The organism is Nonomuraea sp. NPDC049158, assembly GCF_040648335.1.
GTDB lineage: Bacteria > Actinomycetota > Actinomycetes > Streptosporangiales > Streptosporangiaceae > Nonomuraea.
Genome location: NZ_JBEZDM010000059.1, coordinates 1 through 46356, shown reverse-complemented (window position 1 = coordinate 46356; position 46356 = coordinate 1). Strand labels below are relative to the sequence as shown.

Annotated in this window: 45 protein-coding genes, 1 rRNA gene and 1 riboswitch; of the genes, 21 read left to right on the top strand and 25 right to left on the bottom strand. The window is 68.5% G+C overall.

Going from position 1 to position 46356, the window contains the following annotated elements; genetic code table 11:
* Nucleotides 1-86 (top strand): 5S ribosomal RNA (gene rrf / locus AB0B61_RS54545); the annotation flags it as partial.
* 419 nt (nucleotides 87-505) lie between these two features.
* Here the strand turns inward: rrf and AB0B61_RS54540 are convergent.
* Entirely contained in the window at nucleotides 506-1144 is a 639-nt protein-coding gene (locus AB0B61_RS54540) for a response regulator transcription factor (RefSeq protein WP_358449724.1), read from the bottom strand.
* Entirely contained in the window at nucleotides 1141-2268 is a 1128-nt protein-coding gene (locus AB0B61_RS54535; protein WP_358449720.1) for a sensor histidine kinase, read from the bottom strand. Before AB0B61_RS54535 ends, AB0B61_RS54540 begins: the two co-directional genes overlap by 4 nt.
* A gap of 166 nt (nucleotides 2269-2434) precedes the next feature.
* Between AB0B61_RS54535 and AB0B61_RS54530 the strand changes: the two genes are divergently transcribed.
* Genes AB0B61_RS54530 through AB0B61_RS54520 form a run of 3 tightly spaced genes read left to right on the top strand, consistent with a single transcriptional unit; the run spans nucleotide 2435 to nucleotide 5615 of the window.
* Nucleotides 2435-3901, top strand: coding sequence for an alpha/beta fold hydrolase (locus AB0B61_RS54530; protein WP_358449718.1), 1467 nt, complete (start codon nucleotides 2435-2437; stop codon nucleotides 3899-3901).
* On the top strand, nucleotides 3898-4866 hold the full coding sequence (locus tag AB0B61_RS54525) for an ATP-binding cassette domain-containing protein (protein WP_358449716.1): 969 nt from the start codon (nucleotides 3898-3900) through the stop codon (nucleotides 4864-4866). Before AB0B61_RS54530 ends, AB0B61_RS54525 begins: the two co-directional genes overlap by 4 nt.
* A complete protein-coding gene (locus tag AB0B61_RS54520) occupies nucleotides 4863-5615 on the top strand; it encodes an ABC transporter permease (RefSeq protein WP_358449714.1) in 753 nt (250 codons plus the stop codon). Before AB0B61_RS54525 ends, AB0B61_RS54520 begins: the two co-directional genes overlap by 4 nt.
* Here AB0B61_RS54520 and AB0B61_RS54515 read toward each other — a convergent pair.
* From AB0B61_RS54515 to AB0B61_RS54495, 5 genes are all read right to left on the bottom strand, one after another.
* The gene (locus tag AB0B61_RS54515; protein WP_358449712.1) at nucleotides 5596-6072 is read right to left on the bottom strand and encodes a M24 family metallopeptidase; all 477 of its coding nucleotides are present in this window, start codon (nucleotides 6070-6072) and stop codon (nucleotides 5596-5598) included. The genes AB0B61_RS54520 and AB0B61_RS54515 overlap by 20 nt on opposite strands.
* Before the next feature lie 182 nt (nucleotides 6073-6254).
* On the bottom strand, nucleotides 6255-6917 hold the full coding sequence (locus tag AB0B61_RS54510; RefSeq protein WP_358449710.1) for a class I SAM-dependent methyltransferase: 663 nt from the start codon (nucleotides 6915-6917) through the stop codon (nucleotides 6255-6257).
* 123 nt (nucleotides 6918-7040) lie between these two features.
* A complete protein-coding gene (locus AB0B61_RS54505; RefSeq protein ID WP_358449708.1) occupies nucleotides 7041-7274 on the bottom strand; it encodes a hypothetical protein in 234 nt (77 codons plus the stop codon).
* A gap of 262 nt (nucleotides 7275-7536) precedes the next feature.
* Nucleotides 7537-8145: a TetR/AcrR family transcriptional regulator gene (locus AB0B61_RS54500; RefSeq protein ID WP_358449706.1), complete on the bottom strand. Its 609-nt coding sequence runs from the start codon at nucleotides 8143-8145 to the stop codon at nucleotides 7537-7539.
* Between the two features lie 43 nt (nucleotides 8146-8188).
* On the bottom strand, nucleotides 8189-9361 hold the full coding sequence (locus AB0B61_RS54495) for an MFS transporter (RefSeq protein ID WP_358449704.1): 1173 nt from the start codon (nucleotides 9359-9361) through the stop codon (nucleotides 8189-8191).
* A 187-nt stretch (nucleotides 9362-9548) separates the two neighbouring features.
* Between AB0B61_RS54495 and AB0B61_RS54490 the strand changes: the two genes are divergently transcribed.
* On the top strand, nucleotides 9549-11210 hold the full coding sequence (locus tag AB0B61_RS54490) for a DUF5597 domain-containing protein (protein WP_358449702.1): 1662 nt from the start codon (nucleotides 9549-9551) through the stop codon (nucleotides 11208-11210).
* A gap of 70 nt (nucleotides 11211-11280) precedes the next feature.
* Here the strand turns inward: AB0B61_RS54490 and AB0B61_RS54485 are convergent, their stop codons facing one another.
* Together AB0B61_RS54485 and AB0B61_RS54480 are read right to left on the bottom strand one after the other, a co-directional pair.
* Complete coding sequence (locus AB0B61_RS54485; RefSeq protein WP_358449722.1) at nucleotides 11281-11865, bottom strand: ATP-binding protein; 585 nt, start codon at nucleotides 11863-11865, stop codon at nucleotides 11281-11283.
* A complete protein-coding gene (locus AB0B61_RS54480; protein WP_358449700.1) occupies nucleotides 11754-12338 on the bottom strand; it encodes a hypothetical protein in 585 nt (194 codons plus the stop codon). Before AB0B61_RS54480 ends, AB0B61_RS54485 begins: the two co-directional genes overlap by 112 nt.
* Nucleotides 12339-12640: 302 nt before the next feature.
* Between AB0B61_RS54480 and AB0B61_RS54475 the strand changes: the two genes are divergently transcribed.
* Complete coding sequence (locus tag AB0B61_RS54475) at nucleotides 12641-13123, top strand: nucleoside deaminase (RefSeq protein WP_358449698.1); 483 nt, start codon at nucleotides 12641-12643, stop codon at nucleotides 13121-13123.
* Between the two features lie 326 nt (nucleotides 13124-13449).
* Here AB0B61_RS54475 and AB0B61_RS54470 read toward each other — a convergent pair whose 3' ends face one another.
* A complete protein-coding gene (locus tag AB0B61_RS54470; protein ID WP_358449696.1) occupies nucleotides 13450-14214 on the bottom strand; it encodes a PhzF family phenazine biosynthesis protein in 765 nt (254 codons plus the stop codon).
* 164 nt (nucleotides 14215-14378) lie between these two features.
* Here AB0B61_RS54470 and AB0B61_RS54465 point away from each other — a divergent pair, with 164 nt between their 5' ends.
* Entirely contained in the window at nucleotides 14379-14759 is a 381-nt protein-coding gene (locus tag AB0B61_RS54465) for a cell division protein SepF (RefSeq protein WP_225302506.1), read from the top strand.
* Here the strand turns inward: AB0B61_RS54465 and AB0B61_RS54460 are convergent.
* From AB0B61_RS54460 to AB0B61_RS54440, 5 genes are all read right to left on the bottom strand, one after another.
* Nucleotides 14756-16099 carry a hypothetical protein gene (locus AB0B61_RS54460; RefSeq protein WP_358449694.1) on the bottom strand — a complete coding sequence of 448 codons (1344 nt, stop codon included), beginning with the start codon at nucleotides 16097-16099 and terminating at the stop codon, nucleotides 14756-14758. The genes AB0B61_RS54465 and AB0B61_RS54460 overlap by 4 nt on opposite strands.
* A 92-nt stretch (nucleotides 16100-16191) precedes the next feature.
* Nucleotides 16192-17919 (bottom strand): arginine--tRNA ligase, encoded by a 1728-nt coding sequence (gene argS / locus AB0B61_RS54455; protein WP_358449692.1) that lies wholly within the window; start codon nucleotides 17917-17919, stop codon nucleotides 16192-16194.
* Nucleotides 17916-20240, bottom strand: coding sequence for an HAD-IC family P-type ATPase (locus tag AB0B61_RS54450; RefSeq protein ID WP_358449690.1), 2325 nt, complete (start codon nucleotides 20238-20240; stop codon nucleotides 17916-17918). The genes argS and AB0B61_RS54450 overlap by 4 nt, the downstream gene beginning before the upstream one ends.
* Nucleotides 20241-20271: 31 nt before the next feature.
* A complete protein-coding gene (gene plsX / locus AB0B61_RS54445) occupies nucleotides 20272-21297 on the bottom strand; it encodes a phosphate acyltransferase PlsX (protein WP_358449688.1) in 1026 nt (341 codons plus the stop codon).
* 148 nt (nucleotides 21298-21445) lie between these two features.
* Complete coding sequence (locus AB0B61_RS54440) at nucleotides 21446-22015, bottom strand: DUF1707 domain-containing protein (RefSeq protein WP_358449686.1); 570 nt, start codon at nucleotides 22013-22015, stop codon at nucleotides 21446-21448.
* A 175-nt stretch (nucleotides 22016-22190) separates the two neighbouring features.
* Here AB0B61_RS54440 and AB0B61_RS54435 point away from each other — a divergent pair, with 175 nt between their 5' ends.
* Nucleotides 22191-23513: a lysine 2,3-aminomutase gene (locus AB0B61_RS54435; protein WP_358449684.1), complete on the top strand. Its 1323-nt coding sequence runs from the start codon at nucleotides 22191-22193 to the stop codon at nucleotides 23511-23513.
* 391 nt (nucleotides 23514-23904) lie between these two features.
* Nucleotides 23905-25098 (top strand): hypothetical protein, encoded by a 1194-nt coding sequence (locus AB0B61_RS54430; protein WP_358449682.1) that lies wholly within the window; start codon nucleotides 23905-23907, stop codon nucleotides 25096-25098.
* A 442-nt stretch (nucleotides 25099-25540) separates the two neighbouring features.
* Here AB0B61_RS54430 and AB0B61_RS54425 read toward each other — a convergent pair whose 3' ends face one another.
* The 3 genes from AB0B61_RS54425 to AB0B61_RS54415 form a co-directional block, all read right to left on the bottom strand.
* Nucleotides 25541-25696 (bottom strand): hypothetical protein, encoded by a 156-nt coding sequence (locus AB0B61_RS54425; protein ID WP_225302514.1) that lies wholly within the window; start codon nucleotides 25694-25696, stop codon nucleotides 25541-25543.
* A 202-nt stretch (nucleotides 25697-25898) separates the two neighbouring features.
* Nucleotides 25899-26795, bottom strand: a complete 897-nt coding sequence (locus AB0B61_RS54420; RefSeq protein ID WP_358449680.1) for an ABC transporter ATP-binding protein — start codon at nucleotides 26793-26795, stop codon at nucleotides 25899-25901.
* Entirely contained in the window at nucleotides 26788-27720 is a 933-nt protein-coding gene (locus tag AB0B61_RS54415; RefSeq protein ID WP_358449678.1) for an ABC transporter permease, read from the bottom strand. Before AB0B61_RS54415 ends, AB0B61_RS54420 begins: the two co-directional genes overlap by 8 nt.
* Nucleotides 27721-28204: 484 nt before the next feature.
* Between AB0B61_RS54415 and AB0B61_RS54410 the strand changes: the two genes are divergently transcribed.
* From AB0B61_RS54410 to AB0B61_RS54390, 5 genes are all read left to right on the top strand, one after another.
* Nucleotides 28205-29842, top strand: coding sequence for an ABC transporter substrate-binding protein (locus tag AB0B61_RS54410; protein ID WP_358449676.1), 1638 nt, complete (start codon nucleotides 28205-28207; stop codon nucleotides 29840-29842).
* Nucleotides 29843-29967: 125 nt separating this feature from the next.
* On the top strand, nucleotides 29968-30912 hold the full coding sequence (locus AB0B61_RS54405) for an ABC transporter permease (protein ID WP_358449674.1): 945 nt from the start codon (nucleotides 29968-29970) through the stop codon (nucleotides 30910-30912).
* Entirely contained in the window at nucleotides 30905-31843 is a 939-nt protein-coding gene (locus AB0B61_RS54400) for an ABC transporter permease (RefSeq protein ID WP_358449672.1), read from the top strand. Before AB0B61_RS54405 ends, AB0B61_RS54400 begins: the two co-directional genes overlap by 8 nt.
* A gap of 13 nt (nucleotides 31844-31856) precedes the next feature.
* Nucleotides 31857-32894 (top strand): ABC transporter ATP-binding protein, encoded by a 1038-nt coding sequence (locus AB0B61_RS54395; protein ID WP_358449670.1) that lies wholly within the window; start codon nucleotides 31857-31859, stop codon nucleotides 32892-32894.
* Nucleotides 32878-33894 (top strand): dipeptide ABC transporter ATP-binding protein, encoded by a 1017-nt coding sequence (locus tag AB0B61_RS54390; RefSeq protein WP_358449668.1) that lies wholly within the window; start codon nucleotides 32878-32880, stop codon nucleotides 33892-33894. Before AB0B61_RS54395 ends, AB0B61_RS54390 begins: the two co-directional genes overlap by 17 nt.
* Before the next feature lie 114 nt (nucleotides 33895-34008).
* Here the strand turns inward: AB0B61_RS54390 and AB0B61_RS54385 are convergent, their stop codons facing one another.
* The 5 genes from AB0B61_RS54385 to AB0B61_RS54365 form a co-directional block, all read right to left on the bottom strand.
* Nucleotides 34009-35208: a lipid-transfer protein gene (locus AB0B61_RS54385; protein WP_358449666.1), complete on the bottom strand. Its 1200-nt coding sequence runs from the start codon at nucleotides 35206-35208 to the stop codon at nucleotides 34009-34011.
* Entirely contained in the window at nucleotides 35190-35594 is a 405-nt protein-coding gene (locus tag AB0B61_RS54380; protein ID WP_358449664.1) for an OB-fold domain-containing protein, read from the bottom strand. Before AB0B61_RS54380 ends, AB0B61_RS54385 begins: the two co-directional genes overlap by 19 nt.
* Nucleotides 35595-35620: 26 nt before the next feature.
* A complete protein-coding gene (locus AB0B61_RS54375; protein ID WP_358449662.1) occupies nucleotides 35621-36994 on the bottom strand; it encodes a S8 family serine peptidase in 1374 nt (457 codons plus the stop codon).
* Complete coding sequence (locus AB0B61_RS54370; protein ID WP_358449660.1) at nucleotides 36991-37656, bottom strand: hypothetical protein; 666 nt, start codon at nucleotides 37654-37656, stop codon at nucleotides 36991-36993. The genes AB0B61_RS54375 and AB0B61_RS54370 overlap by 4 nt, the downstream gene beginning before the upstream one ends.
* A 170-nt stretch (nucleotides 37657-37826) precedes the next feature.
* Nucleotides 37827-38633, bottom strand: a complete 807-nt coding sequence (locus AB0B61_RS54365; RefSeq protein ID WP_358449658.1) for an SAM-dependent chlorinase/fluorinase — start codon at nucleotides 38631-38633, stop codon at nucleotides 37827-37829.
* Between the two features lie 117 nt (nucleotides 38634-38750).
* Here AB0B61_RS54365 and AB0B61_RS54360 point away from each other — a divergent pair, with 117 nt between their 5' ends.
* From AB0B61_RS54360 to AB0B61_RS54350, 3 genes are all read left to right on the top strand, one after another.
* Nucleotides 38751-39053 (top strand): DUF3263 domain-containing protein, encoded by a 303-nt coding sequence (locus AB0B61_RS54360; protein WP_358449656.1) that lies wholly within the window; start codon nucleotides 38751-38753, stop codon nucleotides 39051-39053.
* 54 nt (nucleotides 39054-39107) lie between these two features.
* Nucleotides 39108-39914: a trehalose-phosphatase gene (otsB, locus tag AB0B61_RS54355; RefSeq protein ID WP_358449654.1), complete on the top strand. Its 807-nt coding sequence runs from the start codon at nucleotides 39108-39110 to the stop codon at nucleotides 39912-39914.
* Between the two features lie 63 nt (nucleotides 39915-39977).
* Nucleotides 39978-40550 (top strand): hypothetical protein, encoded by a 573-nt coding sequence (locus tag AB0B61_RS54350; protein WP_358449652.1) that lies wholly within the window; start codon nucleotides 39978-39980, stop codon nucleotides 40548-40550.
* On the opposite strand, the gene AB0B61_RS54345 is transcribed toward AB0B61_RS54350, so the two are convergent.
* Together AB0B61_RS54345 and AB0B61_RS54340 are read right to left on the bottom strand one after the other, a co-directional pair.
* Nucleotides 40528-41691, bottom strand: coding sequence for an MFS transporter (locus tag AB0B61_RS54345; RefSeq protein WP_358449650.1), 1164 nt, complete (start codon nucleotides 41689-41691; stop codon nucleotides 40528-40530). The genes AB0B61_RS54350 and AB0B61_RS54345 overlap by 23 nt on opposite strands.
* A gap of 1 nt (nucleotide 41692) precedes the next feature.
* Entirely contained in the window at nucleotides 41693-43117 is a 1425-nt protein-coding gene (locus AB0B61_RS54340) for a trehalose-6-phosphate synthase (RefSeq protein WP_358449648.1), read from the bottom strand.
* Between the two features lie 31 nt (nucleotides 43118-43148).
* On the opposite strand from AB0B61_RS54340, the gene AB0B61_RS54335 reads away from it, so the two are divergent.
* From AB0B61_RS54335 to AB0B61_RS54320, 4 genes are all read left to right on the top strand, one after another.
* Nucleotides 43149-43703 (top strand): RNA polymerase sigma factor, encoded by a 555-nt coding sequence (locus tag AB0B61_RS54335; RefSeq protein WP_225302531.1) that lies wholly within the window; start codon nucleotides 43149-43151, stop codon nucleotides 43701-43703.
* Between the two features lie 79 nt (nucleotides 43704-43782).
* Nucleotides 43783-43923, top strand: a riboswitch (SAM riboswitch).
* A 13-nt stretch (nucleotides 43924-43936) separates the two neighbouring features.
* Nucleotides 43937-45169 carry a threonine synthase gene (thrC, locus tag AB0B61_RS54330; RefSeq protein ID WP_358449646.1) on the top strand — a complete coding sequence of 411 codons (1233 nt, stop codon included), beginning with the start codon at nucleotides 43937-43939 and terminating at the stop codon, nucleotides 45167-45169.
* Between the two features lie 23 nt (nucleotides 45170-45192).
* On the top strand, nucleotides 45193-45468 hold the full coding sequence (locus AB0B61_RS54325; RefSeq protein ID WP_358449644.1) for a MoaD/ThiS family protein: 276 nt from the start codon (nucleotides 45193-45195) through the stop codon (nucleotides 45466-45468).
* Between the two features lie 239 nt (nucleotides 45469-45707).
* Nucleotides 45708-45908 (top strand): cold-shock protein, encoded by a 201-nt coding sequence (locus AB0B61_RS54320; protein WP_068927743.1) that lies wholly within the window; start codon nucleotides 45708-45710, stop codon nucleotides 45906-45908.
* The last annotated feature ends 448 nt before the right edge of the window (nucleotides 45909-46356 follow it).

The window sequence follows — 46356 nt, the reverse complement described above, 5'->3', positions numbered from 1 at the left end:
GTTACATTCCGAACCCGGAAGTTAAGCTTCCCAGCGCCGATGGTACTGCACTCGGGAGGGTGTGGGAGAGTAGGTCACCGCCGGACAATCTTTGAATGACGGAGAAGGGGTTCCACGCACACGCGTGGGGCCCCTTTTTCGCGTTATGGGGGTCTCACGCCTTGGCGCGTGCGGCCCTTCCTGCGTTGTATGGGTCTAACGTCTTGCGCGTGGGGCCCTTTTTCTGCCTTATGGGGCCTTGGGCCGTTCCCGGGCTTTTCTGCGTTCCCGCGCCTTGGGCCGTTCCCGGTCCTTTAGCCATTCCTAGCCTTGGAGAGTTCGGTCCGCACTCCGCACGAGGCGGTCTGGAGGCGGTCTGCTGGAGCGACTGCGGGAGGGGACGGCCGACGGTAACGCGGTAACGCATGCGGACTCCACCGCATCCAGCAGCTGGGCTGACGCGGTGTGACGAGGCCAGCTTCGTAGGTGGTGGCGCATCCGGGCCCTACCACGTCCAGCAACTGGGCTAACGCGGCGTGACGAGGCCAGCTTCGTAGGCGGTGATGACGAGTTGGGCGCGGTCTCGGGCCTGCAGCTTGGCCAGCAGGCGACTGATATGCGTCCTCACAGTCCCGGGGCTCACTTGGAGCTGGGCACTCAGCTCGGCATTGGACAGTCCGTGGGCGATGAGGGTGAGCACCTCGCGCTCCCGATCCGTCAACTTGTCGAGCCCGCGGAAGACCGGCTGGGCCGGCCGCCGGACGAACTCCGCGATCAATCGTGTGGTGACGCTCGGTGCCAGCAGTGTCTCGCCCGACGCGACCACCCGGATCGCCTTCAGGAGATCGTCGGGGGGTGCGTCCTTGAGCAGGAATCCGCTGGCGCCCGCCCGCAGCGCCGAATAGACGTACTCATCGAGGTCGAACGTAGTCAAGATGAGCACCCGGGTATCGCCGACGATCTGCTTGGTCGCGGTGATGCCGTCCATCTCCGGCATCCGGACGTCCATGAGCACCACATCGGGAGACTCCGTCCGCACGAGCGACACCGCCTGCAGGCCATCGGCCGCTTCCCCGACCACGGTGAGATCGTCCTCCGAGTCGATCAGCAAACGGAAGCTGCCACGCAACAGCGCCTGATCGTCGGCGACAAGCACTCGAATCAAGAGATCTCCCATGATGCATACACGCCGAACCCGCTCCCCGGCAGAGGTCCGGCCTCGAAGGTGCCGCCGTGCAGTGTGGCCCGTTCACGCATACCCGTGAGACCGTGTCCGCCCGCCTCGCCCGGCAGCCGTCGCCGCCCCGGCCCGTCGTCGACAACGGAGATGCTCAATATCCCATCGACGACCGACACGCTGGCCCGGCAATGGGCGGGAGCGGCGTGTCTGACGACGTTGGTGATCGCCTCCTGCACGATGCGGTAGACGGATAATTCCATGCTTTCGGGAACGGCCCCGCTCACCGAGAGATCGACGCGCACGCCGGCCTCGGCTGCCCGATGTGCCAGCGACGGCAGGTCGGCGAGGCCGGGCAGCGGCGCGTTGTCGGGTGTGCTGCCGGGTGCGCGCAGCGCGCCGAGGAACTGGCGCATCTCCACGAGCGAGTTGCGACCGATCTCCTCGATGGCCCGCAACGCCTCGCGCCCTTCCTCAGGGTGCTTGTCCATGACCTTGGCCGCCACCCCCGCCTTCACAGTGATCATGCTCAGCGAATGGGCGACGACGTCGTGCAGTTCACGTACGATCCGCAGGCGCTCATCGATCACCGCCTTCTCGGCCTGCCTCCCGGCCTCGCGCGCGGCGAACTCACGGCGGGTGCGCGCTGTCGTGCCGAGACTCCAGCTCGCCGCCAGGACGAGCCAGGCCATCCCGACGATGAAGACAGGGTCCGGCCAGCCGTCCGTCCGTGGTGCCGCGCCCATCGCCGAGGCCAGCAGGGCACCTCCTGTGACGAGCAGGCCCGCCACGAGGGCGATCGCCGAACGCCGTATGGGCCGGGTGCACGCCACCAGGTAGACGGTCAAGGCCGTCACGATGACCGGCATCAGCCGGTTCACCTGCAGGGCGAGCACCAGGAGGCCGGCCAGGAGCGCACCGTAGTATGCGGACTCCGGCCAGATCCGCCGCACCGCCGCAGGTATCACGAGTAGCCAGCAGCTCAACGCTGACGCGGTGCTCACTTCCAGGCCGGGTGGATTCATCGTGGACGCCAGCGCGAGCAGCACCGCGACAACGGTGTCGGCCAGAATGAGCAGCCTGTGCGAGGGCCGTCGGGCGAGCAGGTTCACGGCCCGACGTTATCGATGAACGAGCGCGGGCAAATCGGAGCACGGGCCGTCAGACCGCAGTCGTACTCCGCTCTCGCAGTGCTGCATCGTATGACCCTGGTCGGATAGACAAGATCGGATCTGGCTCCGATGTGCGCACCCGCCGCCGTGCAGCATCGTGGCCCGCATGAATCGACGCGGACTCATCGCCCTGTGTCTCGCCGCTTGCCTCGCCGTGTCATTCGGCGGCATCGCGCTGGCCTCGGCGCGGGCGTATCGCCTCGTCTGGAAGGAGTGTGGTGACGGCTTGCGTTGCACCGAGCTGGTCGTTCCCGTGGACTGGGCCGATCCGGGCGGGCCCAAGACCTCGGTGCACGTGGCCAAACTGCCCGCGACGGGCACGAGCATGGGGCCACTGATCGTCAACTTCGGGGGTCCGGGCACCAGCACATCAGTGCTCAGGCGGAAAACCGGCCCCGACGCCCCACCGGAACTACCGGCACTACTCAACGAGCTGCAGCGCCGGTTCGACGTCATCGCCATCGATCCGCGCGGGCTGTCCGAGCCCCAGAGCGGCAAGAGAGGGAGCTGCGCGGAGCCAGATGCCTCCATCTTCGGCCTGATCCTTGCGCGGACGAAGCAGGACTGGGACGCCCACTCCGCCAAGAATGCCGCCCATCAGGCAAGCTGCCGCAAAATGGCCAAGTCGGCGTGGTACGGCATGACGGCATGGAATGTGGCACACGACATCGACGCGCTGCGCGCCGCACTCGGCCAGGACAAACTCATCTACGCGGGCAACTCGTACGGCACCGTCTACGCCCAGGCCTATCTGGAGCTGTTCCCACAGCGGGTCGGTCGGATGTACTTCGACGGAACCGCCGATCACACCCAGCAGGAGCTCGAGCCCTGGTTGCGCAACTATGCACAGACGCAGGAACGACATCTCACCCGCTTCCGCGACTGGTGCGCCCGCCGCACCGACTGCGCCTTGCGCGGCACGGACGCCGACAAGGCGTGGGACGAGCTCGTTGCCAGGGTGCGCCGCGCGCCACTGCCAGCGTCGGCCGGCCGGACGGTGCATGAGGGGCAGCTGTACGCCGGCGCGGTCAAAGGCATGAATCCGGCGTTCTGGCCCCAGCTCGCCACCGCGATCCGTAAGGCCCTCGACGGTGATGCCGGAGACTTCCTGACAAAGCTGGCGCCGGATCAGGGCGGCTCGTCCGTGAGCCAAGACTCCCTGTGCAACGACTTCATGCCGAAGTTGCCGACGTACGAGGAGTTCCAGGGCATCGAGGCCAGACTCCGTGAAATCGCGCCGAGGTTCGGCTGGATCGAGGGACGCTTCGAGCTCGGGCGGTGCTGGGGGCGTAGCGGTGGCGCGTCCTGGGCGCCGCACCCCTTGCGCGTCAAGGACGTCCCACCGATCCTCTTCGCGATCGGGGAGCTCGACAACAACACCAACTATCTCGGGCAGCAGCACGTCGCCGAGCAGATTCCTTCCGCGCAGGTCCTGTGGCACGGCGACGGCCACGCGTCGTGGGCAGCCAACACCTGCCTGCGGCGGCACGTCTTCACCTACCTGACAACGGGCGCGCTGCCCGCTCCGGGCACGCGCTGCCCCGCCGAACGCATCCAACGGGTGGGAAAATGATCGAAGTCGCAGATCTGACGAAGGTGTACGGCTCCACGCGGGCAGTCTCGGGACTGACATTCCACGTCAAGCCCGGACAGGTCACGGGCTTTCTCGGGCATAACGGGGCCGGTAAGTCCACCACCATGCGAATGATCCTCGGCCTTCACGCGCCCACCTCAGGCAAGGCGTTGATCAACGGCGTCCGCAAGAGCGACCTTCAAGACCCCATGCGTGAGGTCGGTGCCATGCTCGACGCCGCCGAGGTGCAGGGCGGGCGCAGCGCGTTCGATCATCTCCAAGCGCTGGCGTATGCCGGCGGGATCGCGCGCGGCAGGGTCGTACAAGTTCTCGAGGAGGTCGGCCTGGCCGGAGCGGCGCGTAAGCGAATCGCTGGGTTCTCCCAGGGGATGCGGCAACGCCTCGGCATCGCGGTGGCCCTGCTCGGCGACCCGGGCGTGCTCATTCTCGACGAGCCGGTCAACGGCCTCGACCCCGACGGCATCCGCTGGCTCAGGACGCTGCTGAGATCGCTGGCGACCGAAGGGCGCACCGTCTTGCTGTCGAGCCATCTAATGACCGAGATGTCCCTCACCGCCGACCGGCTCATCATCATCGGCCACGGTCAGCTGATCGAGGACACCACGACAGCGGAGCTCCTGGCGCGCTTTCAAGGGGGTGTATTGGTCCGATCGCCCCATGCGGACCGCTTGGCCAGGGTGCTCGAAGCCGCCGGGGCAACCGTGCGTCCCGCGCACGAGACAGGCGTGCCCGCCGCGAGCGAAACCGCCGTTTCTTCGGCACTCCCCTCGCAGGCTGGTGCCGTGCCTTCGGTCCTCTCCTCGCAAGCCGGTGAGGAGTTGCTGGTGTCCGGCTTGACCGCGGCCGCCATAGGCGACATCGCCCTGGCGAACAGCTGCGCTGTCCACGAGCTGGCGCCGCGTCAGGCGTCGCTGGAAGAGGCCTTCACGGAGATAACCAAATGATCAACGTCATCGCATCGGAATGGCTCAAGCTGCGCTCGCTCCGATCCACTTACTACGTCTTGGCCGCCACGCTCTCGGCCCTGGCGCTCACCGGCTTCGCCGCCTTCGCCATCTCGCACTACTTCGACACCAACGGTTTCGGCGGGGAGCCCGTCGGCACCGGGCTCAGCTTCAGCGCCGACATCACCCCCATACTCTTCGGCATGCTGGGTGTGCTTGCCATCTCCGGCGAGTACGGGACCGGCATGATCAGGCTGACGCTGACCACGATCCGGCGCCCTTGGATGCTCCTCCTGGCCAAGGCCGCCGTCGTGGCCGCCGTAGCCGCGGTCGCGGGCCAGGTGCTGGCGTTCGCCACATACTTCACCGCACAGGCAGTGGTGGGTGGGCGCCCGATCGGCGCCTCGTTCTCCGAACCGGCCGCCCTGACCGAGGTGCTGGCGACAGGCGTCGGCTCCGCTGTTGCCGCGGTGATGGGGTTAGGCCTGGCCACCATTCTGCGGTCGACACCGGGAGCGCTCATCGGGCTGGTCGCCCTCCTGCTGGCCCCGACCGGGATCGAGCGCTTCGTCCCAGCTCCTTGGAACGACTGGCTGAGCTCCCTGACGGTCCCATCGCTGACGAGGCAACTGGCCGGCGTTCCCGACTCCGGTGGCTTCGGTCCCGCCTCGGCCACCATCATCCTCGTGAGCTACGTCGTGATCTCCCTCCTAGCGGCAACCCTGGCGATCACCCGCCGCGACGCCTGACCGCAGCTGACCGAACGGACCGCCTCGTTCGAGGGGGGTAACGCGACGGACCGCCTCGTTCGAAGGGAGCAATGCGACGGATCGCCTCGTGGAAGGGGGCAACGCGATTGAGACCGCATTGATCAAGGGTGCGGGTCACGTCGGCGGTGTAGAGATGCCTGTTCTCCACGCCCATGTCCATCAGCAGCAGTCCGCCGTGCGCGGTGAGGCCGTCGTTACGCTTCCAGCACAAGATCGTGGCGTGCGGGCCGGCGCCGACGATCGAGCCGTAGCCGACGTCGTTGTCGTCGTGGCGGGCCCGCAGGCCGAAGCCGCCTTCGATGAGGCGCTCGGACACGCCGCGGTCGGCCGGCACCACGCGGGCGACGTCCTCGAAGCCGCGGACGGTGGCGTCGACGGCGTCCTGTAGCTGGGCGATCTCCCACTCGTCTTCGACGAGTTTCAGCTCGGAGATCACCGCTGTGAGCTCACGATCCCGGCTGCCGGTGGTGGGCAGTGCCGCGTCAACCCGGGGGTCCAGGCCACGCAGCACGCGGGTGCGGCCGGTCGCGCAACGGGCCAGAGCGATCTCCCATCTCGCGACGGGCGGTGATGCCGAGGATCCTGCACGTCGAGGTCAGCCGGCGAGCGCGGCGGCGATCAGGCGGCGGCAGGCTTGCGCCAGATGGCGGCGTAGCGGAAAAGCGGAAGCCGACGCCAGCGCATTCCTGGCAGGACCGCAGAAGCGATCTCGTCCACCTGGGCGTAAGTGTGGGGGAAGGTCATTTCCACGGGCGCTGTGTGCTGCCAGTAGCCGCGCGTGCGCGAGAACACCTGGTGCTGGGCGATGCCGACGATGTCCAACAGATAGTCGCGCGGACGCCCGTTCTTCGCGCAACCGATCACGACGAGCGCCCCACCAGGCGCTGTGAGCGAGGCCAACCTTGTCAATGTGGCACTCAAATCCGGCAGATGGTGCACGGTCGCGATGGACGCGACAACGTCGAAATGTCCCTCGGGCAACGGACTGCTCATCACGTCGCCCACGACCCAGTCCACATCCGTCTTCGTGGCGCGAGCCCGGTCGAGGACGGCAGGATCCAGATCGATGGCAGTCACCTGCGGCACCAACTCTCGTAGATCGGCTGCCAGCAGACCATCGCCTGTGCCAACGTCCAGAGCCGTCTTGGCCCCGGGCGAGACCGCCTCCAAGACCACGTGATGGTGGTGCGTGTTGTGATTCCATCGATGGTGTAGATCGGTGGGCATGCCGGAAATAATCGCACGAGCGCCGTACGCGCCGCCGCCCGCGAGCGGGGCCACCAAAGTGGGCGCCCCCGGAGGTTGGACGACATGATCGAACTGTCGTGGGCCGACGAACTAGCGTCGGCGGCGCTCAGTCGAAGAAGTCGCCTGGACGACCGCCCCCTCGACCGATGACCCCGGTCATCGCCTTTGGATCCTCCTGAGCTCCCGGGCGAGGTTGGCGACCAGGTCGTAGAGTTGCTCTTCCCCGTTGCCGGGCGTGACGGCATGTCCTTGAAGCTCGGAGAAGCCGCCCGAACCTGAGCTGAAGATCGCCTTCCAGGAACCACCGCGTACGGCGAAATGACCGTCATTGCGGTGCTGCACCAGAGTCCGTTCGCCGAGCCGGTCAGCAGGAGCGCGGAGGATCGTCATCAGGCCGATCCCGTCCGGCGTGGCCGACGGAGAAAGGAGAGCCACAGCCCGGGGCGGCGCGTCGGCCTCCAGGCCAAGGGCTGACGCGATGACCAGGTCGACGTCCGTTTCGTCACCGAGGCGATCGCCTGGCTGACCGAACAGCGGTAGCCGTCGTTAACGTGGTCTTGCTCGCGCTGGCCGTTGTCATCGCCTGGGCTGCTTCCTTAACGATCAACCGCCTGCCCGCGGCCTCTTTCTACCGGTGTCGTCCCACCGACGTTCACCGGGTCTGCCCCAGTTGAATGCGGAAGGCCTTCCTCAAGGCGGGGACGAGCTCGAAATGCGGATCCAGCAGCCACTGTAGCTGCAGCCCGTCCCAGAGCGCGACGAGCGCGTAGGCCGCCTCGGCGACGTCGGTGTCGGCCGGAAGGCGGCCCTGGTCGATGTCGTACCGGATGCCGTTCTCGAAGAAAGCCCGGACTCGGTCATATCGGTCGACGAACCATGCGTGGGCAGGATGCGAGGTGGACGACGCCTCGGCTGCCAGGACCGCCAGGAGCCGCAGCGACTCCGGTTTGGCGAGGTTGCGTTCGGCCAGTGCGACGGCTGCCTCGATGAGACCGCCGCGCACCAAGTCCTTTTCGAAGGATGCTTGTTCGCGGTTGTCCGCTTCCTCGAGCACCGCGATCAGCAGGGCCTCCTTGCTCGGGAAGTGGTGCCGCAGGCTGGTGAAGCTGAGATCGAGGTCGCGGGCGATCTGCCGCAGTGACCCGCCGTGGTATCCCGTGACCGCGAAGGCCCGTTCGGCGGCCTGAACGATTTCGGCCTTGCGCCGTGCGGTGTTCGAGTAAGGACCGCGCCGCCCGGCCGTCGTTGCAAGGTCAACCATGATTCGAGTATAGGCACCGGGCCACGACGGCCGGTGGCGCGTTTCACCGGACGCGTCGCAGGGGCAGGAGTACCAGGGCTGACACCACTGCCAGCGCTATCGCGATGACGAAGACACCGCGGTAGCCGATGGCGGTCACGACGAGACCCGAGATGATCGGCGCGAGGATTTGCGGCCCGGTGTTGGCGATGTTGAGGATTCCCATGTCCTTCGCACGGTCGTCGTTGCTGGGCAGGACCTCCGTCAAGAGGGCCTGGTCGACGGCGATGTAGATCCCGTAGGCGAAACCGCCGACCCCCAGGAAGGTGTAGAACGCCCCCACCGAATCGGAGAGAACCAGCGGCACCTCGGCTGCGGCGAAGATGAGCGAGGCGGCGATCACGATGGGCTTGCGTCTGCCCAAGCGGTCGGAGAGGGGACCGGAGAGTACGGTCGCCGCACCCGCGCTGATCGCCATGATGACGCCGCCGGTGGCGATGACGCCACCCGCTACCTTCACGTCGAGCCCGATGTAGTCGGTGAGCACGAAGAGCTGGTAGAGCAGCACGCTCATGAAGGACATCAGCAGCAGGAAACGGCCAACGAGCGCCAGGAGGAAGTCGCGGTCACTAGGAGGAACGAAGCTGCGCAGCAGCGCCCGTGCGGCCCGCGGCTCCCGTGGTTCGTCCCGGTTGTCCGGCTCTGGGGCCAGGAGGACGAAGAGCGCCGCACTGGCGGCGATCAGCCAAGGCAGCCAGCGCAGGCCCTCCCGGGGGACCGTGATGAGAGCGCCTGCCACAACGCCGCCCAGGCTCTGAGCGACCAGCTGGCCGAATCCGACCAGAGCGGAGGCCTTCCCCAGGTTGCCGGGTGTCACCCGGTCCGGCAGTACGGCGAACAGCGGGGCGAGGACCAGCGCCAAGCCGACCTGGAAGATGATCCAGAGCGCGACGAGCAGGGCGAAGTTGCTGGTGAACGACATGGCGGTGGCGGCGATGGCGAGGATGACGCCACCGCTGGCGATCCACGGGTTGCGCTTACCCAGGCGTGAACGGGTGCGATCAGACAGCGTGCCGATGATGATCGTCGCGATCATGCTCGCCAGCGAGCCGGTGGCGGCCAGGGTGGCGTAAAGCGCCACTTTCCGTCCGGAATCGATCTCCGTCATGATCGCCGGGATGAACGTTCCCGCGGCGGCGAACGGGAGCATCCAGCCCGCGTGAACGAAGAACAGCAACGGCCCGAGCCTGCCCAGCCGAGCTGAAGCCCGACTCGGTTCATGGTCTTTCGGGGCGGCGTTCGATTCCGAGGAGAGGGTCACTGGCCTGGTCCTTTGCGGCGCTGCGAGGAGTGGTGCGCGAGATGCTAGCCTCAAAACAGCCCAATTGCTACATTTTCGGAGACATTCCCCATGAGGAGGCTCCGTGAATCAGGCAGTGACCACTTCGGCGATCGGCATCCGGCAGGCAGGGTCCTGCCCCCCACCCCGGCTCGACAGGTCACAGGGACCGGCCCGGCTCGTCGTCGGCGGGAAGCCGTTTCTCGTACGCGGTGTCGAACTGCACAACTCCTCCCCCTCAGCGGCAGGCTCGCTGGCCGCCGCTCTGCGGTCCGCGACCGATACGAACGCCAACACTGTGCTGGTGAGCGTCACCTGGGAAGAGATCGAGCCCGTGGAGGGACGCTTCGTCCTCGACTCAGTCCGATCGGTCATCGAGGAGGCTCGGGCCGCCGGATTGCACGTGATCCTGCTGTGGTTCGGTGCGTGGAAGAACGGCACGTCCAGCTATGCGCCGAGCTGGGTGAAGCGCGACTGGGACCGGTTTCCGCGCTGCGTGCTCGACGACGGGCGCGTGACCGAAACGCTGACCCCGTTCGCGGGCGGCGACCTGGACCTGGCCGCGTTCCGCCGCATGATGGGATACATCGAGGAGATCGACGCTGAACACCGCACCGTGCTCATGGTGCAGATCGAGAACGAGGTCGGGCTACTGGGCGCCTCCCGGGACCGGTCCAGCCACGCGCGGAAGGCGTTCGCCCGGCCCGTCCCCGAGAATCTCCGCAACACGCTGCTGCCCTCGCAGGACGCGATCACCGTTCCGGCGGACCTGCGCTGGAGCGATCTGCCAGGCGATCCCTTGGCACGGGACGAGGCGTTCATGGCCTGGGCATTCGCGAACCATATCGAAAAGCTGGCGCGGGCGGGCCGGGCCGTCTCCCCTCTGCCCTTCTTCACCAACGCCTGGCTGGACAGCGAGATCGACCTCGACATCCCCGGCTTCGCGGTCGCCGGAGGACAGGTCCCGGGCACCTATCCCAGTGGAGGGCCGCTCCCGCGCGTGGCCGGCGTCTGGCACACGACCGCACCCACGGTCGACCTGTTCACCCCCGACTTCTACTTCGGCCGGCCCGACACGGTCTTCGGCGACTTCCTGGCCATGTCGGACGGGCTCTTCATACCCGAGATGCGCCGTGACGTCGTGGGTGTCGGGCACGCGTTCCTGGCGATCGGCAAGTTTCATGCCCTGGGGGTTTCCCCGTTCGGCACCGACTCTGCCGACCTCCCCGAGCTTGCCGCGCTGACCGATGCTTATGGCCTGATCCGCCAGGCCGAGTCCGCAATGACCCGCGCTGACGGTACGCCGTCCGCCACCAGGGGCTTCCACCTCGATGACGACACTCCGCGCGTCGAGCTGACCATCGGCTCCATCATCCTGACAGTGAGCCGGTCGACCCCCATCGGGGTCGACGCCGCGGGCACGCACGGTTACGGCCTCATCATGACGCAGGAAGAGGACGCCTTCCTCGCGGTCGGCCGAGGTTTTCGCATCTCCTTCACGGCCACGGATCCCGCGTGGCAGATCGGTCTCGAGTCCGTCACCGAAGGACGCTTCGGTCCGGACGGCTGGACGGCGGAGCGCCGCCTCAACGGCGACGAGACCGCAGGAGGGGTTGCCTGGCTGCATCCCCAGTCCGGGCCAACTTCCGCGAGCCCGTTCCCCATTCCCGCCAACCGCGACCACTCGGGCGTCTCCCGATGCCGCATCTATCGCTTCCCCTCTCGGGAGGCACCCACCCTGGATTGACCACCGGGCAGGTGGCTCGGAGGAACTCGTCAGGAGCTTGCGGATGGTGAACCCGTTGCCCTTACCTTGATCATGCGCTGTGTGGCTGAGGGTCCGGTTTCGTGGGCGACATGGGCACGGTGACCACGACCTCGAATCCGCCTGATGCCTTCGCTTGGGCTGTGATCGCTCCCCTGTAGAGCTTGACGCGTTCGCGCATGCCGATCAAGCCGTGACCGTCCTCCTTGGGGGTCACGGCCGCCCCGCGCCCGTCGTCGCTGACGCGCAGCTCAAGCGTGGTGCTGTGGTACGTGACCGTGACCGACGCCGTGGCGGGACCGGCGTGTTTGAGGACGTTGGTGAGGCACTCCTGGATGACCCGGTAGGTGCACAGGTCGATTCCGGGTGGTAACGGGCGCACCGAACCGGTGATCCTCACGTGCACCGGCACGCCTGCCGAGCGCACCCGTTCCACCAGTGGTCCGAGCCGTTGCAGGCCGGGCGCGGGGTCGTAGCCGTCGTCCTCGTCGTCGACGTCGATGCGCAGGACGGACAGCAGCCGTTTCATCTCGCCCATGGCCTCGCTGCCGGTGTCGGCGATGGTGGTGAGCGCGCCGCGCGCGGTGGCGGGGTCGGTGCCGAAGACGTCGCGGGCGAGCCCCGCCTGGTTGATGATGACCGACATGTGGTGGGCGACCACGTCGTGCAGTCCGCGGGCGATGCGTACCGTTCCTCGGTGACGGCGCGGCGCGCGTTGTCGTCCTGCTCGCGATGCAGCCGTTCGGTGAGGTGGGCGAGCCGCCTGTTGCGCTTGACCAGCAGCCTGGTGCCGTTGCCGAACGTCCAGGCGACGGCCATCATGATGCCGGCCTGCAGGATGTTGAGACCCGTGAATTCGCGCGGAGCCAGGAACGTCGCGTGCAGGATGATCGCGGTGGTGCAGCAGATTCCCAGCACGGTGAGCGGCGCCCGCCGTCGCCAGGCCAGCGCGAGGTTGGCCGCCAGTGTCAGCGCGACGCCCCAGACGCCCAGGGGACGCCGCGCGTACCCCTGATCGGCCGAGTTGCCGGCCACGGCGAATCCGAACGCCAGCGTGATGCCGGCGATGACGACGCCGAACACCAGGTCGGTGAGGAAAGGGCTCGCCACGGCGAGCCGTCTGAGATCCTAGTCGTCAGGGCTGATCCGGCCACATTCACCGTCCGATGGCTCGGCAGCGATCCGGCCACGCGGACGAAACCGCGCTCGCGTCTCGTTCAGGAGGGACGTTCGCCCTCACCACCCGCGTCGGCCCCACGACCAACTCCTCCCTGACCGCGCACGCGGCCCCGGCATGCCGCGTTGAGACCCGCGCGGCCCCGGTCTGGCGTGCTGACACCGATGCGCTGAGAAGTGTCACATCCCGAAGCCCTAGCATGGAACTCGAAGATCGGAACTCCGGGAGAGGCACTGTGGCGACCGAAACCGACCTGCGGCACCTGCGGCGATGTGTGGAGTTGGCGACGGAGGCGCTGGAGGTGGGAGACGAGCCGTTCGGGTCCGTGCTCGTGTCCGCTGACGGGATCGTGCTCGCCGAGGATCACAATCGCGTGGCCGCTGGCGACAATACTCGGCATCCGGAGTTCGAGCTGGCTCGCTGGGCCGCAGCTCATATGACGGTGGAGGAAAGGGCGGCTGCGACTGTCTACACCTCTGGGGAGCACTGCCCGATGTGTGCGGCCGCGCATGGGTGGGTTGGGCTGGGGCGGATCGTGTACGCGAGTTCGTCGGAGCAGCTTGCTGGGTGGCTGGCCGAGTTGGGTGTTCCCGCGCCGCTGGTGCGGACGCTGCCGATCCAGCAGGTCGTTCCAGGCGCTGTGGTGGAGGGGCCGGTGCCTGAGCTTGCAGTCGAGGTGCGGGAGCTGCACCGCCGTCGTCACAGCGCCGCTGACTGAGTTCCGCCCGGTACGGACGCCGTCACAGCGGTCCCCGGGTGTCCGCGTACGGGCGCGGCAAGTCTGTCCCGTCAATAAATTACGGGTCTCGTCAAGCGCGCGGGTCCTGTGAAGCGTGCGGGTCCCTGCCAACGGGCGTCTCGTCACGTGTGCGGGCCGCGTTAGGCGGGGAGGTCGCGTCCAGCGGATGTCCGGTCACGTGCGCTGGCCGCGTCAAAACGTGCAGACCGCGTCCAGCGGACGTCCCGTCACACGTGCGAGTCCGGCCAAAGGTGCGGTTCCCCTGGTCAAACACGCAGGGTTCTGCCGACAGTCCGCTCTTCCCGTCAGACGTGTAGTTCCCCCGACAGCACCGTGACCGCTCGCCCAGCCAAGTGCACGCGATCCCCGTCCAACCGCACGTGCACCAGCCCGCCCCTGACCGATAGTTGCGCGCCCACCATGGTGTCCCGCCCCAGCCGCTGCGCCCAATAGGGCGCCAGCGCGCAGTGTGCCGAGCCCGTCACCGGGTCCTCCGGGACCCCCACGTTCGGGGCGAAGAAGCGGGAGACGAAGTCGGTCGACGAGCCCCGTGCCGTGACGATCACGCCACGGGCCTGGATGGTGGCCAGTGCCCCGATGTCGGGTTCGAGGGAACGTATCGTCGCCTCCGATTCCAGCTCCACCACCAGGTCGAGATTGCTCCTCCCGACCTGCACCGGTGCAGCTCCGAGTGCATTTTCCAAGCCGTCGGGAACGGCTGCCGGCGACACTTCCTTCGCCGGGAAATCCATCGTGATCATGCCGTTGGCCATGCGATTCACGGTGAGTGTTCCGCTGGCCGTACTGAATTCGAGCTGACCGCCGGCCGCACCTGTGGAATAGAGCACATGTGCGGTGGCCAACGTGGCGTGGCCGCAGAGGGAGACCTCGACCGCGGGGGTGAACCAGCGCAGCGAATCGCCGAGCAGGAAGGCGGTCTCCGACAGGTTCATCTCCGTGGCGACGGCCTGCATCCATGACTCCGGAGAGGGAGACTCCAGCAGGCACACTGCGGCCGGATTGCCCCGGAAAGAAGTGTCGGTGAAGGCATCTACAGTGAACACGCGCATGTATCGAGGCTATCGGGGGAGAGATATCCAGGTGATACCTGGCTGCTAGCCGTACAAAATGGAATTAGTTGTGGGCGTGTCGCACGGCGAACTTCTCGTCGTCGGTTAACGTCCAATGGTGGGACGTGCCGATTGAGGTGAGTTCCTGAGGAAAGGACAAGCCGATGGGGGCAGTGCGCAAGGTGGTGAGCTACCTTGGCCTGGGCGGGATCGACCACTACGACGACGGCTACGACGACGAGCAGTACGAAGAGGAGTACATGCCGGCGACGGAGCGGGCGGCGAGGCGCTGGCGTTCGACCGCCGACTCGTCACGAATCGTGATGGTTCAGCCGCTCAAGTACAACGACGCGCCGATGATCGGGCAGCACTTCCGTGATGGCCAGACGGTGATCATGGACGTGACGGGCATGCCGATGCCGGAGGCGACCAGGATGGTCGACTTCGCCGCGGGCCTGGCCTATGGCTGTGAGGGTCGGATCGAGCGCATCGCCGACCGCGTGTTCCTGCTCGCGCCGGCCCACGTGGAGATCGAGAGCTCCTAGGCCGCGCGCGGGCCGCGACGGATCAGCCGGGTGAGCTCGGCCGAGTCGTCCGCGGCCTGTTCCGCTCGCGTGTCCGCCTCACGCGCGTATCCGTGCAGCGCCCACACCGCGCCGTCGGCAAGCTCCTTGAGCTCGGCGATCTGCGCGGCCACGTAGCGGGCGTCCGATTCAACGGCCTTGCGGCGCCGCCAGAGTTGCCAGCCCGCCAGGCCGAGCAGTGCCACCCCCGGTGCGGCGAGCACGGGCACCCCCAGCCCGTCGGCCAGCAGCGCTCCGAGGAGCAGACCGACTCCCGCCACGATCAGCGCGACGGCCGCCCATGGCGGCCGTCGCCGCATCGTGCCCTGGTCCACGATCTCGCGTTCGGCCGCCGCGAGCGAGGCATCGTCCGGCCCCTCGGGGTGTAGCTCGATGTGGTGGCCGAGCAGTGACACGGTCACCGTGGCGGGCGGCGCGAGCCGGCTGTCGGACTCCAGTTCCTCCGCGACGCCGCGCAGGATCGGGCCCGCCACGTGCAGGGCGAGCGCCGCCAGATGCGGATCGGCGCCCGGGCGCAGGTCGTCGAGGAGGTGCGAGCTCAGCGCGGCCATCGGCCCGGCGGGGCCGCCGAGCCCGATGAGTGAGCGGAGTACGGCCAGCGGCTCGTCCTCCTCCCACGCGGCGGCGGGGCTGCCGGAGCTGTTGGTGAGCGGGGTGGATGAGTCGTGCTCGGCCTGCTTCGCCGAGGTGATCTCCGCGCACCGGGCACGCAGCCGGGCGAGCCGCGCGGCGGCCTGGACGGGCGTGGCGAGTTCGGGGATCTCCGCCATCTCCGGGAAGTCGAGCAGCGAAGGGGGTACGACCACCGACGGTTCGCCGGGGAGGAGCGCCTGCGTCCACTGCGCCGCGTCCGCGTGCTCGGGTACGGCCACCGCGTCGAGCTTGCGGAGCACGAAGATCTTCCCGGCCGGACCGTACGCGCCCCTGGCCGCGGCCAGCCAGAGCGCGCGCTGACCGTGGGTGACCGGCTGGTCGAGCGACAGGTCGCCGAAGGCGGTGCCGAGCCAGGAGGCGTGGATGCGGCTGCCGTGACCCGCGACGGCCAGGGCGAGCGCCAGGAAGAGCGCGGTCTGCTGCTGGTCGCGTCCGGCCGCCTTGCTCAGCGGCGCCAGCGGATCGTCACCGGCGAGGATCGCCACCAGCGCTTCGACGGCGGGTGGCAGCCAGTAGCCAGGTTTGTCGGGAAAGTCGGGCGGGGCCGGAGGCGCGGCGCCGTTGGCGGCCAGGTGAGACAGCAGCGCCTCGGCGTATCGGTGCAGCTCGGTTGCTGCTTGGGGGTCGGCAGTCAGGTCCGTGCTCAAGGCAGAGAACTCCCCCATAGTGGCCTCAGTTCATGACCGCGTAAAGCCTAGCCGGGGGGCGCGCCGTCCACGTGGAGGCGCGCCCGCACGTGCTACATGCGCTCGGGCACCGGTACGCCGAGCAGATCGAGCCCCGTCTCCAGGACCCGCAGGGTCAGCGCGCAGAGAGCGAGCCGGTGCGCCTTCGTCTCGGCGTCGACCCCGTCCTTGGCCACCGGGCACTCCTCGAAGAAGGTGCTGAAGAAGCTGGCGGTCTCGAACAGGAAGGCGCAGAGCCGGTGCGGCTCCGACAGTGCCACGACCTGCTCCACCAGCGCGCCGAAGCCCAGCAGGTGGAGGGCAAGGGCGCGCTCGGCGGGATGGCCGAGCACGATGCGGCCGGTCGCGTCGGCCGGCGCCACGCCCGCCCTGCGGAAGATCGAGCGGATCCGGGCCGACGCGTACTGCATGTAGGGACCGGTGTTGCCGTTGAACCCGAGCATGCGGTCGTAGTCGAAGACGTATTCGCTGTCGTGACTGACCGACAGGTCGGCGTACTTCACCGCGCCCATGCCCACGGCGTGCGCGATCTCGGCCCGCGCGGTCTCGTCGTAGCCGCGGTCGGCGATGGCCGCCGCGGCCCGGTCGACCGCCTCCTGCAGCAGGTCCATCAGCTTGATCGACTCGCCGGACCGGGTCTTGAACCGGCGCCCGTCCTTGCCCAGCATCATGCCGATCTGGACGTGCTCGGCCGAGACCGTCTCGGGCAGCCAGCCGGCCAGCTTGGCCGCCGCGAACACCATGCGGAAGTGCAGCGCCTGGTCGGCGCCCACCACGTAGAGCATGCGGTCGGACTTGAGGTCGTCGACCCGGTAGCGGATCGCCGCCATGTCGGTGGAGGCGTAGCCGTAGCCGCCGTCGCTCTTCCTGACGATCAGTGGCAGCGGCTTGTCGTCGGAGCCGGTGAAGCCGGGCGGGAAGACGCAGAGCGCGCCCTCGCTCAGCACGGCGACCCCGGCGGCCTCCAGGTCGTCGCAGGTCTTCTCGAGCATCGGGTTGTACATGCTCTCGCCGGCGATGTCGGCGTCGGTGAGTGTGACGCCGAGCATGCCGTAGACCTTGTTGAAGTAGCGGATCGTGGCGTCCATGAAGACGTGCCAGAGGCGCAGGGTCTCCGGGTCGCCCGACTGGAGCATGGTCACCCGCTTGCGCGAGCGGACCTTGAACTCCTCGCCGCCGTCGAACTGGCTCCTGGCCGCCTGGTAATACTCGGTGCCCATGCCGGCTTCGAGCTGGGCGACCGCGGCCTCCTCGCCGATGTCGAGCAGATGCTCGATGAGCATGCCGAACGGCGTGCCCCAGTCGCCGAGGTGGTTCTGCCTGATGACGGTGTTGCCCAGGTGCTCGTGCATGCGGGCCAGCGAGTCGCCCACGATCGTGGTGCGCAGGTGGCCGACGTGCATCTCCTTGGCCGCGTTGGGCGCGGAGTAGTCGACCACCACGGTCTGCGGCGGCGTGGCGTAGCCGACGCCGGTGCGCGGGTCGTCGAGCATCGCGGTCGCCTCGGACTCGATCCACGAGTCGTCGAGCGCGATGTTGAGGAAGCCGGGACCGCTGACCTCGACCGTGCCGGGGAAGTCGGACAGCTCCGCGGCGATGGCCTCGGCGACCTCCCGCGGCGCGCGTCGCAGTCGCTTCGCCAGGCTCATCGCGACGTTCGCCTGGAAGTCGGCGAACTGGGAGGGCCGGATCAGCGGATCTGCGTCGGCGTACTCGGAGCCGAACGCGTGCGCCAGCGCCTGCTGGACGCGCTCGGTGAGCACTGTCTGCGGGTCGGTCATGGTCTAAGGGTACCGGCGACCTTGACCGCCGCGCTGATGCCTACGGCGGCCACCACGGAGATGCCGACGGCGGTCAGATCGTTGCTCAGATCGCCGGGTTCGAGGGCGAAGAAGTGCCGGATGAAGGGGATCGCGAGGGCCAGCGCGAACAGCCCGGCCATGGCGCCGATCATGGCGATCCGGCCCAGGGTGAGCGGCTTGGTGATCAGGATGAGCACCCACCAGGTGGTGAGGAAGAGGGCGATCGTCGCCGACGTACGGTCCTCGATCAGGGTGGAGGTGCCGCTGTGCGCGGCCCAGAACGCCAGGGACACCGCGCCCGCGCAGAGCAGCCCGGCGGGTACGGCGAAGCGCAGTACCCGGGGTACGAATCCGGGCTTGGCGCGTTCGAGTGTCGGCGCGAGCGCCAGGACGAACGCCGGGATGCCGATGGTCAGCGCGTTCACCAGTGTGGAATGGCGCGGAGCGAACGGGAACATCAGCCCGAGGACCCCGGTGAGCAGCGACAGGGCGATGGCGTAGAACGTCTTGGTGAGGAACAGGTTCGAGACCCGCTCGATGTTGGCCAGCACCCGGCGGCCCTCGCCCACCACGTGCGGCAGCGAGGAGAACTTGTCGTCGAGCAGCACCACCTGGGCGACGGCCTTGGTGGCGGGACTGCCCGCGCCCATCGCGATGCCCAGGTCGGCGTCCTTCAGCGCGAGCACGTCGTTGACGCCGTCGCCGGTCATCGCCACGGTGTGACCGCGCGACTGGAGCGCGCCGACGAAGGCGCGCTTCTGCTGAGGGGTGACGCGGCCGAACACGGTGTTGGTGTCCAGCAGTTCGGCCAGCTTGGCCGGGTCGTCCGCCGGCAGGGTACGCGCGTCGATCGCGCGATGGCCGTCCGGAATCTCCAGGCCGATGGCGATCGCGGCGACGGAGTCAGGATTGTCGCCGGAGATCACCTTGACCGTGACGCCCTGCTTGGCGAAGTACCGCAGGGTCTCGTGCGCGTCGGGCCTGATGCGCTGCTTGAGCGTGACGAGCGCGACGGCCTCCACCTTTCCGGCGGTGGCCTTCTCGGTCCCGGCGGCCGACGCCACGCTTGCGGAGGCCAAGCTGTCCGTACGGCACAGCGCCAGCACGCGGGTGCCGGTCGAGGCCAGCTCGGCGGCCCGCTCGTAGCCGTCGGCGGTGGCGTCGAGCAGGACGTCGGGGGCGCCGAGCAGCCACACCCCGTGGGGGCCGAAGTCGGCGCCGCTCCACTTGCGCGCCGAGGAGAACGGCACGACGTCGACCGCCGTCCACCCGTCGGCCGCCGCGGGGTAGCGGGACTGGATGGCCTTGGCTGTGGCGTTGGGCCGGTGGTCCACGTTGGCCAGGGCGGCGAGCGCGTCATGGATCGGCCGGCCCTCGCTCAGGGGGAGTACCTCGCCGAGGTCCATGCCGCCCGCGGTGAGCGTGCCGGTCTTGTCGAGGCAGAGCACGTCGACCCGGGCCAGGCCCTCGATCGCGGGCAACTCCTGGACCAGGCAGCTGCGGCGGCCGAGCCGTACGACGCCGACCGCGAAGGCGATCGAGGTCATCAGCACCAGGCCCTCGGGGATCATGGTGACGATGCCGGCGACCGCGCCGGTGATGGCGGTGCCGAAGTCGGCCGAGTTGCGCAGCTGGCTGTAGATCAGCAGCGTGCCGATCGGGATGACGAGCCAGGTGATGTACTTGATGAAGTTCGTGACGCCGTCACGCAGCTCCGAGCGCGCGAGGTGAAAGCGGCTCGCCTCCTCCGCTAACCGTACGGCGTAGGCGTCTGCGCCGACCTTGGTCGCGACGAACGCGCCCGAGCCCGCGACGGCGAAGCTGCCCGACTGCACCTCGTCGCCCGGCAGCTTGTGCACCGGATCGGCCTCGCCGGTCAGGAGCGATTCGTCGATCTCCAGTCCGTCGGACTCGACGACCTCGCCGTCCACCAGCAGACGATCGCCGGGCCCGAGCAGGATCAGGTCGCCGAGCACCACCTGGTGAGGCGGGATCTCCTGGTCGCGGCCGTCCCTGCGGACCGTGACCGGCGCCTCGTTGATCACCGCGAGCTTGTCGAGCGTGCGCTTGGCCCGGAACTCCTGCACGATGCCGATCAGCGCGTTGGCCACGATGACCAGCCCGAACAGTCCGTCCTGCCACGCGCCGAAGATCAGCACCAGCGCCCAGAGTACGCCGATGACCAGGTTGAACAGGGTGAAGACATTCGCCCTGATGATCGCGCCGAGCGACCTGCTCGACCGGCGCGGCACATGGTTGGTCTTCGCCCCCGAGACCTGTGCTGAGGTTAAGCCGTCCACACAACCCCCAGATTTGTGGATCCGCCACAGACTATGGGGTTCTCAGGCGATGCGGGCGGTGTGCGGCCGCGATTCTGTCGCCGATGCGCGCCACGACGCCCTGCGCCGACAGGTCGGCGGCGAGCCGGCAGGCGGCGCTGATGCCGGCCGCTCTGGACGAGCCGTGGGCGATCACCACGGTCCCGTTCAGCCCGAGGAGTACGGCACCGCCATAGGCCTCGGCGTCCAGGCGGCTGCGCAGCTCGCGCAGGCGTGACCGCTGCAGGAACGCCCCCAGCCTGGCCATCCTGTTGTCGTCGATGGTCCGCCGGAGCTCGCCGAACGCGTAGCGGACCGCGCCTTCCATGGTCTTCAGCGCGACGTTGCCGGTGAAGCCGTCGGTGGTGATCACGTCGGCGATGCCGGTCAGCAGGTCGTGGCCCTCGATGTTGCCGATGAAGTCGAGGCCGGGGGAGCCCTGCAGCAGCTCGTGGGCCCGCTTGACGATCTTGTTGCCCTTCTCGGCCTCGCTGCCGATCGTGAGCAGACCGACCCTGGGCATGGAGATCTCGTACGCCAGCTCGGCGTAGACGGACCCCAGATGCCCGAACTGCACAAGCATTTCCGGTTTGACCTCGGCGTTCGCGCCCGCGTCGAGGAGCAGCGTGGGTTTCGGCAGTGTGGGCAACGCGACGGCGATGGCCGGCCGGAGCACCCCCTGCTGGGCCTTGAGCCTGAGCCGGCCCGTGGTCACGATCCCGGCGGTCGAGCCCGCGGACACCACCGCCGAGGCGTCGCCACGCCGTACGAGATGGCAGGCGATCGCGATGCTGGAGCGGGGGCGGCGCAGGCTGGCCAGCGCGCCCTCGTCCATCGCCAGGGCCTCCTCGGCCCGCACGATGGGGATCTCCTTGGTCGCGTCGTGGTCGGCGAGCGCCTCGTAGAGCACCTTGGGCGAGCCGACGAGCACCACCGCCAGCCCGCGCTCGCGCACGGCGTGCACGGCCCCCGCCACGATCTCGTGCGGCGCGTGGTCGCCGCCCATGGCGTCGAGCGCGATCGGCCTGGTGTCGGACAAAAGGTCACCTCGTACGGCTCGCGGAGCGTTCCTGTGGCGTGGCCGGAACGCGGTCACGCCGCGGTCCGCCCCCCGGGTCCGCCCCCCGTACGCCCCCCGTCCGTATCGTAGGCAGGGTGCGCGCCGGGCCGATCGGCGGGTGGCCGGGTCAGCCGACGCTGGTCAGGTTCCAGTCGGAGACCTCGCGCGAAACGATGACCTTGGAGAACATCGACCGGCCCGTGACCCGGATGAGGGGGCCGTCCTCGCGCGTGCCGCCGCTCACCTGGCGCTTGCCGAACATGGAGCCGCCCTCGTCGACCACCTGGGCGTTGTCGGGCACCAGCACGATCAGCTTGCTGAAGCGGGCGTCGGCCTCGATGGTGATCTCCCGGCCGGGCAGCACGGCGTCCGTCAGGTCGATGATCAGCGCGCCGAACCTCGCCGACAACCTGGTGTGGCGGGAGGCGACCCAGCGGCCCTTCCTGATCACCTTGCTGAACTTCGAGTCGATGGTCTGCTGCTCGATTCCGAGGGCCACCATGTTTGGAGCCGACACATCGGGCAGGTCAGAGGTTATGGGGGCCAACTCTCCGACGGTCTTGGCCGTGTAGGCAGCGTCGAGGCGGTCCGCGTGTTCGAGGCTGGTGAGCCTTCCGGTGGCGAGGGCCTCACCGAGCACAGCGGCCACGCGGTCGCGGTCGGCGTCAGAGGCGCGCAGAACGGGATCTGAGGTCACAATTTTTCAGTCTATGCGCTGTCGCGATATGTCGCGAGTAGTCAAACCTCAGGGAAAACTTGGAGACCAATGGAACCAGGGACGCCGTGCATAGCGTCCGGGTATAAGAACCGTAGACGCATGACAGGCGCCAGAGGTTTACAGCGGATCGAACAAAAAAGATGGGAAAGGCTTAGTGATCTTGAATCAGGCGGGCACGCGCCGCTTCAGGGCGTACACGTCCAAGCACCTCGATGAGCTCCTGCGACGTGCGGGGCTCGATGATGAGCAGCGGCTGAGGGTACGCGCCGTCGCCACCGTGCTGCCCTTCCGGACGAACGCCTACGTCGTGGACGAGCTCATCGATTGGTCGGCAGCGCCCGACGATCCCATATACCGTCTTGTCTTTCCTCAGGAGGACATGCTTCCGGCCGCGGACGTCGCGCGGCTGGCCGACCTGCTGAAGGCCGAGGCGCCCAACGTCGAGATCCAAGCCGAGGCCAACCGGGTGCGCGCGCAGCTCAACCCGCACCCCGCCGGGCAGAAAGAGCTCAACGTCCCCCGGATCGGCGCGGAGCCGGTGCCGGGATTGCAGCACAAGTACCCCGAGACCGTGCTCATCTTCCCCAAGCAAGGGCAGACCTGTCATGCCTACTGCACCTACTGCTTCCGGTGGGCGCAGTTCGTCGGCGACGCGGACCTGAAGTTCGCCTCCGACGACATCGACCAGATGGTCTCCTACATCCGCCAGAACCCGCAGGTCACCAGCGTGCTGATCACCGGCGGCGACGCCATGATCATGGGCGAGCCGGTGATCAGGCGATATATCGAGCCGCTGATCGGCCTGGAACAGCTGGAGTCGATCCGGATCGGCACCAAGGCGCTGGCCTACTGGCCGCAGCGGTTCGTGTCCGACCCCGACGCCGACGCCACGCTCGAACTGTTCGAGCAGGTCGTGGCCGCGGGAAAGAACCTGGCGTTCATGGCCCACTTCACGCACCCGCGCGAGCTGGAGTCGCCGCTGGTCGAGTCCGCGGTCAAGCGGATCCTCGGCAGTGGGGCGACGATCAGGACCCAGGCGCCACTGATCCGCTCGATCAACGACGATCCCGCCATATGGTCGGGCATGTGGCGGCGGCAGCACAGCATGGGGATGATCCCGTACTACATGTTCGTCGAGCGCGACACCGGCCCGCAGGACTACTTCGCGGTCCCGCTCGCCCGCGCGTACGAGATCTTCAGGGAGGCCTACTCCCAGGTCTCAGGGCTCTGCCGGACCGTCCGGGGGCCTTCCATGTCGGCCACTCCTGGGAAGGTGTGCGTCGACGGCGTGACGGAGATCGCCGGTCGGCGGGTGTTCGTGCTCCACTTGATCCAGGCCCGCGACCCTTCTCTGGTCGGCCGGCCGTTCTTCGCCGAGTACGACCCATCGGCGGTGTGGCTGTCGGACCTGCGCCCGGCCTTCGCCGATCGTTTCCCGTTCGAGGTCTCCGTGGAGGACATGCTCGTGCCGGCCTGAGCGGTCAAGCGCGTGCCCCGCAAGCGGAAAGATTGAGCCCCCGGCCCGTGACAATTGTTTTCCCGACCGTTGTCGACGGGCCGTCGGGGTGGCTCTTCTGAATGCGGGTGACGTCAACGGAATATCGGACATACACCCCGGCTATTTCCCGATTTGTCTCCCGACTCGACACCCCTCCCATGATCGCTCCTGGGTCGCTCAACCCCGTGTGACGTGGAGTTTCCGTGGCCTGCGCTCGGTCGGCCGCGGTGATACAACTGCGTCAGTAGCTCAGCCGGGACGGCGCGCTTCGTGTGGTGCCCATAGCGTGTACGCCACGGCATTCGGGGGTTATCGAGACGCATCTCAGCTTTATTCGAGAGCGCTCGATCACGAGCCGGGAAGGCAAATCATGAAACGTATTATCAAGTCGGCGGTCGCCGTCGCGGGATTGGCGCTGGCAGCGGCGTCGTTCGCGTCGGCCGCCCAAGCTGAGGCCCATTACTCCGCGGTCAGGAGCCTGCCGGGGGGCAGCGACCCGATCCAGGGTCTGGGCGGTGTGAACGGCCTGCCCGCCGGGGCCAAGGTCGGTGGGGTTCTCGACACCGAGGTGTCCGCTCCGCGAGCCGCCTCCGAGCGCTCCGGCACCGAGGGGGCCGCTCTGCGGGCCATTCCCGAGCGGAGTGCCGTCGCTGAGGGCGCAGGGGAGCTGTCGCCGTACTTCGGCGGTCGCCTGATGAGTCCGCCGCCGAGCAAGCGAACGGGTCGGCACGCGGATGGGCCCAGGGGCGGCCGCATAGACGGGCCCAGGGGCGGCCCCATGAACGGACCCATGGATGGGCCGAGGGGCGGGCCTGTGAACGGCCCTAAGGGCGGGCCCACGGACGGGCGCGCGGATGGGCTCAAGAGCGGGCCCATGAACGGGCCCATGAACGGGCCCAAGAGCGGGCCCATGAACGGGCCCATGAACGGGCCCAAGAGCGGCACCATGAACGGGCCCAAGAGCGGGCCCATGAACGGTCCGCAGGGCGGGCCCATGGATGGGCGCGCGGATGGGCCCAGGGGTGGGCTCATGGACGGCGCCGGTTGGCGCGCGGACGGGCGCAGGGACGGGCGTAGAGACAGGCGTTGGGGCTGGGGCTCGGAGGCGCACGCGCATGCGAGTACCCGCACAGGCGGCCACGCGGAAGCCCACGCGGGCGACCAGGCGGCCGCACGTCCGGGTGGGCGCACGGACCGGCTCGAGGGCCGGTTTGAGGACCGGCTGAAGCACCAGCTCGAGAACCAGTTTGAGAACCCGCGCACGGACCCGCGCACGGACCCGCGCACGCATCGGCGTACGGATCGGCGTACGGATCGGCGTACGGGCGAGCCGGCGGGCGTGGGCGAGGTGCCCGGTGCCGCGCGCCTGGCGGAGCCGGTCGCGTCCACCGACGAGATCGCCCCGCTCGTCGAGGACGCGTCCCACGCGGTCTCGACCTACGGGAAGAAGGCCGCCGGGAACCTCGGCGACACGGTGACCCCGCTCGCCGGGACCGCTGAGGCGACGGCGGACGCTGTCTCGGGCTTCTCCCGCACGGCTGATCGCGGTGTGATGGCGATCTGACCCAGGCCGATCGCGGCGTGATCGCGATCCGGCCGAGGCGCCTTCCGGATGTCGGCCGTTCGGGCCGTGGTGGCGGTTCGCGAGTGTCATAGGTGCGTGCGCTCGGGAATGGGCCGCGACGGCCACGAGGCGGCGCGTCCGGCAGGAAACATGATCGAGGGTCGGTGCGTCCCCTGAACGTGGGACGCACCGCCACAGAACCGGCGTGGCCGGTCGGCGAGCCTCCAACGGTGCCGGGGTGTTCGACACGGCCGTCGCGCATGTGTCACGAGCCGCCCGCGAGAGCGGGTGGTCTACTGGCCGGCCCGGGCGGACGCGCCCGGGCATGGGCCGTGCCCGCGCACCGCCACACTGCAGGGCTGTGGCGCCGCGTGGGTCGCGGCCCGCCGCCGGTCCCGGATCCCCGGGGCCGGCGGCATCTTCATGTCCGCGACACGTGCCTCTAGAGCAGGCGGACGCCGGTGCGGCGGGCTATCTGGGCCTGCAGCCTGGCCATCTGCCAGTGGAGGTCGATGAGTTGCTCGGTCAGTTGGGCTCGGGGAACGTCTGCCACGTCCTCGACGGCCAGATGGTCGATCGCGGCCGCTAGCTCTCCCATCGCGCGCTCCCACTCCATCGGCGTCCTCGTATCGAAACAACGTTCGAATGATATCGGAACACCGGCCACGGTGTCAGTTATTTGCCCCGCGAGTCGCGCGGGCGTGACCGCGGGCATGACAGAGCCGCGGACGCCTGACGGCGGCGCCCGCGGGAGCGGCGGGGATAGGCCCTGGTTGAGGGGCGGGGATCAGCCTGAGAGGTCAGCCCTTGTTGTAGGCGGCGAGGACTTCCTTGGGGTCGCCGTCCATCTTGATCTTGCCCTTGTGCAGCCAGATGACCCGGTTGCAGGTCTCCTCGATGACCCTGAGGTCGTGGGCCACGAGGAAGACCGTGCCCGCCGACTCGCGGATCTGCTTGATGCGTTCCTCGCTCTTCTTACGGAACTCGCGGTCGCCGGTGGCCAGGGCCTCGTCGATCAGCAGCACGTCGTGCGTCTTGGCCGAGGAGATGGCGAAGCGCAGCCGGGCGCCCATGCCGGAGGAGTAGGTGGACATCGGCAGCTGGACGAACTCATCGATGCCGGAGAAGTCGACGATCTCCTGGTATTTCTCCCGGACCTCGCTCGGGGTCATGCCCATGGCGTAGCAGCCGAGCACGATGTTGCGCTCGCCCGTGAGCTCGCGCATGAGCGCCGCGTTGACGCCGAGCAGCGACGGCTGGCCGTCGGTGTAGACGGCGCCCGCGTGCGGCGGCAGGAGGCCGGCGATGGCGCGCAGCAGCGTGGACTTGCCCGAGCCGTTGCGGCCGACGATGCCGATCGCGTCGCCGTGATAGGAGACGAAGGACACGCCCTTGACGGCGTGCACCTCTTTCATCTGCGGGCGACCCTGCCGCTTGACCAGCCGCGTGAGGGCGTTGACCGCGTTGCCCTTCTCGTTGTCGCTGGCCGCGCCGTAGACCCGGTAGACGATGTGGAGATCGTCCACGATGACCGTGGGCGTGCCCGTGGGGACGTCCAGGGGCCGCTTGCCGGCGGGGGCCGGGTTGGGGTGCACCCTGACGTCCTTGTTGGGGACGTCCGCCTTGGGGACGACCTCGCCGGGGACGGCGGGCTCCTGGCCCTTCACCTGTGACAGCTCCTTGGTCAGTTCAGCCACGCCCGTACCTCTCCTCAGCTCGCCAGAAGTACCAAAAGCCGAAGCCGAGTGCGAACACTGCCCAGAATACGCAAGACAGCACCACCATCATCGGGGGGTTGTGCCCGTTCTCCGGATGGTAGGTCTCGATGAGGATGTCGCGCATCCACTCGATGTAAGAGGCCGCGGGATTGAGATACATCACGTTGGCCACCCATTGGGGCAGCTCCGCAGCGTGGACGACCTTGTCCTGGATCGAGAAGAAGACGCCCGAGGCGTAGAGCCAGGTGCGGGTGATGAACGGCAGCAGTTGGTTGAGGTCGCGCATCGAGGAGCCGAGCCGGGCGATCACCAGGCCGGCGCCGATGTTGAACAGCGTCTGCAGCAGCAGCACGACCGGGATCATCAACCAGAACCAGGTGGGCCATTCGCCGGTGATCACTACGAGCACCAGGAGCACGCCCATGGAGATGGCGAGTTGCTGGAGCTCTTGGATCGTGTAGGCGAGCGGCAGTGAGGCCCTGGGGAAGTGGAGCGCCCGGATCAGCGAGAGGTTGCCCGAGATCGACTTGGCGCCGGCGGTCACCGTCCGCTGCGTGTAGGTGAAGACGAACATCCCGGTCAGCAGGAAGGCCGGGTAGTTGTCGATGTTCTTGCTGCCGCCGAGGATCAGGCCGAACATCAGGAAGTAGATGGCGGCGTTCAGCAGCGGGGTCAGGACCTGCCACAGCTGGCCCAGAGCCGAGCTGGAGTACTTCGAGACGTTGCGCGAGGTCGCGTACGTCAGGATGAAGTGTCGGCGCTCCCACAGCTGGCGCACGTAGACAGGGAACCTCGGCCGCGCGATGGCACGGCGAAGCCCGTATCTCTGGGCGAGCTTGGCCAGCGGCTCTCCGCTTCGGCCGCCCGCCTGGGCGTCCGCTACAGCGGATTCCGGCTGGCTCATGGCAAGGACTCTATTGGATCCGGCTCGTTGAGGTGTCTGCCGCGACGGTTCGCGACAGACTGTTGGACGGTGTCCCGCGTTGACCGGTTCCAAGGCTGGTACCAGGGCATGCCAAGACTCGCTCAACCGTAGCTCAGCGACACGCGGGATGGCGGCTAGGGCGCGACCAGTGGCGCCAAGGGGGTATTTTTCATCAGCTGTTCACGTCCCGTAGTGTCCGCTTTAGAGGTTCTTCGGCGGCTTTAGTGCTCTATGCGAGAAATGACTGTGACGTTGGATAAGCGCACGTGTGACCGAACTGCAACGCGCCAGAGACTCCCTGGTGGCAAGTAGTAAGGGATAGTCGCGATCGACTGGCAGGGCGTCGGCTGGTTTGACCAGGTCAGCCAAACCCGGGGGACGACAAGGCACCCCCGTCAGGCTGCTCACGATCATCGCAGCTCAGCGCTTACGCCCACCTGTTTGAGGGAGGAATCTTTTTACCATGCGTGTTACTAAGGGCGCACAGATCGTCGCCGGTACCGCGCTGCTAGCCCTCGCGGTTGCCGCGTGTGGCGGCGGCGGATCCACGACCGGCAACCCCGCGTCGAGCGGAGGCGGCGACACGCCGGTCCGCATGGAACTGGGCGAGCCGCAGAACCTGCTGGTCCCGTCGAACACCACGGAGTCCGAGGGCGCTGAAGTCCTCGCCGCGGTGTTCGAGCCGCTCGTCAACTATGACGAGAACAAGCAGGTTGTCCTGGCGGCGGCCGAGTCGATCGAAAGCACCGACAACAAGGTGTGGACGATCAAGCTCAAGCCTTACACGTGGCAGGACGGCCAGAAGGTCGTCGCGCAGAACTACGTCGACGCGTGGAACTACGCGGCCAACCAGGACAACGCCCAGGGCGCCGGCTACTTCTTCGGCCGCGTCGAGGGTTACGCCGACCTCAACCCTGGCGAGGGCAAGCAGGTCACCACCAAGGAGATGAAGGGCCTCAAGGCGGTCGACGACACGACGCTGCAGGTCACGCTCACCGCGCCGTTCTCCCAGTTCAAGACCATGCTGGGCTACACCGCGTTCTACCCGCTGCCCAAGAGCGCCTTCGGCGCCGACGGCAAGGTGACGGCGGAGTACGGCGAGAAGCCGATCGGCCAGGGCCTGTTCAAGCTCGACAAGCCCTACAAGAAGGGCACTGACCAGTCCATCGACCTGTCGGTCTACGACAAGTACCCGGCCAAGAAGCCGGCCGGCTGGACCAAGCTTCAGTTCAAGCTCTACAACAGCTCTGAGACGGCCTACAACGACCTGCAGGCCGACAACGTCGACATCCACGACTCGCTGCCCGCCTCGGCGATCTCCAGCGCCAAGACGGCGCTCGGCGACCGCTACCAGGACCAGCCTGACGCCGGCGTCGGGTACATCGGCTTCCCGCTGAAGTACAACGACGAGTACAAGGACGTCAAGATGCGCGAGGCCATCTCGATGGCCATCGACAGGAAGACCATCGCCGAGACGGTCTTCTCCGGCACCCGTTCGCCGGCTGACGACTTCATCAACCCGGCCATCGACGGCTACCGCCAGGGCGCCTGCCAGGCCTGCCAGTACAACCCCACCAAGGCCAAGGAGCAGTACGCCGCGGCCAAGGGCCCGGCGAAGCTGGAGCTCGGCTACAACGCCGACGGTGGCCACAAGGAGTGGATCGAGGCCGCGGCCAACAACCTCCGCGCCAACCTCGGTGTCGAGGTGACGGTCAAGCCGTTCGAGAAGTTCGCGAGCATCCTTGACGCCCTCGACAAGAAGGAATACAAGGGCATGTTCCGGATGGGCTGGGCGATCGACTACCCGTCCGCCGAGAACTACCTGACGCCGATCTTCTCGACCGGCGCCATCAAGACCGGTTCGAACTACGCGGGCTACTCCAACAAGGAGTTCGACGAGACGGTCGCCAAGGGCGACCAGGCGCCGACTCCCGAGGAGGGGCTGAAGTTCTACCAGCAGGCGGACGACATCCTCATCAAGGACCTTCCGTACATCCCTGTGTACTTCTACCGTAACAACTCGGGGTACTCGACCAAGGTCAAGAACGTCAAGATCAACCTGCTCAACCAGGTTGAGTGGGCCGACGTCGAGAAGGCCTGACGCTGTTCGCGGGGGTGGGCGCCTAGTCGTCCACCCCTCGAGAGCCCGCCACGAAGGCAGTCATTGGGGGCCGTGAGAACCCCAGGTCCCGGCGACTGCCTTCTTGGCATGTACGGGAGGCTTGAATGGGCCGTTATGTCATCCGGCGCCTGATCCAGGCGATACCAGTCCTGCTGGGCGCCACCCTCTTCATCTTCGTCATCGTCTTCGCGCTCCCTGGCGACCCCATCGCGGCGCTGGCCGGCGAGAAGAGACAAGATCCCAACATCGTGATGATCCTGCGGGATCAGTATCACCTCAACGATCCGGTGCTGGTGCAGTACGGGTACTACATCAGCAACATCTTCCTGCACGGCGACTTCGGCAGGACCTTCGCCGGTGTGCCCATCACGCAGTTGATGGCGGGCAAGTTCCAGGTCACGCTGAACCTGGCGCTCGTCGCCCTCGTCATGGAAGCGATCATCGGTGTCCTGCTCGGTCTGTGGGCGGCGCTGCGCCGCGGGCAGGCGATCGACACCATGATCCTGGCCGCGACGCTGCTGCTCATCTCCGTCCCGCCGCTGGTGACCGGCTTCGTGCTGCAGCTGTGGCTGGGCGTCTGGCTGAAGCAGACCGTGGGCACGGAGATCTTCCCGATCGCGGGAATCAACGCGGGGCTGAAATCGTACTTGCTCCCCGGATTCGTGCTGGCGGGTACGTCGATCGCGTATCTCACCCGGCTTACCAGAACAAGCCTGGTCGAGACCCTGAGATCCGACTACATCCGAACAGCGACCGCGAAGGGACTCTCCAGACGAAGAGTCATCGGCCGGCACGGGTTGCGTAACGCGCTGATCCCCCTGGTCACCTACCTGGGCGCCGACCTCGGCACGCTCATGGGCGGTGCGGTGATCACCGAGACGATCTTCAACATCCCGGGCATCGGCCTCCAGATCTACCAAGGCGTATACCTACGAGAGCAACCTATCGTCGTAGGTATCGTGACAATCCTGGTGCTGGTCTACATCGTGGCGAACCTGGTCGTGGACCTGTTGTACGCCGTGCTCGATCCGAGGATTCGCTATGAGTAACGACCCACAGGTCGGACCTGTGCAGACCGCCACCGCGCCGACCCCTCCGGACAAGCTCAAGAAGGAGGCGAAGCCGGCGAGTCTCTGGGGCGACGCCTTCTATGACCTGCGACGTCGGCCGATGTTCATCTTCTCGTGCGTCCTCATCGCGATCCTGCTGGTCATGTCGTTCTGGCCGTCGTTGTTCACCTCGATCAACCCCTTCGACGCCAAGACCTGCGAGCTGGCCACGGCCAGGCAGGGACCGAGCGCGGGCCACATCTTCGGCCGCGACAGCCTGGGCTGTGACGTCTACGCCAGGACGATCTACGGTGCGCGCAACTCGATCGTGATCGGCGTGAGCACCACCATCATCACGGCGATCGTCGGCGGACTGCTGGGTCTCCTCGCGGGTGCCCGCGGCGGAGCCGTCGACACGCTCACGTCCCGGATCACGGAGGTCTTCTTCGCGATTCCGTGGATCCTCGGCGCGCTGCTCATCTCGGCCACCTTCAGGGACGCCAACCTGGGCATCTGGATCGTGGTCATCGCGCTGGCCGTGCTGGCCTGGCCGATGACGTTCCGCATCATGCGGGCCGCCGTCATCACCGCCAGGAGCCAGGACTTCGTGGTCGCGGCCAGGGCCCTCGGCGCGAGCCAGAGCCGGGTCATGTTCGGGCACCTGCTGCCGAACGCGGTCGCCCCGGTGATCGTCATCGCGACGATCAACCTCGGCGGGTTCATCTCGGCCGAGGCGGCGCTGTCGTTCCTGGGAGTCGGGGTCCAGTCCCCGGACATCTCCTGGGGTCTGATGATCGCCGACGCTCGCAACCGGTTCCTGGAAGCGCCGTTGCCGCTCGTCTTCCCCGCCGTGTTCCTGAGCATCACGGTGCTCGCGTTCATCATGCTGGGCGACGCCGTACGCGACGCTCTCGACCCGAAGCTCAGGTAGGAAGGGGGTTCAAGTGAGAAAGGCATCAACGGACGTGTTGCCCGCCGAGGGAGGGCTGGGCGACGAGCCGCTGCTCGCCGTGGAGAATCTGCACGTGGAGTTCGCCACCCGCGCGGGCGTCGTGCGTGCGGTCAACGGGGTGAGCTACTCGCTCAGCCCCGGTGAGACTCTGGCCGTGCTGGGAGAGTCGGGTTCCGGCAAGTCCGTGACCGCCCAGGCGATCATGGGCATCCTGGACATGCCGCCGGCCCGCATCCCCAAGGGCGAGATCCGCTTTCGCGGCACCGACCTGCTGAAGCTCTCGGACGAGGCGCGCACCCAGGTGCGCGGCCAGCGGATCGCGATGGTGTTCCAGGACGCGCTGTCCGCGCTCAACCCGGTGTTCACCGTGGGCTGGCAGATCAGCGAGATGTTCCGGGTGCACCGTGGCCTGTCCAAGCGCGACGCCTACAACAAGGCGGTCGAGCTGATGGACAAGGTGCGCATCCCGGCCGCCAGGCAGCGCGTCAACGACTATCCGCACCAGTTCTCCGGAGGTATGCGCCAGCGCATCATGATCGCCATGTCGATCGCGCTGGACCCCGAGGTGCTGATCGCGGACGAGCCGACCACCGCGCTCGACGTGACGGTTCAGGCCCAGATCATGGAGCTGCTCGCCGAACTCCAGCGCGAGAGCAACATGGGCATGATCCTCATCACGCACGACCTCGGCGTCGTGGCCGACGTCGCCGACAAGATCGCGGTCATGTACGGCGGGCGCATCGTCGAGAACGCCAGCGTGCACGACATCTACAAGACCCCCGCCCACCCCTACACCAAGGGGTTGCTGGAGTCGATCCCCCGGGTCGACCTCAAGGGCCAGGAGCTGTACGCGATCAAGGGCCTGCCGCCCAACCTGCTCGACATGCCGACCGGCTGCGCCTTTCATCCGCGATGCCCGTATCGCCAGGACAACTGCGTGACGGACAACCCCCCGCTCTACGAGATCAGCGGCTCGCGCAGCAGCGCCTGTCACTACTGGAGGGAGGTCCTCGATGGCGACCAAGGGTGAGCGGATTCTCGAGGTCCGGGACCTGGTCAAGCACTTCCCGCTGACCCAGGGCATCCTGTTCAAGAAGCAGATCGGCGCGATCAAGGCAGTTGACGGCGTCTCGTTCGACCTCAACAGGGGCGAGACGCTGGGCATCGTGGGCGAGTCGGGTTGCGGCAAGTCCACGCTGGCCAAGGTGCTCATGGCGCTGGAGCGGCCGACCTCCGGTTCGGTGACGATCAACGGCCGGGACATCGCCAAGGCCAAGGGCGCCGAGCTCAAGCGGATGCGGCGCAACATCCAGATGGTGATGCAGGATCCGTACACCTCCCTGAATCCCCGGATGACGGTCGGCGACATCATCGGCGAGCCGTTCGACATCCACACCGAGGTCGCCCCCAAGGGCGACCGCCGCCGCAAGGTGCAGGAGCTGCTGGAGGTCGTGGGGCTCAACCCCGACCACATCAACCGCTACCCGCACCAGTTCTCGGGCGGGCAGCGTCAGCGCATCGGCATCGCCCGTGGTCTGGCGCTCCAGCCGGAGATCATCGTCTGCGACGAGCCGGTCTCCGCGCTCGACGTGTCGATCCAGGCCCAGGTCATCAACCTGCTGGAGCGGCTGCAGAACGAGTTCGACCTGGCGTACATCTTCATCGCCCACGACCTGTCGGTGGTGCGCCACATCTCCGACCGGGTCGCGGTGATGTACCTGGGCAAGGTCGTCGAGCTCGGTAAGGACACCGAGATCTACGACAAGCCCGCCCATCCGTACACGCAGGCGCTGCTGTCGGCCGTGCCGGTCCCCGACCCCGAGGGCCGCGAGCAGCGTGAGCGGATCATTCTCCAGGGCGACCCGCCGTCGCCCGCCAACCCGCCGTCGGGCTGCCGCTTCCGCACCCGCTGCTGGAAGGCGCAGGAGATCTGCGCTGAGGAGGAGCCGCTGCTGCAGATCCGGCCGGGGACGGGGCACGAGAGTGCCTGTCACTTCGCCGAGACGCACGACGTGGTTCACGTCGGCTGATCACCGACTGGTCAGCGACGCCAAGGCCCTCCGCGGGAGCTTTCCGCGGAGGGCCTTGGCGATTGTACGGGGAGCTTTTGCGGGTGTACGCGGGTCGCTGTGACGGCGAGCCGGTCAGCGGGTGGCTATGACCGCCGAGCCGTGGCCGAACAGGCCCTGGTTGGCGGCCAGGCCGACCCTGGCGCCCTCGACCTGACGTTCGCCCGCCCGGCCGCGCAACTGCCGGGTCAGCTCGCAGACCTGGGCGATGGCCTGGGCGGGGATGGCCTCGCCGAACGAGGCGAGCCCGCCCGAGGGGTTCACCGGCACGCGCCCGCCGAGCGCGGTGTCGCCGGCCCGCAGCAGCTTGGCGGCCTCGCCGGGTGGGCAGAGGCCCACGTCCTCGATCCAGTCCAGTTCGAGGGCCGTGGACAGGTCGTACACCTCGGCGAACGAGACGTCGCCCGGCCCGACGCCCGCCTCCTCGTAGGCGGCGTGCGCGATGGCGGCCCTGAAGGGGCGTTCCGGAGGGGGTACGGCGGCGGAGGAGTCGGTCGCGAAGTTCGGCAGCTCCAGGACCGTGTTGGGGAACGTGGGCGTCACCGTCGAGACCGCGGCGATGCGCACCGGGTCGGCCACGCCCAGCCGGCGGGCGTACTCCGGCGAGGCCAGCACCAGCGCGGCGCCGCCGTCCGAGGTCGCGCAGATGTCCATGAGGCGCAGGGGGTCGGCCACCATGGGCGAGGCCAGGACCTCCTCGGCCGTGACGGTCTTGCGGTAGCGGGCCATCGGGTTCAGCGAACCGGCCAGGGAGTTCTTGACCTTGACGGCGGCGAAGTCGTCGGTGGTCTCGCCGTACAGGGCCAGCCGCCTACGCGCATAAAGCCCGAAATATGCGGGATTAGTGGCACCGAGTAGTCGGAACCGCAGCCAGTCGGGGTCGTCCGGGCGGTCGCCGCCGACCGGCTTGAAGAAGCCCTTGGGCGTGGCGTCCGCGCCCACCACCAGCGCCACGTCGCAGAGCCCCGCCATGATCCGGGTGCGCGCGATGTCGATCGCCTGCGCCCCCGACGCGCACGCCGCGTAGCAGGAGGCGATGCGGGCGCCGGACCAGCCGAGGGCCTGGGCGTAGGTGGATCCGGCGACGAACCCCGGGTAGCCGTTCCTGATCGTGTCGGCGCCCACCAGGAACTGGACGTCGGTCCAGGCGATTCCGGCCTCCCGCAGCGCCTCCCGGGCCGCCGCGACGCCGTACTCCGCGAACGGCCTGCCCTGCTTGCCCCACGGGTGCATGCCCGTGCCGAGCACCACGACGCTCACGACGCGCGCCCCCACATCCACACCAGGGGTCCGTCGGCCAGCGGGCCGTGGGTGAGCTCGACCTCCATGCCGACCTCCAGCTCGTCCACCGTGAGGTCCTTGACCTGCCCCAGCACCACGATGCCCGCGCCGGCCAGCTCCACCGCCGCCAGCGTCACGGGCGTGTACGGCTCGGCGGCCACGAACGGCTCGGGCGGCGGGTAGGCGGCGCTCGTGTACGACCAGACGCGGCCGCGTCTCGGCAGCCTGGTCTCCTCCATGGACTCCCCGTCGCAGTGCGGGTTGCGGCAGAACCCGCGCTGCGGCGGGAAGCAGACCGTGCCGCACGCCGCGCACCGGGTGCCGATCAGGTGGGTGCCGGCGTCCTCGATGACGAACCAGCCGTCGATCGCAAGGCTCATAGGGAGGAGTATCGCACAAGCGCTTGCTAGGTTACATCCCTCCCGCGCCACCGGTGCCGGACGAGCACCCGGGCCGACATGGCCGCCGTCAGCAGCACCATGCCGAGCACCACCGGCAGCCGCGACGACGGCGCCTGGGACGCCGGCGGCCGGGAGGCCGGGCCGTCGCCGAAGTAGCCGCCGGTCCCCACACCGCCCCCGGCGGACGCGGTGGCGGGCCTCGCCAGGCGATCGGCCGCGCGCAGGGCGAGCAGCGCGTTGGCGACTCCGTGCCCGTACGAGCGGTTGTAGCCGTCGGCGGGCCGCCGCCTGGTGCCCTGCTCGATGGCCGTCCGCACGTGGTACGGCGACAGGTCGGGGTACATCGCCTTGATCAGCGCGGCGATGCCCGCCACCATGGCCGCGGCCGAGCTCGTCCCGTCGCCGACCACGTACGAGTCGGCGCCGTCGGCGGTCACGATGCCGGTCCCCGGCGCGACCACCGAGAGGTAGTCCTGGCGGTTGGAGAAGGGCGCCACCTCCATCCGCCGGTCGACCGCGCCCACGGCGATCACGCCGGGGTAGGCGGCGGGGAAGTTCTTCTTGTTGGTCGTGTCGCCGTCGTTGCCGGACGAGGCCACCAGCACGGCGCCGCGGCTGATGGCGTACTGGACGGCCTCCTCCTCGGCGGCCGAGCCCTCCCAGGAGCCGCTGCCGCCGCCGAGCGACATGCTGATGACGTCGGCGCCGTGGTCGACCGCGTAGCGGATGCCTCTGGCCAGGGCGTCGCGGCCGCCGGCGTGCTGCTTCTGGCGGAGCGGGTCGCCGTTCTCCAGCGTGACCCTGACGGACAGCACGCGGGCGGCGGGCGCGACCCCGATGACCCCGCTGTCCGCGTTACCGCCGACGGCTGTCACGCTCGCCGCTTGGCCCACTACTGTCCCGCCTATTGTGTGATCGCCTGCTCTGGGGCCGCCCACCGCAGGGCTGCCTGCTGTCCTGCGGGCCACGGTCGGGCCGTCCGGTGCTCCGCCCTTCGCCGCCAGGCTGTTCGTCGCCGGAGCGCTGTGGCCGTGGCCGTGGCCGGCGATGAGGCTGGCCATGGCGGTGCCGTGGTGGCCCCACATGGCGGGCTCCCCGGCGTCGCCGGTCAGGTCGGGGCCGGCGACCACCGCGCCGGCCAGGTCGGGGTGGCGGGCGTTCACGCCGGTGTCCAGCACGGCGACCAGCACGCCGGCGCCCTGGCTCAGCTTCCACGCCTCGGGCAGGCGCAGGGTGGTCAGCTGCCACTGGCCGGCCCGCGCCGCCGAGCCCACGTCGTCGGAGGCGCTCGGTCCCGCCCCGGCCACCAGGACCCCCGCCGCCAGCGGCCCGGCCACCAGCAGGCCCACCGCCAGGGTTCCGGCGAGTGGCCTGATCATCTGGTCAGGCTTCCGTACAGGGCCGTGGCCAGCCGGCGGGCGGTGTCGCCAAGGCGTCTGGCGACGAGCTCGCCCGGCTGGTACGGCCGGCCGTCCGCGTACCCGGCGGCCGTCGCCACGACGTAGGCGTCGTTCGACGAGATCAGCGCGCCGGTGACGTACTGCGACTCGCCGAACCGCTCGGCCGGCCCACCGGGAAAGGCCACCGGCCGCACGGTCGGCAGCCGCCCCGCGCCGGTCCCTGACCGCCCATCGGGCAGCGGGCCGGTGCCGGTCTCTGGCGATCCGGCCGGCAGGTAGCCGGCGAGCGTCAGCGGGAGGTCGTCCGTCAGGCGGTCAAGGGGCCGGAGGGCGTCAGGGCCGGTCAGTACGGCGATGCCGACCGTCGCCACGAACGTCTGCGTGCTGTCCGCGTACGTGGCGCGCAAGGCCGTGACGCACCCGCGCAGCAGCCGCGCGACCCCGGGCTGGAAGGCCACCCGGCACGGCGACTCCGGGGCGACGCCGGCCAGGACGTAGGTCACACGGGCCCCGGAGGGGCTGGTGCCGGGCACGGAGCTCGGGAACACCCTGGCCACCGGCCACGCGTGCCAGCGCTCCGGCACGGGTGGCTCCGACGACGGCAGGGCCGCGGACAGTAAAGAGAGCAGCACAACAGACAAAGGGAACACGTGCACCTCGCGGGCAGGGGAGGGGTCGCCCGATGCCCGTGCATTCTGACACGCGATCGACGGTCCAATCTGACGCTTCGGTAAACAGACCGATACGCGGTGTAATTTCCTTTTGGCGGCTTTCGTCTCGGCGGGCGGCCGAGCGCCGCACATGGGCCCTGTCAGGGCGAGGGCGAGAGCCGCACATGGGCGCCCGGTGGCAGGCCGAGGCGCTGGGCCGCGTCGCCCGAGTTCACGGCTATGGCGATCAGCCCGGCCGAGTCCGCGAAGGCAACCAACTCACCCGGCGGCACGGCCGCGAACGTCTCCCGGTACGGCAGCGCCAGCTGCCTGCGCCCCAGCCAGACCCCGAGCGTGTCCCCGATCCGCACGCCCAGCGCCGCCAGGTCGCCCGCCGCGATCGACAGCTGGGTGTTGCCGTAACGGTCGACCGAGACCACCTCACCCTCGACGGCCCCCTGGCGTAGCTTCGAGGTCGGCTCCGGCAGCGAGACCAGCCGCGAGAGCGGCACCTCGGGTCCCAGCTCGGCCGGTTTGAGCCCGCCGCACAGCCGCCCGGCGACCGGCGAGAACACGTCCCGCCCGTGGAAGGTCGGTGAGACCGGATGCAGGAAGTAGTCGGCGTTGCTGATCTCGTAGGCCGCCTCCGCCCCGCCGCTGGCGTGCATGGCCCACGACAGGAGCCCGTTGTCGGGGCCGATGAAGACCCGCCCGCCCGCCTCCACGGCGACCGCCCGCCTGGCCCCGCCCGCGCCGGGGTCGACCGCCCCGATGTGTACGCCCTTCGGGAGATAGGGGATGGTCTGGGAGAGTATGGCGGCGCCGCGCCGTACATCGCCCGACGGGATCAGGTGGCACACGTCGATCACCCTGGCCTCGGGGGCGATCCCGGCTATCACCCCATGACAGGCGGCCACATAGCCATCTTCGAGCCCGTAGTCGGTGAGAAGTGTGATGACTGAGGTCACATTTGGTGACTGTACGTCTCTCAATCCGCCGTGAACACCCGCACTCGGCACATTACGATTGGCACGGGCCCGCGTGCCCACGATGTGATCGTCGCGCGCCCTCCCGAGGAGGACACCATGGACACTGCACCGGTCAGCGGTGACAGTGCTGCCCAGGAACCGTCCAGACAACCCCTCTCCGAACGCGATCTCGAACTCCTCGCCTTCGAGCGCCACTGGTGGCGTTACGCGGGTGCGAAGGAGCAGGCCATCAAGGAGACCTTCGGGTTCTCCGCCACCCGCTACTACCAGCTCCTCGGCGAGCTGATCGATCGGCCGGAGGCGCTCCAGCAGGATCCGATGCTGGTCAAGCGGCTGCGCCGGCTGCGTTCGACGCGTCAGCGCGAGCGCGCCGCCCGACGGTTTGGCATGCGCCCCTGACCTGCTGGGTAAGGCAGGCGCGTGAAGAACATCAGACAAACGGGATCACCCGGCATGGAAGCGATCCTGAAGGATCCGGCGGGAGCCGTGATCGGGCTCGACTTCGACGGCACCCTCGCGCCGATCGTGGCCGATCCCGCCTCCGCCAGGATCCATCCGGAAGCAGCGCCCGTACTCGCCGAGCTGGGCGGGTACGTCAACGCGGTGGCGATCGTGACCGGCCGGCCGGTGGCCACGGCTCTGCGGCTCGGGTCCGGCCTGGCTGACGTGCCGGGCTCGACCGACGTGCCCGGCCTGGCCGACGTGCCCGGCCTGGTGGTGCTGGGGCATTACGGGTTCGAGCGCTGGGAGGACGGCCGGGTCTCGGCGCCGCCGCCCCCGCCCGGCGTGCTCGAGGCCGAGGCCGAGCTGCAACTGCTGCTCGTCTCCCTCGGCGTGAAAGGCGTGGCGATCGAGGACAAGGGCCGGGCGGTCGCCGTGCACACCCGGCGCAGCGCCGACCCCGAGGGCACGCTGGAGGCCCTGCGCGAGCCGCTGGCCGCGCTGGCGAACAAGCACGGGCTGGTCGTCGAGCCCGGCCGCCTGGTGCTCGAACTGCGGCCGCCGGGCATGGACAAGGGGCACGCGCTCGGCCTGTTCCTGGCCGAGCGGGCGGCCAGGTCGGTCATGTTCGTCGGCGACGACCTCGGCGATCTGGCGGCCTTCGACGCGGTCAGGAACTCAGGATTGCCGGGGGTGAACGTGTGCAGCGGCTCGGCCGAGGTGACCGCGCTGGCCGAGCGGGCCGACATCGTGGTGGACGGCCCCGACGGCGTGGTGGCCCTGCTGCGGGAGCTCGCGTCGGCTTTCAAGGGGCACTGATTCGCGCTAACTCGCCGACAAGTACGCAACCCGCGTGCAAGCGCGCGCCGGTACGGTCGCGGGATGTCGAAGAGATACCTCGCCGTGGCGGGCCTGTCCGTGGCCGCCGCCCTCCTCGTCCCGGCCGCCCCTGTCCTGGCGAGCACCGCGAACCATCCGCTCAAGCTGCGCCAGGGGCTGACGCTGTCCCTTCCGAGCTCATGGAAGGTGTACGGCAAGGGCGACTGGATCCATGTCGTCACCGGCAAGTGCGCCAAGCCCAAGGGGGAGTACTTCACGCCGGAGTGCCGCGGCTTCTGGGTGCTCGGGCCCGCGGCCATCAAGGTGGGTCACGAGCTCAATCCGTACACGCCCGACCAGCCCTTCTACTCGGCGACCGACGTGGAGCCCTGCCCGCTCAACCGCAAGTGGGGCCAGACGTTCAACGGCGCGGCGGCCAAGGGGCTGCGCCAGGTCGGGCCCGGTCACAAGGCGTACTACCGCGCGTGGAAGGGCACCTGCGTCACCGGGACGGGCAAGAAGCGGGCCGCCTTCGTGCAGCGGGAGTGGTATCTGCCCAAGAGCGGCGTGCTCGTCGTCGACTCATGGAACACCCCCGGCCTGCCCGGCGTGCTCAAGCGCGCGGCCTGGCGATGAGCACCCCGCCGGCGGCCAGGGCGATGAGGACGGGGACCAGCAGGAACGCGTTCCAGGTGCCGAAGCCGTCGGCGAGCGCGCCGAGCGCGAGCGGGCCGAGGGCCATCGCGGACCCGGCCCAGATCGGAGCCGCTGCACCGGCCCGGTCGGGCCGGTCGCCCGCGTGCGTGATCAGCGCGGCCAGCGCGAGCGGGAAGTGCAGGGAGGCGCCGAGCCCGCTGAGCGCGAGACCCGCGTAGGACAGGACGGGCCAGGTGCTCAACCAGAAGAGCAGCCAGCCCACCGCGGTGACCGCCAGCGCGCCCAGGAAGAGCCGCGCGGGCGCCAGGCGTAAGGCCAGGTACGCGCCGGCGAAGCGGCCCGCCGCCAGCCCGGCCAGGAACGCGGTCAGCCCGGTGGCCGCCGCGGCCGCGCTCAGGCCGGTGCGCGCGGCGAACAGCTCGGCGGCCCACAAGTTGAACGAGAACTCCAGCGCCACGCAGCAGCACAGCACGCCGCCCGCCAGGTGGAAGCGCCATCCGGGCGGCGCCGGTCGCTCGTCGATGGGCGAGGCCGCCACGGTCGTGGCCGGGGGCCAGACCCGCGCCATCGTCACGGCCAGCAGCGCGGTGAGCGCGGGGGTCAGGAGCAGCGCGGCCCGCCAGCCGAGCGCGGTCTGCGCGACCGCGCTGAGCAGGAAGGTCGCCGCCACGCCCACCACGACGCCGACGGCGTTCGCCTCGCTCAGCGCGGCCGGCCCGGCCGGCCCGTGGTGCTCGCTGAGGGCGGCCATGGCGCTGTAGAGGGCGATCGAGCCGAAGCCGCCGGCCACGCCATAGCCGAGCAGCGTCAGGGGCAGCGCGGAGAACAGGATGACCAGGAGCACGCCCGCGTTCATCCCGGCCAGGCCGATCCAGGTGGTGGCCCGCCTGCCGTAACGCCTGGTGAGGAGCGGGAGGGAGAGACCGGCCAGGATCGTGCCCGCGGCCATCGCGGTGCCGTGCAGGCCGGCGACCGTGCCGGAGGTCTGTTGCTGGAGGCGGAGGAGCGGCAGGGCCGCGCTCAGGCCGTAGACGAACGTGGCGAACGTACCGAGGATCAGGTAGATCAGCCAGGTCGGCCGGTCCCTGGTCAGCCGGGTGCTCTCTGAGATCGCCGACATGCTAGGCCAGCGCGTCCAGCTGGGCGGCGAACCACTTCTGCGGCGGGAGCGCGGTGGCCGCGGCCTCCAGCCGATCGCGGCGGCTCATGCGCTCCTCCTCGGGCATGACCAGCGCGTCGTGCAGCGCGACGGCCGTGCCGCTCACGTCGTAGGGGTTGACCATGAGCGCGTGCGGGCCCAGCTCGGCCGCCGCGCCCGCCTCGCGCGACAGCACCAGCGCGGCCCGCGGCGACAGGATCGGGCCCTCCTTGGCCACCAGGTTCATGCCGTCGCGGATCGGGTTGACCAGCAGCACGTCGGCCAGCCGATAGGCGGCCAGCGAGCGCGGGTAGTCGTCGTTGACGTTGAGTATCAGCGGGTCCCAGTCCTCGGTGCCGAACTCGTCCTCGATCTCCTGGGCGCAGCGCTGCACCGAGGCGGTGTATTCGCGGTATTCGGGCAGGTCGTGCCGGCTGGGATAGGCGAAGGCCAGGTGCACCACCCGGCCGTGCCACTCCGGATGGGCCAGCAGGAACTCCCGGTAGGCCACCAGCCCGCGGACGATGTTCTTGGACAGCTCGGTGCGGTCGATGCGGACGATCAGCCGGCGGTCGCCGACCTGCTCCCTGATCGCGGCGATGTTGGACTCGACGTCGGGCTCGTGGGCCCGGGCCCACAGCGCCTCGCCGTCGACGCCGAGGCCGTGCACGCCGATGCGGGTGGTCCTGCCCTCGTGGGTGACCGTACGGCCGGCCCGGTCGACCTCCGCGCCCAGCAGGGCGCGGCAGCAGTCCATGAACGCCCCCGCCCAGCGTTCGGTGAGGAAGCCGGCGTGGTCGGCGCCCAGGATGCCTTCGAGCACCTCGCGCGCGACGTCGTCGGGCAGCAGCGAGAAGTATTCGGGCGGCGCCCACGGCGTGTGGCTGAAGTGCGCGATGCGCAGGTCGGGCCGCTCGGCGCGGAGCATCGCCGGGGTCAGCGTGAGGTGGTAGTCCTGGACCATCACCCGGGCCTCGTGCCCGGCCTCCTCGGCCAGCGCCAGCGCGAACGCGCCGTTGTAGTCGCGGTAGGACTCCCACTCGCGCTCGAACCTGGTGCCGAACAACGGCGCGTTGGGAGTGTCGTAGAGCAGGTGGTTGACGAACCACAACGTGGAGTTGGCCACGGCGTTGTAGGCGCGGTGGAAGGTGGCCGGCGGGATGTCGAGCATCCGCAGCGCGCCGGTGTCGTAGCCGGCGTGGTCGAGCCTGCCACCGGGCGCCTGGCGTACGGCACCGCGGTCACCGTCGGACAAAGCAGCGCAGACCCACAGCACGCCGTCGTCCTTCAGGACCCCGGAGAGGCCGGACACCAAGCCGCCACCGCCACGCTTCATGGTCAGCACACCGTCGTCGGAGACGGTGAACGAGACGGGTCCTCTGTTAGAGGCGACCAGGACGCTGTTCATTAAAGCTCCCTCCGACCATAGGATCCCAGCTATGGCGCTTGATGACCTAACCGAGGAACTGGCCCGCTCCGCCGCTGCCGGAGATCATCGCGCACTGGGTGAGCTCCTGAAGCGGATCGAACCCGATGTGTTGCGCCATTGCGCCCGCATCCTGCCCTATCACCAGGATGCGGAAGAGGCTTCCCAGGACACCCTGCTGGCCGTGGCGCGCAACATCGGGCGCTTCGAGGGGCGGGCCAGGTTCAGCACCTGGCTGCACATCGTGACGGCCAACTGCGCCCGTACGACCTACCGCACGCTGAAGCGCCGCTCGGCCGAGCAGACCTCCGACGAGCTCCCCATGCAGAAGCCCGACGCGCGGCGGGTCAGTGTGATCGCCGGCTCGCGGCTCGACCTGCTCGACGCGATGGAGTCGCTGGAGGCCAGCAAGCCCGACCTGGCCCAGGCCCTCGTGCTGCGCGACATCGTGCAGCTCGACTACAACGAGGTCGCCGAGCAGCTCGGCATCCCGCTCGGCACCGCGAAGTCGCGCATCCACCAGGCGCGCAAGTACGTGCAGGGCGTCCTGGGGGAGGACTATCGCTGAGACCGTACGTCTCGCTTCGTGAGACGGTTGGTGGCTTGACGCGCCTGGCCAGGTAGAGTCAGGCCAAACAACTGAATATTGCTCATCCAGAGGGGTGGAGGGACCGGCCCTGCGAAGCCCCGGCAACCCTCCCGGATTCAGACTCGCGACAGGGCGAGGCCGACCGGGACAGGTGCCAATTCCGGTCTGCGGTCAAGGTGGCCGCAGGCGAAGATGAGGGAAGGCCTCGCTTCATGTCGCACGACTTCGGACCCGCTGTAGCCCTTTCTTGCCGCGAGTGCGGCACCCGTTACGACCTCGGTCCCAGCTTCGCCTGCCTGGAGTGTTTCGGGCCGCTCGAAGCGGCCTACTCCTTCGGTGACGTCACCCGGAAGGACATCGAGTCCGGCCCCGCCAACATCTGGCGCTACCGCTCGCTGCTCCCCGTGCCCGTCGACGTCGCCACCAAGCCGAACATGAACCCCGGCTGGACCAAGCTCGTCAAGGCCGGCAACCTCGGCCGCGCCCTGGGCATCAAGTCCCTGTACGTCAAGGACGACTCGGGCAATCCCACCCACTCCTTCAAGGACCGGGTGGTGGCCATCGCCGTCGAGGCGGCGCGTAACTTCGGCTTCCACACCCTTTCCTGCTCCTCCACCGGCAACCTCGCGGGCGCGGTCACGGCCGCCGCCGCCAGGGCCGGGCTGGACGCCTGCGTGTTCATCCCGGCCGGGCTGGAGCAGGCCAAGATCGCCATGGCCCGGGTGTTCGGCGGCAAGCTGGTCGCGATCGACGGCTCCTACGACGAGGTCAACCGGTTCTGCTCCGAGCTCATCGGCGACCCGCTGGGCGACAAGTGGGGCTTCGTCAACGTCAACCTGCGGCCCTACTACGCCGAGGGCTCCAAGACGCTCGCCTACGAGATCGCCGAGCAGCTCGGCTGGCGGCTGCCCGAGCAGATCATCATCCCGGTGGCCTCCGGCTCCCAGCTCACCAAGATCGACAAGGGCTTCAAGGAGCTGATCGCGCTCGGCCTGGTCGAGGACCGGCCCTACAAGATCTTCGCCGCGCAGGCCAAGGGCTGCTCTCCCGTGTCGACCGCGTACAAGGCCGGCCACGACGTGGTCCAGCCGGTCAAGCCCGACACCATCGCCAAGTCGCTGGCCATCGGCAACCCCGCCGACGGCCCGTACGTGCTCGACATCGCCCGCCGCACCGGCGGGGCGGTGGAGGACGTCACGGACCCCGAGATCGTCGCCGCCATCAAGCTGCTGGCCTCCACGGAGGGCATCTTCGCCGAGACGGCCGGCGGCGTCACCGTGGGAGTGCTGAAGAAGCTCGTCGAGACCGGGCAGCTCGACCCGGAGGCGGAGACCGTGGTGCTCAACACCGGTGACGGACTCAAGACGCTCGACGCCGTCGCCGACGACGCCCAGCCCACGGCAGTGATCCGGCCCTCGCTCGACGCGTTCCGCGCGGCTGTCTGACAACCAGGAAAGGCAAGTTAATCATGAGCGTTTCTGTGCGGATTCCCACCATTCTGCGCACCTACACCGGTGGTAACGCGGAAGTGAGTGGGGAGGGCGCGACTCTCCGTGACGTGCTGGCGAAGCTCGACTCCGACTACCCCGGTATCGGTGCGAGAATTCTGGATGAATCGGGCAAGATTCGTCGTTTTGTCAACGTTTATGTTGGCGAAGAGGATGTCCGTTTTGTCGACGGACTTGACACGCCCGCCCCCGAAGGCGTGCAGATCTCCATCATCCCGGCGGTCGCCGGAGGGTAGTCACCCGCTCACTTAAGAAGGCGCTCCCATCTGGGGCGCCTTCTGTTTTTTCCGACAATTCAACGTTGAACGACTCACTCGCCGATGAAATGCGTAATTTGTTGATTGACTCTGTTGCCAAACGCTGTACCACAGGTATGGTCGAGGGCGATCGTCTGGTGATTTCTCCATATGTCAGGCGATTGAGGGTCTCGCGTAGGAATGGGCGGGATCTAAGAGCCCAGTAAGAGGAGTCGGAAGTGGCGCAGGGCACCGTCAAGTGGTTCAACGCGGACAAGGGCTACGGCTTCATCGCGGTAGACGGTGGCAAGGATGTATTCGTCCATTACTCAGCGATCATGATGGATGGCTATCGCTCGCTCGAACAAGGCCAGCGCGTCGAGTTCGAGATCACGCAGGGGCAGAAGGGCCCCCAAGCGGAGTCCGTGCGAGCGGTCTGAAATCACGAAGCTGGTATGTACCGGCAGGTCGCACGGCAGCGCAGTCCGGGCGAAACCGCCACTCATCCTTCGTCGACTCGGCTACGGCGGGTCCGGACGGGCCCGCCGTACTGACTGACCTGGGCATGCGGGTGTCTCAGCTTGCACTCGGCAGGGTAGAGTGCTAAACAGTTCGTTGGCACTCTCTGTTCGAGAGTGCCAACACTGGATCGGGACGATGGGGTCTGCCGAACGGAGATGCAGGCCCATGCCGTCGCGGGCGTCGGCTCGGTCCATTGAAGCCACCCTGCATCTGGGAGGTCTAGCCTTATGGCAGCCAAGATGATCGCGTTTGACGAGGACGCCCGGCGCGGTCTCGAGCGCGGCATGAACCAGCTGGCCGACGCGGTCAAGGTGACCCTGGGTCCCAAGGGCCGCAACGTCGTGCTGGAGAAGAAGTGGGGCGCTC

What these genes read in the sequence shown, in the direction of transcription:
- AB0B61_RS54530 (WP_358449718.1), top strand. Translation starts at nt 2,435, where the DNA reads ATGAATCGACGCGGACTCATCGCCCTGTGTCTCGCCGCTTGCCTCGCC.
- AB0B61_RS54525 (WP_358449716.1), top strand. Translation starts at nt 3,898, where the DNA reads ATGATCGAAGTCGCAGATCTGACGAAGGTGTACGGCTCCACGCGGGCA.
- AB0B61_RS54520 (WP_358449714.1), top strand. Translation starts at nt 4,863, where the DNA reads ATGATCAACGTCATCGCATCGGAATGGCTCAAGCTGCGCTCGCTCCGA.
- AB0B61_RS54505 (WP_358449708.1), bottom strand. Translation starts at nt 7,274, where the DNA reads ATGACGATCCTCCGCGCTCCTGCTGACCGGCTCGGCGAACGGACTCTG.
- AB0B61_RS54500 (WP_358449706.1), bottom strand. Translation starts at nt 8,145, where the DNA reads ATGGTTGACCTTGCAACGACGGCCGGGCGGCGCGGTCCTTACTCGAAC.
- AB0B61_RS54470 (WP_358449696.1), bottom strand. Translation starts at nt 14,214, where the DNA reads ATGCGCGTGTTCACTGTAGATGCCTTCACCGACACTTCTTTCCGGGGC.
- AB0B61_RS54465 (WP_225302506.1), top strand. Translation starts at nt 14,379, where the DNA reads ATGGGGGCAGTGCGCAAGGTGGTGAGCTACCTTGGCCTGGGCGGGATC.
- argS (WP_358449692.1), bottom strand. Translation starts at nt 17,919, where the DNA reads ATGACCGACCCGCAGACAGTGCTCACCGAGCGCGTCCAGCAGGCGCTG.
- AB0B61_RS54430 (WP_358449682.1), top strand. Translation starts at nt 23,905, where the DNA reads ATGAAACGTATTATCAAGTCGGCGGTCGCCGTCGCGGGATTGGCGCTG.
- AB0B61_RS54425 (WP_225302514.1), bottom strand. Translation starts at nt 25,696, where the DNA reads ATGGGAGAGCTAGCGGCCGCGATCGACCATCTGGCCGTCGAGGACGTG.
- AB0B61_RS54415 (WP_358449678.1), bottom strand. Translation starts at nt 27,720, where the DNA reads ATGAGCCAGCCGGAATCCGCTGTAGCGGACGCCCAGGCGGGCGGCCGA.
- AB0B61_RS54410 (WP_358449676.1), top strand. Translation starts at nt 28,205, where the DNA reads ATGCGTGTTACTAAGGGCGCACAGATCGTCGCCGGTACCGCGCTGCTA.
- AB0B61_RS54405 (WP_358449674.1), top strand. Translation starts at nt 29,968, where the DNA reads ATGGGCCGTTATGTCATCCGGCGCCTGATCCAGGCGATACCAGTCCTG.
- AB0B61_RS54400 (WP_358449672.1), top strand. Translation starts at nt 30,905, where the DNA reads ATGAGTAACGACCCACAGGTCGGACCTGTGCAGACCGCCACCGCGCCG.
- AB0B61_RS54390 (WP_358449668.1), top strand. Translation starts at nt 32,878, where the DNA reads ATGGCGACCAAGGGTGAGCGGATTCTCGAGGTCCGGGACCTGGTCAAG.
- AB0B61_RS54380 (WP_358449664.1), bottom strand. Translation starts at nt 35,594, where the DNA reads ATGAGCCTTGCGATCGACGGCTGGTTCGTCATCGAGGACGCCGGCACC.
- AB0B61_RS54375 (WP_358449662.1), bottom strand. Translation starts at nt 36,994, where the DNA reads ATGATCAGGCCACTCGCCGGAACCCTGGCGGTGGGCCTGCTGGTGGCC.
- AB0B61_RS54360 (WP_358449656.1), top strand. Translation starts at nt 38,751, where the DNA reads ATGGACACTGCACCGGTCAGCGGTGACAGTGCTGCCCAGGAACCGTCC.
- otsB (WP_358449654.1), top strand. Translation starts at nt 39,108, where the DNA reads ATGGAAGCGATCCTGAAGGATCCGGCGGGAGCCGTGATCGGGCTCGAC.
- AB0B61_RS54350 (WP_358449652.1), top strand. Translation starts at nt 39,978, where the DNA reads ATGTCGAAGAGATACCTCGCCGTGGCGGGCCTGTCCGTGGCCGCCGCC.
- AB0B61_RS54345 (WP_358449650.1), bottom strand. Translation starts at nt 41,691, where the DNA reads ATGTCGGCGATCTCAGAGAGCACCCGGCTGACCAGGGACCGGCCGACC.
- AB0B61_RS54340 (WP_358449648.1), bottom strand. Translation starts at nt 43,117, where the DNA reads ATGAACAGCGTCCTGGTCGCCTCTAACAGAGGACCCGTCTCGTTCACC.
- AB0B61_RS54335 (WP_225302531.1), top strand. Translation starts at nt 43,149, where the DNA reads ATGGCGCTTGATGACCTAACCGAGGAACTGGCCCGCTCCGCCGCTGCC.
- thrC (WP_358449646.1), top strand. Translation starts at nt 43,937, where the DNA reads ATGTCGCACGACTTCGGACCCGCTGTAGCCCTTTCTTGCCGCGAGTGC.
- AB0B61_RS54325 (WP_358449644.1), top strand. Translation starts at nt 45,193, where the DNA reads ATGAGCGTTTCTGTGCGGATTCCCACCATTCTGCGCACCTACACCGGT.